This is a genomic window from Corynebacterium sputi DSM 45148 (genome assembly GCF_000427865.1).
Lineage (GTDB): Bacteria > Actinomycetota > Actinomycetes > Mycobacteriales > Mycobacteriaceae > Corynebacterium > Corynebacterium sputi.
Genome location: NZ_ATYV01000023.1, coordinates 1 through 49,401 on the forward strand (window position 1 = coordinate 1; position 49,401 = coordinate 49,401).

41 protein-coding genes and 1 pseudogene are annotated in these 49,401 nt (G+C 61.8%); 32 read left to right on the forward strand and 10 right to left on the reverse strand.

Annotated features, from left to right (window positions below):
- Nucleotides 1-472 precede the first annotated feature (472 nt).
- Nucleotides 473-886, reverse strand: a complete 414-nt coding sequence (locus YWU_RS18845) for a Rossmann-fold NAD(P)-binding domain-containing protein (protein ID WP_338025288.1) — start codon at nucleotides 884-886, stop codon at nucleotides 473-475.
- A 24-nt stretch (nucleotides 887-910) separates the two neighbouring features.
- Nucleotides 911-1,333: an NAD(P)H-binding protein gene (locus YWU_RS18850; RefSeq protein ID WP_338025289.1), complete on the reverse strand. Its 423-nt coding sequence runs from the start codon at nucleotides 1,331-1,333 to the stop codon at nucleotides 911-913.
- A 114-nt stretch (nucleotides 1,334-1,447) separates the two neighbouring features.
- Here YWU_RS18850 and YWU_RS16550 point away from each other — a divergent pair, with 114 nt between their 5' ends.
- Genes YWU_RS16550 through YWU_RS0111400 form a run of 4 tightly spaced genes read left to right on the forward strand, consistent with a single transcriptional unit; the run spans nucleotide 1,448 to nucleotide 6,472 of the window.
- On the forward strand, nucleotides 1,448-1,807 hold the full coding sequence (locus YWU_RS16550; RefSeq protein ID WP_051260299.1) for a winged helix-turn-helix transcriptional regulator: 360 nt from the start codon (nucleotides 1,448-1,450) through the stop codon (nucleotides 1,805-1,807).
- 56 nt (nucleotides 1,808-1,863) lie between these two features.
- Nucleotides 1,864-4,554: a DNA polymerase I gene (polA, locus tag YWU_RS0111390; protein ID WP_240484127.1), complete on the forward strand. Its 2,691-nt coding sequence runs from the start codon at nucleotides 1,864-1,866 to the stop codon at nucleotides 4,552-4,554.
- Between the two features lie 47 nt (nucleotides 4,555-4,601).
- Nucleotides 4,602-5,801 carry an MFS transporter gene (locus YWU_RS0111395; RefSeq protein WP_027020575.1) on the forward strand — a complete coding sequence of 400 codons (1,200 nt, stop codon included), beginning with the start codon at nucleotides 4,602-4,604 and terminating at the stop codon, nucleotides 5,799-5,801.
- On the forward strand, nucleotides 5,801-6,472 hold the full coding sequence (locus tag YWU_RS0111400) for a MerR family transcriptional regulator (RefSeq protein WP_027020576.1): 672 nt from the start codon (nucleotides 5,801-5,803) through the stop codon (nucleotides 6,470-6,472). The genes YWU_RS0111395 and YWU_RS0111400 overlap by 1 nt, the downstream gene beginning before the upstream one ends.
- A gap of 2 nt (nucleotides 6,473-6,474) precedes the next feature.
- Here the strand turns inward: YWU_RS0111400 and YWU_RS0111405 are convergent, their stop codons facing one another.
- Nucleotides 6,475-9,600 carry a UvrD-helicase domain-containing protein gene (locus tag YWU_RS0111405; protein WP_027020577.1) on the reverse strand — a complete coding sequence of 1,042 codons (3,126 nt, stop codon included), beginning with the start codon at nucleotides 9,598-9,600 and terminating at the stop codon, nucleotides 6,475-6,477.
- Entirely contained in the window at nucleotides 9,600-12,329 is a 2,730-nt protein-coding gene (locus YWU_RS0111410; protein WP_027020578.1) for a PD-(D/E)XK nuclease family protein, read from the reverse strand. Before YWU_RS0111410 ends, YWU_RS0111405 begins: the two co-directional genes overlap by 1 nt.
- Nucleotides 12,330-12,599: 270 nt before the next feature.
- On the opposite strand from YWU_RS0111410, the gene rpsA reads away from it, so the two are divergent.
- The 3 genes from rpsA to YWU_RS0111425 all read left to right on the forward strand — a co-directional run bounded on the left by rpsA (nucleotide 12,600) and on the right by YWU_RS0111425 (nucleotide 15,374).
- Nucleotides 12,600-14,078 (forward strand): 30S ribosomal protein S1, encoded by a 1,479-nt coding sequence (rpsA, locus tag YWU_RS0111415; RefSeq protein ID WP_027020579.1) that lies wholly within the window; start codon nucleotides 12,600-12,602, stop codon nucleotides 14,076-14,078.
- Between the two features lie 74 nt (nucleotides 14,079-14,152).
- Complete coding sequence (coaE, locus tag YWU_RS0111420; RefSeq protein ID WP_027020580.1) at nucleotides 14,153-14,761, forward strand: dephospho-CoA kinase; 609 nt, start codon at nucleotides 14,153-14,155, stop codon at nucleotides 14,759-14,761.
- Nucleotides 14,745-15,374, forward strand: coding sequence for a cyclase family protein (locus tag YWU_RS0111425; protein WP_027020581.1), 630 nt, complete (start codon nucleotides 14,745-14,747; stop codon nucleotides 15,372-15,374). The genes coaE and YWU_RS0111425 overlap by 17 nt, the downstream gene beginning before the upstream one ends.
- A gap of 7 nt (nucleotides 15,375-15,381) precedes the next feature.
- On the opposite strand, the gene YWU_RS0111430 is transcribed toward YWU_RS0111425, so the two are convergent.
- The 3 genes from YWU_RS0111430 to YWU_RS0111440 are packed head-to-tail and all read right to left on the reverse strand — an operon-like array spanning nucleotide 15,382 to nucleotide 18,195.
- Nucleotides 15,382-16,143, reverse strand: coding sequence for an ABC transporter ATP-binding protein (locus YWU_RS0111430; protein ID WP_027020582.1), 762 nt, complete (start codon nucleotides 16,141-16,143; stop codon nucleotides 15,382-15,384).
- Entirely contained in the window at nucleotides 16,140-17,180 is a 1,041-nt protein-coding gene (locus YWU_RS0111435) for a FecCD family ABC transporter permease (protein WP_027020583.1), read from the reverse strand. Before YWU_RS0111435 ends, YWU_RS0111430 begins: the two co-directional genes overlap by 4 nt.
- Complete coding sequence (locus YWU_RS0111440; protein ID WP_027020584.1) at nucleotides 17,173-18,195, reverse strand: ABC transporter substrate-binding protein; 1,023 nt, start codon at nucleotides 18,193-18,195, stop codon at nucleotides 17,173-17,175. Before YWU_RS0111440 ends, YWU_RS0111435 begins: the two co-directional genes overlap by 8 nt.
- A 228-nt stretch (nucleotides 18,196-18,423) precedes the next feature.
- Here YWU_RS0111440 and uvrB point away from each other — a divergent pair, with 228 nt between their 5' ends.
- The 7 genes and pseudogenes from uvrB (at nucleotide 18,424) to YWU_RS16555 (ending at nucleotide 23,948) form a co-directional block, all read left to right on the forward strand.
- Complete coding sequence (uvrB, locus tag YWU_RS0111445; RefSeq protein WP_027020585.1) at nucleotides 18,424-20,526, forward strand: excinuclease ABC subunit UvrB; 2,103 nt, start codon at nucleotides 18,424-18,426, stop codon at nucleotides 20,524-20,526.
- A gap of 122 nt (nucleotides 20,527-20,648) precedes the next feature.
- Nucleotides 20,649-21,083, forward strand: coding sequence for a universal stress protein (locus YWU_RS0111450; RefSeq protein ID WP_027020586.1), 435 nt, complete (start codon nucleotides 20,649-20,651; stop codon nucleotides 21,081-21,083).
- 89 nt (nucleotides 21,084-21,172) lie between these two features.
- On the forward strand, nucleotides 21,173-22,339 hold the full coding sequence (locus tag YWU_RS0111455) for an MFS transporter (RefSeq protein ID WP_027020587.1): 1,167 nt from the start codon (nucleotides 21,173-21,175) through the stop codon (nucleotides 22,337-22,339).
- The gene (locus YWU_RS18250; protein ID WP_156892824.1) at nucleotides 22,339-22,494 is read left to right on the forward strand and encodes a hypothetical protein; all 156 of its coding nucleotides are present in this window, start codon (nucleotides 22,339-22,341) and stop codon (nucleotides 22,492-22,494) included. Before YWU_RS0111455 ends, YWU_RS18250 begins: the two co-directional genes overlap by 1 nt.
- An 18-nt stretch (nucleotides 22,495-22,512) precedes the next feature.
- Nucleotides 22,513-22,959, forward strand: coding sequence for an MFS transporter (locus YWU_RS0111465; RefSeq protein WP_276201924.1), 447 nt, complete (start codon nucleotides 22,513-22,515; stop codon nucleotides 22,957-22,959).
- Between the two features lie 36 nt (nucleotides 22,960-22,995).
- Complete coding sequence (locus tag YWU_RS0111470; protein WP_156892825.1) at nucleotides 22,996-23,505, forward strand: hypothetical protein; 510 nt, start codon at nucleotides 22,996-22,998, stop codon at nucleotides 23,503-23,505.
- A gap of 63 nt (nucleotides 23,506-23,568) precedes the next feature.
- Nucleotides 23,569-23,948 (forward strand): annotated as a pseudogene (locus YWU_RS16555) (PH domain-containing protein).
- 6 nt (nucleotides 23,949-23,954) lie between these two features.
- Here YWU_RS16555 and YWU_RS0111480 read toward each other — a convergent pair.
- Entirely contained in the window at nucleotides 23,955-26,243 is a 2,289-nt protein-coding gene (locus YWU_RS0111480; RefSeq protein WP_027020590.1) for a HelD family protein, read from the reverse strand.
- Nucleotides 26,244-26,269: 26 nt separating this feature from the next.
- On the reverse strand, nucleotides 26,270-26,926 hold the full coding sequence (locus YWU_RS0111485) for an MBL fold metallo-hydrolase (protein WP_051260301.1): 657 nt from the start codon (nucleotides 26,924-26,926) through the stop codon (nucleotides 26,270-26,272).
- 110 nt (nucleotides 26,927-27,036) lie between these two features.
- Here YWU_RS0111485 and uvrA point away from each other — a divergent pair, with 110 nt between their 5' ends.
- On the forward strand, nucleotides 27,037-29,886 hold the full coding sequence (gene uvrA, locus YWU_RS0111490) for an excinuclease ABC subunit UvrA (RefSeq protein WP_027020592.1): 2,850 nt from the start codon (nucleotides 27,037-27,039) through the stop codon (nucleotides 29,884-29,886).
- Here the strand turns inward: uvrA and YWU_RS16560 are convergent.
- A complete protein-coding gene (locus YWU_RS16560; protein ID WP_034647777.1) occupies nucleotides 29,883-31,877 on the reverse strand; it encodes a hypothetical protein in 1,995 nt (664 codons plus the stop codon). The two genes, uvrA and YWU_RS16560, sit on opposite strands and share 4 nt — an antisense overlap.
- 402 nt (nucleotides 31,878-32,279) lie before the next feature.
- Between YWU_RS16560 and infC the strand changes: the two genes are divergently transcribed.
- The 17 genes from infC to tyrS all read left to right on the forward strand — a co-directional run bounded on the left by infC (nucleotide 32,280) and on the right by tyrS (nucleotide 48,945).
- A complete protein-coding gene (infC, locus tag YWU_RS0111500; protein ID WP_034647782.1) occupies nucleotides 32,280-32,813 on the forward strand; it encodes a translation initiation factor IF-3 in 534 nt (177 codons plus the stop codon).
- Between the two features lie 35 nt (nucleotides 32,814-32,848).
- Nucleotides 32,849-33,043 carry a 50S ribosomal protein L35 gene (gene rpmI / locus YWU_RS0111505; protein ID WP_027020595.1) on the forward strand — a complete coding sequence of 65 codons (195 nt, stop codon included), beginning with the start codon at nucleotides 32,849-32,851 and terminating at the stop codon, nucleotides 33,041-33,043.
- A gap of 111 nt (nucleotides 33,044-33,154) precedes the next feature.
- Nucleotides 33,155-33,538, forward strand: coding sequence for a 50S ribosomal protein L20 (gene rplT / locus YWU_RS0111510; protein WP_027020596.1), 384 nt, complete (start codon nucleotides 33,155-33,157; stop codon nucleotides 33,536-33,538).
- 53 nt (nucleotides 33,539-33,591) lie between these two features.
- Nucleotides 33,592-34,419, forward strand: coding sequence for a TrmH family RNA methyltransferase (locus YWU_RS0111515; protein ID WP_027020597.1), 828 nt, complete (start codon nucleotides 33,592-33,594; stop codon nucleotides 34,417-34,419).
- A gap of 71 nt (nucleotides 34,420-34,490) precedes the next feature.
- Nucleotides 34,491-35,540 (forward strand): phenylalanine--tRNA ligase subunit alpha, encoded by a 1,050-nt coding sequence (pheS, locus tag YWU_RS0111520; RefSeq protein ID WP_027020598.1) that lies wholly within the window; start codon nucleotides 34,491-34,493, stop codon nucleotides 35,538-35,540.
- Nucleotides 35,541-35,584: 44 nt separating this feature from the next.
- The gene (gene pheT, locus YWU_RS0111525) at nucleotides 35,585-38,080 is read left to right on the forward strand and encodes a phenylalanine--tRNA ligase subunit beta (RefSeq protein ID WP_027020599.1); all 2,496 of its coding nucleotides are present in this window, start codon (nucleotides 35,585-35,587) and stop codon (nucleotides 38,078-38,080) included.
- Nucleotides 38,081-38,157: 77 nt separating this feature from the next.
- Complete coding sequence (gene argC, locus YWU_RS0111530) at nucleotides 38,158-39,201, forward strand: N-acetyl-gamma-glutamyl-phosphate reductase (protein WP_027020600.1); 1,044 nt, start codon at nucleotides 38,158-38,160, stop codon at nucleotides 39,199-39,201.
- A gap of 42 nt (nucleotides 39,202-39,243) precedes the next feature.
- Complete coding sequence (gene argJ / locus YWU_RS0111535; RefSeq protein WP_027020601.1) at nucleotides 39,244-40,434, forward strand: bifunctional glutamate N-acetyltransferase/amino-acid acetyltransferase ArgJ; 1,191 nt, start codon at nucleotides 39,244-39,246, stop codon at nucleotides 40,432-40,434.
- Nucleotides 40,435-40,489: 55 nt separating this feature from the next.
- Complete coding sequence (gene argB / locus YWU_RS0111540; protein WP_027020602.1) at nucleotides 40,490-41,440, forward strand: acetylglutamate kinase; 951 nt, start codon at nucleotides 40,490-40,492, stop codon at nucleotides 41,438-41,440.
- A 53-nt stretch (nucleotides 41,441-41,493) separates the two neighbouring features.
- Nucleotides 41,494-42,702 (forward strand): acetylornithine transaminase, encoded by a 1,209-nt coding sequence (locus YWU_RS0111545; protein ID WP_027020603.1) that lies wholly within the window; start codon nucleotides 41,494-41,496, stop codon nucleotides 42,700-42,702.
- Nucleotides 42,699-43,637 carry an ornithine carbamoyltransferase gene (gene argF, locus YWU_RS0111550; RefSeq protein WP_027020604.1) on the forward strand — a complete coding sequence of 313 codons (939 nt, stop codon included), beginning with the start codon at nucleotides 42,699-42,701 and terminating at the stop codon, nucleotides 43,635-43,637. The genes YWU_RS0111545 and argF overlap by 4 nt, the downstream gene beginning before the upstream one ends.
- Nucleotides 43,637-44,113 carry an arginine repressor gene (locus tag YWU_RS0111555; RefSeq protein WP_156892827.1) on the forward strand — a complete coding sequence of 159 codons (477 nt, stop codon included), beginning with the start codon at nucleotides 43,637-43,639 and terminating at the stop codon, nucleotides 44,111-44,113. The genes argF and YWU_RS0111555 overlap by 1 nt, the downstream gene beginning before the upstream one ends.
- A gap of 58 nt (nucleotides 44,114-44,171) precedes the next feature.
- Nucleotides 44,172-45,371 (forward strand): argininosuccinate synthase, encoded by a 1,200-nt coding sequence (locus YWU_RS0111560; RefSeq protein WP_027020606.1) that lies wholly within the window; start codon nucleotides 44,172-44,174, stop codon nucleotides 45,369-45,371.
- A 17-nt stretch (nucleotides 45,372-45,388) separates the two neighbouring features.
- Nucleotides 45,389-46,828 (forward strand): argininosuccinate lyase, encoded by a 1,440-nt coding sequence (gene argH, locus YWU_RS0111565; protein ID WP_034647778.1) that lies wholly within the window; start codon nucleotides 45,389-45,391, stop codon nucleotides 46,826-46,828.
- A gap of 18 nt (nucleotides 46,829-46,846) precedes the next feature.
- Nucleotides 46,847-47,017, forward strand: coding sequence for a Trm112 family protein (locus tag YWU_RS0111570; RefSeq protein ID WP_027020608.1), 171 nt, complete (start codon nucleotides 46,847-46,849; stop codon nucleotides 47,015-47,017).
- Nucleotides 47,014-47,634 (forward strand): DNA-3-methyladenine glycosylase, encoded by a 621-nt coding sequence (locus tag YWU_RS0111575; RefSeq protein WP_240484128.1) that lies wholly within the window; start codon nucleotides 47,014-47,016, stop codon nucleotides 47,632-47,634. Before YWU_RS0111570 ends, YWU_RS0111575 begins: the two co-directional genes overlap by 4 nt.
- Nucleotides 47,635-47,658: 24 nt before the next feature.
- A complete protein-coding gene (gene tyrS / locus YWU_RS0111580) occupies nucleotides 47,659-48,945 on the forward strand; it encodes a tyrosine--tRNA ligase (protein WP_034647779.1) in 1,287 nt (428 codons plus the stop codon).
- Nucleotides 48,946-49,401: the final 456 nt, after the last annotated feature.

Sequence of the window (49,401 nt, forward strand, 5' to 3'; positions counted from 1 at the left end):
GCAGGTGCAGTGGTGCGAAACCGCGGGTGGTGAGCACTGTGGCGAGTTTGGGCATGCGGTGCAGCAGCAGGCCGATTTTGCGGTAGTCGCAGGCGGCGGTGGTGCTTTGGCCAAGGTCTGCGGTGAGGCAGGTGGTGTGGTGGCGCACGTCGTCNTCNGGGNNGCANAGGCANANNGCGGCGAGGGTGAGTTCGCTGCGGTTGCGGTTCAGCGCTGCTTCGGCGCGGGCGGAGGTGTTCTCGTGTGCCCATTGTGGTGCGGTCTCGGCGAGGGCTGCGGTGAAGGGGCAGTTGGTGGTGCCGTGGGTGTTGTCCATGGTGGTGCCCCCCTTTGTTCTTGGTGTCGAACTGTTTCGCTGGTGTGTTTGACTATTGCAGGTTGTTTCTGCGGTTTCAAGAGGCCAGGGGGTTGTTTCGATAGTGTTATCGAATGTTCACCTGCTGGTATGTGTTGCCTGGGATTGGCTGGGTCCTTAGTTGGTCCAGCCGGCAACAATCTCGGCCACGGGAGTGGTCGGGCGGCCAATGAGGTGTGACAGGGTTCCCGGCTTTGGGCCCTCCAGCTCTCCGGCGGCGATCGATTCATCGGTAGTCGCGAGGAAATCTACGAAGAACGGGGGTGTGCCGGCGTCGGTCAGGGCAGCGCGGTACTCGTCGGTCGGGACATTGCGGTACTCGACCGGCTTGCCGCTGACAGTGCTGGCGACCTTGGCGAGGTCTGCCAGGGTGAAGGCCTCGTCGCCGGCGAGTTCGTAGGTTGCGTCGGTGGCGTCTTCGGCGGTGAGGACTACCGCTGCAGCCTCGGCGAAATCATTGCGGGCGGCGCCTGAGATGCGACCGTCATTTGCGCTGCCGATCAGGGTTCCGGAGTCGACTGCCTGGGCCACACGGTCGGCGAAGTTCTCGATGTATCAGCCGTTTCGGAGCAGTGCGACGTCGAACGGGGCCGCGGCAAGGAGCTTCTCGGTCTCGACATGTTCGGGTGCTACGGCATTGATCTCGGTGGTGTCGGTGTGGAGGAAGCTTGTGTATGCCACGAATCCGACATCTGCCGCGGTCGCAGCCTCAATTACTGCGGTGTGCTGCGGGACGCGCTGGCCGACTGCGTTGCCTGAGATAAGGAGAAGGCGGTCAATGCCCTGGAGTGCAGATGTCAGTCCCTCGGGCTCGTCGTAGTCGAACTTTCGGACGTCAATGCCCGCTCCTGCGAGATTTTCTGCCTTGGCTGGGTCGCGAACCAGGGCGACGAGCTGATCTGGGGAAGTTCGCTTCAGGAGCTCTTTGGCGACGAGGGTTCCGAGCTGTCCGGTGGCTCCGGTGAATGCGATGGTCATGGCGATGTCCTGTCTGTTGGGGTGCGGGGACCTACCCGCTTTCACTAACTTTTCATTAGTGCTAACTTAAAGTAAGTACTTTTCGCTGTTAGTGTCAACCCCTGAGGAGGAAAAATGACTGACCCGCAGCTCACGGACGATTTTCCGATGGACGTATTCAGTGCACTGTGTCCTTCCCGGGAATCGTTTCGGAACGTTTCTGGACGGTGGGGGTCTCTGGTGCTCATGGCAATTGACGGCGGCGCCACCAGATTCGGAGACATCCGCAGGTGCATCGACGGACTCAGCGAGCGAATGTTGTCCCAGACCCTCACTGCGCTCACCGACGACGGATTCGTCCTCCGAAGCGAAGATGGCGCCGGACGGCCGATTTACGCGCTTACCTCGGGCGGCTCTGCGGTCACGGTGAAGGTGAAGGAACTCCGAGACACGGTGTATGCGCATCTGGAGTCGCGGAGTGTGGAGACGTCGTAAAGCAGTCTTTTATGCGCTTCGATTGACTGTCCGTGGGGCCTCTACACTTGGTGGCTATGAAGCGAACCCTGATGCTGATCGACGGCCACTCGATGGCTTTCCGCGCCTTCTTCGCGCTGCCCACGGACAATTTCTCGACAACCGGCGGGCAGTATACGAACGCGGTGTACGGGTTCCTGTCGATGCTGTCTTCGCTGCTCGGCGAGGAGAAGCCGACGCACGTGGCCGTGGCGTTCGACATCTCCCGCAAGACGTTCCGCTCCGAGATGTTCCCTGAATACAAGGCTCAGCGCGAGAAGTCGCCAGAGGAATTCCGTGGACAGGTGCCGCTGATCCAGGAGGCGTTGCAGCAGATGGGCATCGTCACTTTGGAGAAGGAGAATTACGAGGCCGACGACATCATCGCGACGCTGGCGACGCAGGCTGAGCCGGAAGGCTTCGAGACCTACATCGTTACCGGCGACCGCGATGCGCTTCAGTTGGTCAACGACACGACCACGGTCCTGTATCCGATGCGTGGAGTATCTAACCTGCACCGTTTCACCCCGGACGCGGTCGTGGAGAAGTACGGCCTCACTCCGGTTCAGTATCCGGACTTCGCGGCGTTGCGTGGCGATCCGTCTGACAACCTGCCGGGCATCCCGGGTGTCGGTGAAAAGACCGCCACCAAGTGGATTACCCAGTACGGCTCCCTCGACGACCTCATTCAGCATGCTGAGGACATTCGCGGAAAGGCTGGCGACAGTTTCCGTGAGCGGATCTCGAATGTGGAGATGAACCGCACGCTGACGGAAATGGTCAAGGATCTTGACTTGCCGTTTGGTCCTGAGGAGCTGGAACTGCGGCCTGCCGATGCGACAGGTGTCTCCGACTTCTTCGATCGCCTCGAATTCGGCGCTAACCTGCGCGACCGCGTGATGAAGACGCTGCGCTCGGATAGCTCGGTTGTTGAGGCTTCCGATAAATCGGAGGCTCCAGCTGAGGTGGCTTACGCCTCGCTTTCCGACGGTTCCCTCAACACCTGGCTCAACAACCTCGCATTGCCTGCCGCCATTGATTTTACGGGCGGGAAGTTGGCGATCGCAGCGGTCGGGACGCCGATGGAGTCTGAGTCGGACGAGCCTGTGGGAACACTGACGGATGTCGCTGTCCTGGAGCTGGACGACATGGCTCCCGCGGATGAGGAAGCGCTGCAGAAGTGGCTGGCCGACTCGTCGGTGGCTAAGGCGGTGCATGATTCGAAGGCAACGATGCACGCATTGTGGTCGGGCCCGGACTATGAGTTGGACGGGGTCGTTCACGACACGATCCTGGCCGGTTACCTGCTGCGCCCGAGCCAGCGTAGCTATGAATTGGACAACCTCACCCAGCGGCACCTGCATCGCGCCTTGGAGATCGAGGAGGCCGAAGGTCAGATGACCTTGTTGGATGAGGCCGGTGAAACTGGCGGCGGAGAGCGCGCCATCGCAGTGTTGGAGTTGGCCGCAGTTTTGTCTGAGGAACTCGACGAGGCTGGCCTGTACCCGGTGTACGCCGACATTGAGGTTCCGCTGGCCGTCGTTCTGGCTCGCATGGAGCGCACTGGCATTGCCGTCGATACCGACAAGCTCGAGGACCTGCAATCGGAAGCGGCACAGAAGACCTCTGCTGCAGAAGAGGCGGCTCGCGACCTGGTTGACCGCCCGAACCTCAACATCGGTTCGCCCAAGCAGCTGCAGGAAGTCCTCTTCGATCAGCTGGGCATGCCGAAGACGAAAAAGACGAAGACCGGCTACTCGACCGCAGCCAAGGAGCTGGAGAACCTCGCAAAGAACAACCCGCATCCCTTCATGGAGAAGCTGCTGGAGTTCCGTGAGGCTCAGAAGATGAAGTCCACCGTGGAGGGCCTGATCAAGGCCATCGCCGATGACGGACGTATTCACACGACCTTCAACCAGACCGTCGCAGCCACCGGTCGCCTGTCCTCAACCGACCCGAACCTGCAGAACATCCCTGTGCGCACTGATTTTGGTCGCCGGATCCGCTCTGCATTCGTTGCAGGCTCGGACTATTCCAACTTGGTCACCGCCGACTACTCCCAGATTGAGATGCGCGTGATGGCGCACCTGTCCAAGGACGAGGGACTGATCGAGGCGTACAAGGCCGGTGAGGATCTCCACAACTACGTCGGCTCCAAGGTCTTTGGAGTTCCCATTGATGGGGTCACCCCAGAGCTGCGTCGCCGAGTGAAGGCCATGAGCTATGGCCTGGCCTACGGACTATCCGCGTTCGGCCTTTCCCAGCAGCTCGATATCCCTGCAGGTGAGGCAAAGCAGCTCATGGAGGACTACTTCGAGCGCTTCGGCGGCGTGCGAGACTACCTCTCCGGTGTTGTCGACCAGGCTCGCAAGGACGGATACACCGCGACTCTGTACGACCGCCGCCGCTACCTGCCGGACCTTACGGCTACAAACCGCGTCGCCCGCGACAACGCCGAGCGTGCCGCACTGAACTCGCCGATCCAGGGCACCGCCGCCGACATCATCAAGGTGGCCATGCTGCGTGTCGACGAGGCCTTCACCACTGCAGATCTGAAGTCTCGGGTCCTGCTGCAGGTCCACGATGAACTTGTAGTCGAGGTCGTCGATGGGGAAGAGGACACCGTGGTCGACATCCTCAATCGCGAGATGGATGCTGCGATCGACCTGCGCGTACCGCTGGAGGTCTCTGTCGGCGTGGGCACGAACTGGGATGAAGCTGCCCACTAGATCGCTGGCCTTGACCTTGACGTGACGTCATAGTTTTTGCTGAGGACATGACACGAAGCTTCTTCTTCTACCTGTCCTCGTACGGCACATCGATACTGGGCAACTCCATCACGGCGGTCGCACTGCCGCTGCTGGTGTTGTTCACCACCGGCAGCCCGCTCGGCGCCGGTGCGGTCGCCATCGCCGCCGCGGTACCTTCTGCCATCGCGGGAATCCTCATGGGTTCGCTCATCGACAAGATCAACCGTCGTACCGCAGCGGTTTTGTCGGATGTCATCTCGGCAGTGGCGCTACTGATGTTGCCGATTGTTGAAATGACGGTAGGGCTCAATCTTGGGTGGTTCATCGCGATCGCGATCCTCAACTCCTTTGGCGACGTCCCCGGAATCACCGCACGTGATGCAATGATTCCTTCGATCTGCAGAGCCTCCGGGGTGGATTCTTCGAGGCTCATTGGGCTCAAAGAATCTTTGGGCGGCGGCTCCATGTTGGTTGGCCCGGCGATCGCCGGACTTCTTGTGGCGACGCTCGAGCCGGTTTCCGTCATGTGGGTTACTGCTGGAGCCGCGGCACTGGCAGCCATCCTGTCGTTGGGCATTCCCTACGGTGCTGCTGCGGTGAACGACCCTGCGGACACTCCTCGCCCGGGCGGTGTCTTCGACGGGGTCGTCATCATCTTCCGTCATCCGCTCCTGCGAGTGATGGTTCTGCTGAGCCTCGTGTTGGCTGTCGCACTCGCCGCGATGCAGGGAATGGTGATCCCGGTCCACTTCGCATTCCGTGACGAAGCCGAACTCGTCGGATTCGTACTCAGTTCCCTGGCTGCGGGGCTGCTCGTTGGAGGCGCAGTCTTCGCGGTGCTGGGGGAGAAGGTGTCCCGGCGCGTGTGGTTCTTCGTCGGGGTCGTCGTGGTCGGCGCCGGATTTGTTGTTATCGGATTGCTCGGACCTGCCTGGTCGATCTTCCTCGGCGCCGCTTTGGTCGGAGTTGGCGGCGGCTGCATGAATGCAGTCATCGGCCTGACCTTCATCGAGAACGTTCACGGCAACCAGCGTGGAAAGGTCCTCGGTGCACAAAACGCGATCATGACGCTCGTGCCGGCGCTGGGAGTCGGGGGCGCGGCCGCACTCATCGAGGTCGGTAGCCTTGGTCTGACCACGACCGTTCTCGCGGCGTTGTGGATCGTCGCCGCGATCGTGGCGATACTGAGCCCCCGAGTGCGGAGGCTGGGACAGGAGACAGCCTGATGCGCATCGCCGAGTTGGCCGATCTCGCGGGAGTAACCGTCCGCACCATTCGCTATTACCACCAGGCCGGAATCCTCCCGGAGCCGCCGAGACTCTCTAATGGGTACCGCGATTACACGGTCGATGACCTGGTCACTGTCCTGAAAATTGTCGAGCTCACTGAGTCCGGTCTGTCGCTGTCACAGGCTGCGACGGTGGCTGCGGGCTCAACTGATTCGCCCGACGACGTCTTGGACGACGCCGACCGAGCCCTCGCCGCGAAAATTGCTGCCCTTACCAAGCAAAGAAAAAGACTGGCCGAAGCCCGTGCCGGAGGGCACGTGGGACTATCCCGAGAAACGGCAGCTCTCAGCGTCACTCCCGATGACCTACCCACTGCGATCTTGCTTGCTCATCTGTACCGGGATAATCCGCAGCTTCCGCTCCTGGCCACGATGCTCAGTGCGCCGGAGATGCGAGAGAGCCTCGAATCCATTCAGAAGCGTTTCGACGCCCTCGACGAGCACTCCACCGACGACGAACTCGTTAACCTCACAGCCGACATCCATGACGTGATGGCTGACTTCACTGATGGGCTACCGGCGTTGACGGAAGAGCAGAATCAGCTGATCCTCGCTCTGACCGAAGGAAAGCTCAACAACCGCCAGCGGCGGTTCTTCGAAGGGCAGTGAGCCTAAACGCCCAGTGCCAGGACCAGGCCCTTTAAGGGCAAGTGGATCAGCGTCTCGGTAGGTCGGGAGTGTCCGGCCAGTTCGAGAGCATCCGCGTACGCACTGAGCTGTCCGATGTATTCCTTCCTCACATGATCGACCGGTTCAGGTCCGGGATAGGACTTGTGGTCGATGAGGATGAGGGAGGCGTCGGGAAGCATAAGCAGTTGATCGATCCACCCCTCAGACACCTGGCCGTGCTCATTGCGCCAGGTGATGGGGACCTCGGTGAGGATCTTCGCGCCCGGGTAGGTGGTGTCGATCCAGGTGCGCCAGCGCTCGCCGAGTTCGATGACACGCTCGGGATCGATGTACCGAGAGATGTTCCAGGAGTTGATGAGGCGGGTGGCGGAGGTGAGTTTGTCGGCGTCGGGAAGTGAGGCGCCAAGGTAGCTGTGGATCGCATCGCCAACGTGGTTCCAGTTTTCGCCGCCCTCGTCCACGAGCGGATCGCCGAGGATCGCGCGTTCAGTGACCGCCACCGTGTCGATCTGGGTGGCGGTGGTGCGGATACCACTGGGAGTGACTCGGGAGGGGAAACCTGGCGCTGAAGGAGCCGTGCGGAGAATGTCCTGGGAATGAGGCACTGTGCCGGTGGACTCCAACTCGCCGTCTTCTGGAATGGAAAGGGAGGAGATCTCGACGGGAACCTCGGCGAGCAGGCCGTCGTTGTTCTTGATCTGGAGGAAGTCGCCGGCGGTGTCGAGTGAGACCTCGGTGCCGTTCAAGGCGGAGAGGCCGGTGAAATCTTTGATCGGCGCCAGCGCGGAGATGCGGACGGCACGGGTCAGCGCGACGTAGGAGAGACGCCTGGCATCGGCGTTGTCAGCGTTGCGTCGGATCAGTTGTGAGCGGTGGTTTTCGAGCTCCGCGATGATGGTGTCGAGCTTGGAATCGATCGCGGGCCAGAAGCGGAGGAAACGTCCGCCGAGGGGGTCCTCGATCGTTGGTGGGCGGAGGGATTCGACGCGATGGCCGAAGGGGTGGAACCAGTCGGTCGGCTTCGGCACGATCACACAGACCGCTTCCCACTCGAGCCCCTTGGCCGAGTGGACGGTGCCCACATAGACGCCCGTCTCTGACTTCTGGTCCGGCGCCTCGGCGTCCTTGAACCACAGTAGGAATCCCGTGGGAGAGACCGGCGCGCCATTGCCTTTGGCCTCGTTCATGTAGTCAAGCGCCATTGCGGAGATGGCGCCGAGGGATTCAGTGCGCTCGTCTGGAGTGCTCCATCGCGCGATGCGACGGCGCAGGTCAGTGGCGTCGATGACCTGACGGATGATCTCATCCGGGGTCAGGTCGACAACTGTTTCGCGAAGCGCGACGAAGGGCTCGAGGATTGGATCCTTGGCCCACTGTGCGAGTAATTCACGGCGATCCTCGCGAGTATCGGCTGAGGTCAGATCTCGGAACCAAGTTTGGTGGGCACCGTGGTCATCCATCAGGTGGATCAACTCGGTGAGGGACTGGGTGTCCCGGGCATCGAGGAGGAACCCGAGAGCTGCCTGCACCAGCTGCCCTTCACGGGATTGGCGCGGGTCGGAGATACCACTGGAACAAGGGACCCCGGCCACCTTGAGTGCTGCGCTGATCTCCTTGGCCTGAGTGTTGGTCCGGGCAAGTACTGCAATGTCTTCCGGAGCCAGCCCGTCCTCGCGGATCCAGCGGATGACGCCGGCAGCGATGGAGCCGTACCAATCCGGATTCTTAGGGGTCTTGGCGTCGGGGTTCCATATTTGAACGCGGCCGTCGCGACGCTTCTCTGCCACCGGCTCTGCGACGGTCAAACGTGCGGACTCATCGATCGTCGCTGCGAAAATCTCGTTCGACAGTTGCAGTGGCTGTGCGTGCGAACGCCAGGACTTGTCGAGGACTCGGAGGTCGCCACCGCTGTCCTTGACCGCCTCGATAGCCGCATCCATCAACAGCGGGTCTGAACCGCGGAAGCCGTAGATCGACTGTTTCGGATCGCCAACCCAGATAATCTCGCCGACGAGTTCGCCCAGTGCGAAGAACAGTGAGAGCTGCAGCGGGCTGGTGTCCTGGAACTCGTCGACGACGAGGACTTCGTAGGAGTCGGCGATTGCTTCTCGGACTCGCTCGGAGGACTGGATGACCTCCAGCGCCATGACCTCCTGGTCGATGAAGTCCAGAAGGCCCAGTGCGTCCTTGTAGTCGCGGTACGACTCAATGCAGTCTGCGGCGGTAGTGAGAGTCAGCTCGATGAGGGTTCGGATGTCGTCGCGGAACACCGGGTTGGCGGCGATGTCGGTTGAGATATCCGAGAAAACCTCGAAGGCCGCAACCACCGCTTTAGGCGATGAGACCTTGCCGAATCCGGCCCATTCAGCCCAGGTGAAGTCACGTGGATGATTGCGCGCTTGATCGGCCCACTTGGTGTGCTTCTCGACCCGGGTTTTCGCGGTTTTCGTAGTTTGGCCTTCATCTGAATCGATCGCCTCATCACAAGCCTGGATGAGGTTTGATTTCCAGAGGCCGGTGCGTGAGTCAGTAGTGTCGGGGGAGGCGACGGCGTCGAGAAGCGATATCACTTCCTCAGTTGAGGGCTTGATTGAATCGCGCAGGTCATCAGCGGTGAGAAGGTTCTGGCGAGCTGCCTCAGTGATCTCCTGGACAGTCCGGGGCCAAGAGATGCGGTTGTCGTATTGGTGGGTATCGGCGGGGCGGTCGTAACCGGTGCGCTTGAGCAGCTCATGGTGTTCGGCATCGCGGACGGCAATGATGTCGTCGGTGGCGACGGCGAAGGCACGCTTGCCAGCCTCGTCCTCCAGGATGTCCAGCATGGGGGAGAGACCTGCGTCGATGGCGAAGTCCTGCACGATGCGCGAGGCAACCGAGTTCACCGTGCCGACGAGCGCGGCATTGACTGACTGCGCAGCCGCCGTGAGCCCACGGTCCATGAGCTTGGATCGGATGCGCTCAGTCAGTTCGGCCGCTGCCTTCTTCGTGAAGGTCGTGGCGATGACTGCGGCGGGGTCGAGGCCCTCCGCAATGCGTGAGGCGAGCTCCTCGGTGATTTGGTACGTCTTGCCAGTTCCGGCGCTGGCGGTGATGATCGTTGATTTCATCAGCGGAAATCTCCTTCGATACCGGTGAGTACGCCGTAGTCGGTGTACGTAAAACTTTCGACGGGAAGGAAGCCACCTTGGTCGTGGACAACGCCGGCGGCTTTCTCGGCGGCTTTCATGCTGGCGCTGTAGCTCAGGCCTTCCCCCTGGACGCGAGAGATTAGGCCATTGCCGACATCGTGAATTGTGCCGTCGAAGGCGATCTCCGCGAGAGCCTCGGACAGTGACTTTTTCGCAGCAGCCCACAGATCCTCGGTGTCGTGGCCACCGGCGGTGATACCGCCTAGGCGCGGATCGACGGAGTTGAATTTTCCGTACTTGAGCTCGTAGTACGCGGTAGTTACTGCAGCCAGCGGGAGGTTTTCTTGATCAGCGACAGACCAGGCATACAGAGCCAACTGCAGCGATCGGCCGTTCTGCACAGACTCGCGGAACTTCCTCTTTGATCCGCTGTACTTCAGATCCACGACGACCGGGAGGCCTTCATTGCCCACGGCATCAAGGTCGCGGAAACCGGACACCACGAGTGAATGGGTGATGTCGGGGCGGGAACCGTTCGGATCGGTCAAGGTTAGGGTCAGTGGCACCGCGAAGTCCGCCTCCACCGCGCGGATGCGAATGCCGGCGTCGGACAGCGTTCGGAACATCGACGGAATTGACTCCAAGGCCTCAGTGCGCAGTTGCTCGCGTCGCAATGACTGTCCAGGCAGCAACAGCTCGGACGCCAGATAGGGGAGCATCTCGTCGAAGACGTCCGCGACCTCAGCCTCGGAGACCTCCACCAGGTCCGCTTCCTCGCCGACGTGTCGGTGCACCAATTCCTCGACAATTGCGTGCTCGAACGTGCCGACCAACTGATTTCCGGCTGGCAACTGAGCCAGTTGGCCTGGACGGATCCCCAGTGGATAGCTCAGCAGCCACTCCAGACGGTGAATGAGGAGCTTCTCCATCTGGGAGTAGGACATCTTCTCCGGAAGGAGCTGCGTTCCAGGTCTCACGTGCCGCAGAACCGGATCCACCACACTGATTTCTTCTGCTACAGGGTCGGTCACCTGCAGTGATTGCCCGCTGAACATCCAGGATCCATCGGACACCAACTCAGCGGCGTCTGTAGTGACGTCCTTAATTAGGTCGGGCACCGGAGTATCCCCATCAGCGGCATCTTGCACTGCAAAATCCAGGAGCGGATCGAGCAACGTTGGTTCACCGTCAAGCGACCGTGCCACCACAGCCACAACGTCTCCAGCGCTACGCACGCCCCGCAACTGCGCGTGGACGGACAACGCCGCCAACGCAGTCGGGCTTGGCACAATGACACCCGCCGTTTCAGCCAATTCACGGACCTCTGCTGGCGTCCAATGCCGAGCAAGCGGAGTCGAGTTGTCGATTGCTCCCCACCACAGCACTGGCGCCGGGGCTAGAGCTGACAGTTGGCTAGGGGACGTGACCGTGGGGCGGTTCGTCGCTTCTGCTCCGGACAGCGGTGACGCCGCAGGCGGGCAACAGTCAGTGATGATCCGCTGCAGTTCGGGCTGGCTCACGGATTCGCGTTCTTGCAGCACCGCAATGACGGAATTTACGGATTCGCTGGCGCGGGTGAGGGCAGAAGTGGACGTCGTGAAGCCGATCTTTCGCAATCTCGCCTGCAGCCACGTTAGTGCACGGATGATGTCCGCGGTCGGGCAGAGCCCATCCTGGAAGGAGAGGGCGTTCGTGGTGAACAGGTGGGTGAGGTCATCGGCGATGTCGAAGCCTTCCTCCTTCAGCTTCCCGACGGCCTGAGCCCACGCCCCACCACCCACACCCGGCTCCTGAATGAGTGCTCGGAGGAGTTCATAGCGCACGGCTGACGGAACAAGACGGACTGCGTGAGTGCCGCCTTCGTCGCCGGTAGTGGTCGATAAACCAAGGTCGAGGACCGCAGCGACGGCGTTGACGTTGATCGGGGCGGTGACGGCATTGAGGAACAAAGGCACAATCTGGGCGGTCGCGCGCAGATCGCTGGAGTCAGACCGGCCGACTCGGGGGAGCCCTCGGCGAGCCAACTCCTGATCGAGGGCGTCGGTGCGGGAGGTAGATAGAAGGGTGCGGGCAGGATCTGTCGCAAGGATCCGAGCGGCCGTTTCTGCCGCCTGCCATTCGGTAGCGGCAGAAATAATACGAACCGAGCGCACCGGCTCGGGCTCGGCTGGTTCGAGGATCTCGACCCCGAGAACGTGAAGTGACGTGATGATCTCGGACCATGGGGCCGGGAGGTCAGAACGATTCAGCACAGTGAGCGAGTCGATTCCCACGGATGCCGGGGACTCCACATTGGCTCGGTGGTGGAGCTCGCGGGCTATGTCCCGCAGACAATCAGCGACTCCGGGGTGGTCGGTGAACTCCACTTCCGCCAAGGCCAGCGCCGCCAGACGGGGAGAAGACAAGCCACTGCGTGGAACCCAGCCAAGTTCGGCCAGTTCATCACGAAGGGATAGCAGCTGGGAGGCGGTTGCCCAACCGTCGAGTTCCATAGACTGTGCGCACCAGGGATGGGCTGTTGCCTCAAGGGCGCGGCGGTAGGCGGCCACTCGTCGGGGGCGAGGAATCTCCGGCGCGGTGATCCCTAGACGTGTCCCCAGGATCGAGGTAAGCCCTCGGGGACCGACAGTGACCTCACCGATAGTTCCCTGCTTTCCACCGCGGAGCCAGGGCGCGCCGTCCAGTTCCCACCCGAAGAGTATTTCCATGGGGAAGATACTAGGAGGCATCCGGACACCTTGTCCGGAGAAGCCAGACCGATGTTCGAAAACGACATTCGGCGCATATCCCTACCTGCGGGATTAGGTCTGAACGAGCTTGATTTCGGGGGCGACGGTGGGTAGTGTCTTTCCGGTATGCGCCATGCATGCCGGTGTAGCTCCAGATTGACCTGAACCTCACAAGGGTGAATGTCCGCTGGTAGATACGCCGACAACGTCCGCTTTTTCGATTTTCAATCCATTTCGGAGCCCTAACACATGCCCACCTCTAACACCCCTCAGGTTGCCATCAACGACATTGGCACCGCTGAGGACTTCCTCGCCGCAGTCGACGCAACGATCAAGTACTTCAACGATGGCGACATCGTTGAGGGAACCGTCGTTAAGGTCGACCGCGACGAGGTCCTGCTCGACATCGGCTACAAGACCGAGGGCGTCATCCCGTCCCGCGAGCTGTCCATCAAGCACGACGTCGACCCTGATGAGGTCGTCGAGGTCGGCGATGAGATCGACGCACTGGTCCTCACCAAGGAGGACAAGGAAGGTCGTCTGATCCTGTCCAAGAAGCGCGCTCAGTACGAGCGTGCCTGGGGCACCATCGAAGAGCTCAAGGAGAAGGACGAGCCGGTCACCGGTACCGTCATCGAGGTCGTCAAGGGCGGCCTCATCCTGGACATCGGTCTGCGTGGCTTCCTCCCGGCGTCCCTCGTCGAGATGCGTCGCGTCCGCGACCTCCAGCCGTACATCGGCCAGGAGATCGAGGCCAAGATCATCGAGCTGGACAAGAACCGCAACAACGTCGTTCTTTCCCGCCGTGCATGGCTCGAGCAGACCCAGTCTGAGGTCCGCTCTGAATTCCTCCACCAGCTGCAGAAGGGCCAGGTCCGCAAGGGCGTCGTGTCCTCCATCGTCAACTTCGGTGCGTTCGTCGATCTCGGCGGCGTTGACGGCCTGGTCCACGTTTCCGAGCTGTCTTGGAAGCACATCGACCACCCGTCCGAGGTTGTCCAGGTTGGCGACGAGGTCACCGTCGAGGTTCTCGAGGTCGACCTGAACCGCGAGCGTGTCTCCCTGTCGCTGAAGGCGACCCAGGAGGACCCGTGGCGCGTCTTCGCTCGTACCCACGCTATCGGCCAGATCGTCCCGGGCAAGGTCACCAAGCTGGTGCCGTTCGGTGCGTTCGTTCGCGTCGAAGAGGGCATCGAGGGCCTGGTCCACATCTCCGAGCTGGCCGAGCGCCACGTGGATGTCCCGGACCAGATCGTCAACGTTGGCGAAGAGGTCATGGTCAAGGTCATCGACATCGACCTCGAGCGTCGTCGTATCTCCCTGTCGCTCAAGCAGGCTGACGAGGACTACACTGAAGAGTTCGACCCGACCAAGTACGGCATGGGCGACTCTTACGACGAGCAGGGCAACTACATCTTCCCGGAGGGCTTCGACCCGGAGACCAACGAGTGGATGGAAGGCTTCGAGTCCCAGCGCGCCGAGTGGGAGGGTCGCTACGCCGAGGCAGAGCGTCACTTCCAGCTGCACTCCGCTCAGATCGAGCGTCACCGCAGCCAGGCCGCCGAGGCAGCAGCCGCACCGTCGAACTACTCCTCTGACTCTGAGGATGCTCCGGAACAGGCAGCGCCGTCCGCAGCAGCCCCGGCTTCCGAGGAAGCAGCATCGGCAGGCTCCCTGGCTTCCGACGAGCAGCTCGCCGCACTGCGCGAGAAGCTGGCCGGCAACTAGTAGCCACCGCTTAAACCCCGTCACTTCCTGATCTATCTCAGGGGGAGGCGGGGTTTTCCGCTACCCTCGGAACAATGATCAAGGTTGGACTGACAGGTGGCATGGGCAGCGGTAAGTCGACGGTCTCTCGGCGATTCGCAGGCTACGGGGCTCTGATCGTTGACGCAGACGCCATTGCCCGAGAGATCGTTGAACCGGGCCAGCCCGCGTTAGCTGAGCTCTCTGAGCGATTCGGTGACGACATCCTCAATGAAGACGGATCCCTAAACCGGGCCGGGCTTGCTGCGAAGGCCTTCACCACTGCTGAGGACACCGCCGCCCTCAACGCGATCACCCATCCACGAATCGCTGAGCGCACGGCAGAACGCTTCGCGCAGGCGGGAGCCGCAGACATCGTCATTCACGATATGCCTCTGCTGATCGAGAATGGGCTGACCGAGGACTGCGACATTGTCGTGGTCGTGCACGCCCCTGAGGACATTCGCGTCCAGCGCCTAGCCGAGGCCAGGGGAGTGGACGAGGACGATGCCCGTCGTCGGATCGCTGCTCAAATCGACGACGAGGCGAGGTTCGCCGCAGCCGATGTCATCCTCGATAACTCCGGCTCTGAAGAGGCTCTCCTCGCGCAGGTCGATGACCTGTGGAATGGCCGGCTACTGCCGATGCGTGACGCTGTCATCTGACATGCGCGACCTCACCCACACCATCGTCACCGGTTTGCCGGTCTACCCAGGCGACCCGGCTGTGTCTGTGACTGATGCCTGCACCATCGGTGACGATGGAGCTGCCGTGAGCCACGTGAGTTTCGGCTCGCATACGGGCACCCACGTCGATGCGCCTTCGCATACTGTCGCGGGTGGTCGAACTTTGGCTGAGGTGTCTCTAGAAGAGCTCGTAGGCGACGCCCTGATCCTGCGCATCGATGCTGCTCCGCGACAGAAAATTACCGCTGTAGACCTCGATATTGAGGGATCCGTGCCGCGAATCGTTGCACTTGCGACGGGGTGGGACCGATACTTCGGAACACCCGAGTACTTAGAGCATCCATTCCTCTCCAGAGACGCGGCCGAACTCTTGTGGGAGCGCGGCATGCGGGTCCTCGCAGTGGATACCTTCAGCCCCGATGCCACGCCGACATCTGATTTTGCAGTGCATGAGGTGGTGCTCGGCGGTGACGGATTGATCGTCGAGAACCTCACCGGGCTCACCGGTCTGGGCCCGAGCGCCAGAATGGCGTTCTATCCCCTGAAGCTCGGTGCCGTCGACGGCGCCCCCGTGCGTGCTATCGCTCATTAACAGGCTCTTAGATCAGAAAGCGAATGTGCGGGAGGCCGTCGTCGTGGGTGATGCGGGTGTGGACGAGGAAAACGTCGTGAAGCAATTCTTCCGTTAGCACCGCTGACGGGTTGCCCTCGGCAACCACCTGACCACCAAACATCACGATGATGCGGTCGCAGAACATCGCCGCCAGATTGAGGTCGTGCAGGACAGTGACGGCGGTGGCCTCGGAATTCCGCGTAAGGCGGAGGATCTCCAACTGGTGGGAGATATCCAGGTGGTTGGTCGGCTCATCGAGAAGAATCATTGGAGTCTCTTGCGCGAGGGCGCGGGCGATGTGCGTGCGCTGGCGTTCACCGCCGGAGAGCTTCGACCAGGCCCGGTTTAACAGGTGAGTGACGCCGGTAGATTCGGCGGCTCGGTCGATGACCTCTGTTCCCGTAGAGCCCGGCGCCATCCACGACTTCTGATGCGGGACGCGGCCCAGTGCGATGACGTCACGAACCTTCAACTCGAGTTCGGTATGCCCGAGCTGCTCGACATAAGCCATGCGCAACGCAATTTGTTTGCGGTTCATGGAAGCCGCATCTGCACCGTCGATGAACACCGTGCCGTTGTCAGGCTTTGTCAGCCCCGCAAGCAATCGCAGCAATGACGTTTTGCCTGAACCATTGGGCCCCACGATCCCGAGGGTTTCTCCAGTGGAGACTGAGAGAGATACATCGTTCACGATGTGGTTGCCTCCGGCGGACCAATGCAGGTTGTGTGCTTGCAGAAGTTCAGTCATCGACGTGCCCTTCCAGCTCGGATCAGCACTGCTACGAACACTGGCACACCCACAACTGCGGTGAAAACACCCACAGGGATCTCTTGGGGCTGGGCGATGGTGCGGGCGAGAGCGTCGACCCACACCAGCAGAATCGCACCGAGAACCATCGAGACCGGCAGCAGCCGCGAATGGCCGGGACCGACGATGAGTCGAGCAATATGCGGCACAACCAGACCGACAAATCCGATCGCGCCAGACGATGCGACGACAGTAGCGGTCACTACGGCGGTGACAAGCAACAGCAACCACCGCAGCTTCACGACGCTCACTCCCAACGACGCCGCCGCATCCTCGCCAAATGCCATTGCGTCCAGGTGAGCGGAAACCAGAAGACACACGATGAGGCCGGACGCTACGACCACGGCGGTGAGTGCCACTTCGTCCCAGGATGAGGAACTGAGGGAGCCGAGCATCCAGAACATGACCGAGCGGGTCTGGTTCGGGTCAGCGCCGACCATCACGATGAGGGAGGTCAGCGCCGAGAAGAGCTGCGTCGCCGCGACACCGGCAAGAATGATTCGGTCGGAGGTGCCACCGGCGAGCTTTGCCAACAACAAGACCAATGCGAAGGAGAACACCGCGCCGAAGAAGGCGCCGCCGGCAAGGCCGATGGTGGCAGTGCCGATGCCCAGAACGATCACCAGAACAGCGCCGGTAGAGGCGCCGGAGCTTATGCCTAGGATGTACGGATCCGCGAGGGGATTCCGCAGCAGCGACTGCAAGATCGCACCGCACATCGCGAGGGCTGCTCCGGCCAGAGCGGCCATTAATGCCCGTGGCAGGCGCAGGCTCCAGACCGTGGCTTCTTGAAGCGAGGTGATGTTCTCCGGGAGGGAACTGGTGATCCCCAGTCGGTGCAGGATCACCGCCCACACGTCGGTCGGGGACAGCGGCACGGGACCGAAGGTTACCGCAACCAAAATGGAGAAGATGAGAACGACGAACCCCACCACCATCAGCGCGACGGTGGTGGGGAGGCGAGTGAGCTTAGCCATCCGTCAGGTTAAACTCTTCGAGACCCTCAGACACCTTTTCGATGCCGTCGACCGTGCGGATTGACGGGTTCATGTCGGCGCCTGCAACCAGGACGAATCGCTCTTCCTGGACGGCGGTCATCTGGCTGGCGACCGGGTGGTTCTTTAAGTATTCGATTTTCGCCTCAGCTGACTCGGCGGTGACCGAGTCACGGGTGAGGTCGCCAATTACCAGGACGTCCGGGTCCTCAGCAGCGATGGCTTCCCAGCTCATCTGGGGCCATTCCTCGGTGCTGTCAGCGAAGACGTTGGTCAGCTCCAGGGAGTCCGCGATCAACTGCGGGGCGCCGACGCCGCCGGCCATGTAGGGAGCCTCAGAATCAGCGAACCAGAATGCGACGGTGGTGTCAGGAGCGGCAGAGGCTTCCGATGCGTCCGCGACGCGCTGCTCGAGCTCGTCGATGAGGGCGGTGCTGTCATCCTGGACGTCGAAAAGCGTTCCGAGGTCTGAGATGTCGTGGTAGATCGAGTCCCAGGTCAGCTGCTCATCACGGGCGCCGTCGGTGTTCGCGTACGAGGACTTCGTGCACTCGGTGTACGCCAGGTAGGCGGGCACTCCTAGATCTTCGTACTGCTCAGGGGAACCGGATCCGGTCTCGGAGAGAGTGTTGTAGAAGGACGCTGCGACGAAGTCCGGGTCTTCCGCTAGGACGGTCTCCAGGGAGGCGTTGTTCTCGGCGAGGCGGGGGATGTCGTCATTGGCATCGGCGAGATCCTCACGCACTGGATCGGTCCATGTGGCAGAGCCGACGACACGATCTTCCTGGCCCATTGCCAGCAGAATCTCGGTAATGCCCTGATTGAGAGAGACGGCACGCTCGATCGGTTCGTCGACGGTGACCTCACGGCCGCAGTTGTCGATGGAAATCGGGTAGCCCTCGGAAGAGGAGTTCTCGGTAGTGTCGTTGTCCGCGCCGCAGGAAGCGAGGAACAGGCCGGTGACGGCGAGCGTCGGCAGAAGAAGTGAACGTGACATGGTCGTCCTTCGTCAGTGGGCCCAGAACGCGGGGCCCGGTGGCTGATGGCACCGCGGTGACGCGGTGTATCGACGGGTGATCGGACTCATGCCAAGGCATTTACCGTTGCGCGCCAGTTCCAGGTTTGCACTGGATTCCCACCGCCGATGGGCTGAATTTACCATTGGCCGTTGTGGTGGATTCGATCGACCAGGGAAGATGTCGATCCTGGGGTTACCATGGCCGGTATGGCATTCGCTGCAGAACAACCGGTCCTCGCGCACTCGGAGTTTCGCCCGGTGGGGGACATCGAACGTGCTGGTGGGGAGTTCGAGGTCATCTCGGATTATGAGCCCGCCGGCGACCAGCCGCAGGCAATCAAAGAATTAGCCGAGCGACTGGACCGCGGAGAGCGTGAGGTCGTCCTCATGGGCGCTACCGGTACCGGTAAGTCGGCGACCGCGGCATGGCTAATTGAGAAGACCCAGAGGCCGACGCTGGTGATGGCGCACAACAAGACCCTGGCGGCCCAGTTGGCCAACGAGTTGCGGTCGCTATTGCCGAATAACTCCGTCGAGTACTTCGTCAGTTATTACGACTACTACCAACCTGAGGCCTACATCGCGCAGACGGACACGTACATCGAGAAGGACTCCTCGATCAATGAGGACGTGGAGAGACTGCGGCATGCGGCGACCTCCGGTCTCCTCTCGCGTAACGACGTCGTGGTGGTCAGCACCGTCTCCTGCATTTACGGACTGGGCACCCCGCAGTCTTACCTGGATCGGTCGGTGTTCCTCCGCGAAGGCGATGAGGTGGATCGTGACCAGTTCCTGCGGCTTCTTGTGGATGTCCAGTACACCCGCAATGACATCGCCTTCACTCGCGGCACCTTCCGCGTGAAAGGCGACGTGGTCGACATCATCCCGGCGTACGAGGAGCTGGCGGTTAGGGTCGAGTTCTTCGGCGATGAGATTGATTCGCTGTATTACTTGAATCCTCTGACGGGGGACGTCGTAAAGCAAATCTCTGAAGTTCGTATCTTTCCGGCGACGCACTACGTCGCAGGACCTGATCGGATGGAAAAGGCACTGAAGGCGATCAAGGCCGAACTGGCCGATCGGCTTGCCGACCTGGAGAACCGCGGCAAGTTGCTGGAAGCGCAGCGCCTGCGGATGCGCACTGAGTACGACATCGAGATGATCCAGCAAGTGGGATTCTGCTCGGGCATCGAGAATTATTCGCGGCATGTCGATGGGCGTGAGCCGGGTTCGGCGCCGGCTACGCTTATTGATTATTTCCCGGAGAACTTCCTCACCATCATCGATGAGTCTCACGTGACTGTGCCGCAGATCGGCGCGATGTTCGAGGGTGACGCCTCCCGCAAGCGCAACCTGGTGGACTTCGGTTTCCGGCTGCCCTCGGCGATGGATAACCGGCCTCTGACCTTCAATGAATTCAATGACCGGGTTGGGCAGACCGTCTTCATGTCCGCGACGCCAGGTCCGTACGAGTTGGAGAAGGCCGGGGGTGAAGTCGTCGAGCAGGTCATTCGTCCGACGGGACTGGTCGATCCGCAGATCATCGTCAAGCCTACCCAGGGCCAGATTGATGACTTGATCCACCAGATCCGTACTCGCGCAGAGAAAAATGAGCGTGTCCTGGTCACAACCCTGACTAAGAAGATGGCGGAGGATCTCACTGATTACCTCCTGGAGAACGGCATCCGCGTGCGGTACATGCACTCGGACATCGACACGCTCAAGCGCGTGGAATTGCTGCGGCAGCTGCGCCTCGGTGAGTACGACGTGCTGGTGGGCATCAACCTCCTACGTGAGGGCCTGGATCTTCCAGAGGTTTCTCTTGTGGCGATCCTCGACGCCGATAAAGAGGGCTTCCTGCGTTCTTCGACCTCGTTGATTCAGACCATTGGCCGTGCCGCCCGAAACGTCTCCGGCGAGGTCATCATGTACGCCGACCGAATCACCGACTCGATGCAGAACGCTATTGAAGAGACCGACCGCCGCCGTGAGAAGCAGGTCGCGTACAACACTGAGCACGGCATCGACCCGCAGCCGCTGCGCAAGAAGATCGCGGACATCCTTGATCAGGTCTACGACGACACTGACGGTGAGGCCAGCGGCGGTGTCGAGTCTGATGCAGCGGTGGCTGGTTCCGTCGACCGTGCCAACATGCCAAGCGCGCAATTGAAGAAGCTTATCGACGACCTGACCGAACAAATGGGCGCCGCCGCCCGGGAGCTGAAGTTCGAGCTGGCGGGACGGCTGCGCGATGAGATTCAGGACCTCAAGAAGGAATACCGCGCGATGGGTGACGCCGGAATCGACTAGGCCCGACCGGGGTGGACCGCGGGAACAGGCGAACAGTGGTTTTGATACCGTGTGGTCTTAACGTCCCGGAGGTTGAACACTGTACGCCGGGAGTCACACACCCCTCCTTGGAAAGGCATGCTATGAGCGCATACAAGACCATCGTTGTCGGAACCGACGGCTCGAAATCCTCGATTCTTGCGGTTGAGCGGGCGTCCGCCATCGCCGCTGCCGTTGACGCCACGCTGATCATCGGTTGCGCCTACTACAAGACTCCGGAGGATGCGTCTCGTACCCTTCGCGCCGATTCCGTCGTCGTGCTGTCGGAGGAGCGGGCGAAGGAGAACTTCGCCGAAGCTGAGAAGGCCGCGAAGGACGCCGGCGCCATGTACAAGACCGAGGCCCGCGCTGGATCTCCGGCCGAGGCACTGATGGGGCTGGTATCTGAGTATGACGCGGACCTTTTGGTGGTCGGCAACCGCGGCATTAACTCCCTGACCGGGCGCCTGATCGGTTCGGTCCCCTCGGATGTGGCCCGCCAGTCTGACTGCGACGTGATGATCGTGCGCACCGTCTGATTCGCACTCGCCCCCAGCGATAAAGGGACTCCCCGACACAGGGGAGTCCCTATTTTCAGGCCTGTAAACCTTGCCTCGAAAGGAGCTGAATGAACGACCATTTCCGCCCGTACGCTTCCCTGACTGCAGCGGCAGCTGTGGGCATCGCGATGTTCTTCACCGTGTACTCGCTCATCCCGCTGACCTGGTCTGACCAGCCAGGGGCGAGTAGTGCGTTCATCGGCACCATGATGACCTTTGTCATTGCGGTGCAAGTGTTCGCTCCGGCGCTGGTGCGTCGGTATTCGCTCCGGACGGTCATGGCCGCGTCGTTGGTGGCGATGGCGGTTGGTGTCCTCGTGACGGGATTGGCTGGGACGCTGCCGACGCTCATCGCCGCGGCAGTGCCGCTGGGACTGGGCTTCGGTGTGATGGTCGTGTCCGGAGCGCAGGGTGTGGCCCTCTTGGTCCCTTCCGGACAACTTGCCCGTGCGTTGGGCATCTACGGTTTGGTGTCGATGCTGGGCTCGGCTCTGGGCTCGCCGGCGGGTGTGCAGCTCACCTTGGCCTTTTCATCGACAGTGTTCGGGGTTGTCGCATTTATCCTCCTGCTGGTTGCATCGGGGCTGGCATTGACCATTCCGTCAGGCGTCGGCGTGATCGAGCCTGACGGACCCGGAGCCTCCTGGTCGTCCCGCGTACGAGTGATTGGCGATGCGCTCTCAACGGCTCCGTGGTTCATCGTCGCGTTCTTGCTTCTGTCGATCGTGATCCTGTCGCACGGACTGACCAGTCTCCCCGTGACTGCGTCGGCTCTCGGCAGCGCGGCGGCAGTGATCTTCGTTGTCCAGGTCGGAAATGCGATTGGCCGTGGTTTCGGTGGCGAACTTGAGACCCGCACCGGAGCAATGACCACGTCCGTTACTGGTGCGTTGCTCCTGGTGATCGGAGGTGTGACCAGTGTCCTGGTGGACAATTTCGCTGTGATTCTGGCGGCTGGCGTGATGATTGGTCTCGGAGTCGGCACGGTGCAATCGGTGACGCTGCACGCGGTGATGCTCCGGATGACACCTGGTCGCGCTTCGGTGCTGTGGAATCTCGGTCTCGACGGTGGACTGTGGGCCGGAGGCATCCTTTGGGGTCTGCTGCTGACGGCCGGCCAGGTGAAACTCGGGGCTCTGGTCTTCGCTGCCTTGGTCGCTGTCGCTGGTATTGCGGTAGTGGCCCAACTTCGATCAGAGAACCGCGCCCGTCCAGCTGTGGAGGAGCTGCGCTAATGGTGAGTCCTTTTGCTGCAGTCACGACGGCGGCCGCGAGCACCCTGGCGGTGTTCTATGCCGCTTATTCACTGGTCCCTCTTGTCTGGGCAGACGTGCCCGGAGCCAGCAGCCTGTTCATTGGCACGATGATGTTTTTCGTGTTGGCAGTCTAGGCGTTCGTTCCTCCACTGGTGCGACGATTTTCGCTGATGTGGGTAATGCTTACCGCCCTGTTCTCGATGGTGGTCGGCATTCTCTTGACCGGTTTCGCCGGAGGACTGCCGCTGCTGGTGGCAGGAGCTGTGGTGCTCGGCGCCGGGGCGGGAACCGCCATGGTCACTGGTGCGCAGGGCGTCGCTTTGGTGCTCGACCACCAGAAGTTGGCTAGAGGCCTCGGTGTGTATGGATTGGTCGCAATGGCGGCCTCTGCCGTCGGTGCTCCAGTCGGTGTCCAATTGTCGCTGACCTACTCGGCAGCGGTTTTTGCGCTGTGCGCCACGGTGATTCTTGTGGTGGCCGTGGTTGTGATTCTGACGCTTCCGTCGGGCATTGGCCTTGGTTCGTCAGGGACGCGTGAACGGTTGACGTGGTCATCAAGGATTCGGTTCCTCGTCGGAGCAGTGTCGACGGCGCCGTGATTGATCGTCGCGTTCCTCATCTTGTGCACGGTTGTCATGTCACACGCATTGACGTCGTTGCCGGTGCTCGCATCAGCTATCGGAAGTGCATCTGCAGTCGTATTTGCGGGACAGCTTGGAAATGCCGTCGGACGAGGCTTTGGAGGAGAACTCGGAACCCGCGCCGGGACCTCTGGGTCCGTGGCGATTGCTGCGGCACTGATCGTCGTAGGCGGGATTATCGGTGCGGTCTCCGGTTCGTTCTCTGGCGCAATTGCCTCTGGCGTGGTCATCGGTGTGGGCGTAGGCGTTGCTCAGTCGGTCACACTGCACGCGGTCATGCTGCGGATGACGCCAGGGCGAGCCTCCGTAATGTGGAACCTCGGATTGGACGGCGGTTTGTGGGCCGGCGGAATCATGTGGGGCCTCCTGCTTACTGCCGGTCAGGTATATGAGGGAGTGCTCGTTCTGGCCGCTGTGGTGGCGGCTGCGGGAATTGCGGTGATCGTCAGCCTGCGCGTGGAAGACCGAGCGCAGCGCGGTGTCAGGACGTTGTCGGCCGAATAAAACTGTTCAGAGAATGCCGGTATATGATCTGTGAGTTTTGTACTCAAAATTCAAGGAGAGATTATGCCTGCAGAAGTCAGTGCCATTACCGCGTGGCAGTTTCAGTCTGAAGTTCCGATTCCTCAGGACATCGGACCGCTGTTGGTGCCGGGAGAAGTTCCGGTCGCCGCTTATCAGACTTTCCGCGACTCTGCGGTATTCACCGACCGCCGACTGATTGCCGTGACGCTCAGGGGCTCACCGGCAAGAAGATGGAGTTGTATTCGCTTCCCTACACGTCCATCAATATGTGGTCCTCGGAGAACGCAGGACGCATTGACTTCAACGCAGAGCTGGAACTGTGGACACGAGCTGGGCATATCAAGATCAAACTCGGACGCAATGTCGACGTCCGCCGTCTTGACTCGATCATCGCCAACGCAGTTCTCGGCTCGCTTGTGTAGGTGACGTCACAATCCCGGGATGCACTTCGGCGCACCGTTCTCAGAGACGACGACCAGCCGCTGCGTAGCCCGGGTCATTGCCACGTACACGTCCTGAAGTCCCATGGGGGACTCGTCGACGATGCGGTCCGGCTCGACCAGAATGACGTTGTCGAACTCGAGGCCCTTTGAATCCCGTACGCCGAGCAGCTGTACACCCTCCGGTGCGTCGAGGTCTGCCACCATTGACTCTGGGGTGATGATGGCGGTGAGGCGGTTGTCGGAGGCGTCGGGAAGCACAAGCGCTTCAGCCACTGACCTAGTGACCACCGGTGCAACGCCGGTGGACCTAATGGAGGTCGGTTCGGTTGCCTCCGGATCGATCTGGTGGAGGACTTCAACAGCCAGCTCCATGATCTCCGTAGGGGTTCGGTAGTTGATGGTCATCTCGTGCATGCGCCAGCGGTTCCCAATGATCGGGTCGAGGGCGTCTGCCCAAGAATCCGCGCCGGCAGGGGATCCGGTCTGTGCGACGTCACCGACCAGCGTCATCCAGCCATTGGGGGAGCGGCGGTGAATCATCCGCCAGGCCATCTGCGACATCTCCTGGGCCTCGTCGACGATGACATGCCCGTACGCCCAGGTGCGGTCCGCAGCAGCGCGCTGTGCCGTAGTCCGAGAGTCCCGGTCACGCTGACGCTCGGCAAGCCCCTCGGCGTCAATGAGGTCGTAGGCAGAGAGGATCTCGGCGGCGAAACCGTCGTCAAGATCTTGGGAAGCGGAACCGGTGAGCACGTCCAACGCGTCCTGAGCCTCCTCGATCTGCTGGAGCCAGGCGTTGCGGTCTTCTTCGTCGGCATCGCCACGGGTTGTTCCGAGGAGCTCCATGAGCTCATCCAAAAGCGGGGGATCAGACGGACTAAACGATCCGCCATCCTCCCGGTAGAGAGCTTCGGCGGTGACCTCGTCGTAGTCGCGGGCGGCCGAATCGATGCGGTCCCGGTCGCTGAAGAGATCGGACAAGAGCTGCTCGGCGGTGATCTCCGGCCAGAGTTCCTCGATGACCTCGGCGATGATGTCATCCTCCGCCAGCTCGGTGCGAAGATCCTCCACATCCGCTGCGGAGAGCAAGTTCTCACCACCGAAGGGGTCAGCGCCGATGGTGTCGGCGAGGGCGCGCGACATGGCGTTGTACATGTGCTTCCGGAAGGTGGGGCGTGCGAGATTGTGCGGACGGCGCGTGCGACGGGCACTGGACCTGGCGGCGTGGACCATCTCAGGTGTGATGGTAACGGCGACTTGATCAAGTTCGACGTCGATTGGCTCGTCCGGCACCACCTGCAGATCCCGGACTGCACGAGTGAGGATGTCGACCATCGCGGCAGAGCCCTTTACCTCCTGGGTAACCAATGACTCCTCGCCGGATCCGGAGACGCCAGGGTAAAGGTTCGCGATCGTCGACAGCACGACTCCGGTCTCGCCAAGGCTCGGCAAGACCTGTGAGATGTACTCCAGGAATGCGGGATTGGGACCGAGAATGAGAACGCCGGTTTTCTCCAGACGCTCTCGGTGGGTGTACAGCAACCATGCGACGCGGTGCAGCGCGACAGCGGTTTTACCGGTGCCAGGACCTCCTTGGACAACCATCGCCTGACGGGTCTGATCGCGAATGATCACGTCCTGCTCACGCTGGATAGTCTCTACGATTCCGCTCATATGGCCGGTTCGCGCGGAGTCTAGGACTTCACGCAGGACCTTCTCACCGCCAACGCCGGTCTCATCACGTTCGTTGTCTCCCGAGGAGGCTCCGTCGGGGCCGTACCCATCATCGGCACCGCCTGCTGGCAGGCTCAGCCATTCGTCGTCGACCTCGCGGAGCTTCCGGCCGCGGGTACGCAGGTGCCGGCGGAGCGTCACGTCTTCGGGGTGCGCAGTGGTTGCTAAGTAGAAGGGTCGCGCCTGGGGAGCGCGCCAATCCATGAGGAGCCCGCGATAGTCGTCGTTTTCATCGGAAAGGCCCATTCGTCCGATGTATCTGCGGTCGAGTTCCGGATGCCCTGGCACGGGATTCTCTGGGTCATCATCTGCAATGTCGATCCGCCCGAACACCAGACCGCTGGCGGCAGTCCGGAGTCGCTCGATCCGCTCTTGCAGGCGGTGGTATTCGATCTCGCGGGAGAGTCTGGCCTCCGGCTCCGGATCATCCTCAAGCATGATCCCGCGCAGTGAGTCCTCGTCGCACTGCAGCTCACCGTCAAGGTGCGCGTAGATCGCATCGAGATTCCGCTGTTCAGCGGGCAGATCAGGGTGGGGCACAGGTCTCCTTTGAACTGGTGGTGGGTTTACCAGCCTCGCTCGCGCCACTCAGGCAGGTTGGGGCGCTCGGCGCCGACTGTAGTGTCCGCGCCGTGCCCCGGGTGCACGACGGCGGAGCCGTCGAAAGTATCAAAGATACGCTTCTCGACGTCTCCGAGCAGCACCCCGAAATCCTCTTCACTCCACGTCTTCCCCACACCCCCTGGGAACAGGCTGTCGCCAACGAATAGGTGCGCTGGGTCTGAGGAGTCTGTGTCCAGCACGACGGCGAGGCCGCCCTTGGTGTGCCCGCGCAGGATGATGCAGGGCAGCGACAGACCTTGGAACTCGATGGTGTCGCCCTGGTCGAGGGCACGGTCAGCCTTGGCGGGGATATCCGGCGCGTCAAGGGCGCTGGTGATGTGTGTGGCGCCGGTGCGTTCGAGCACCTCGCCAAGTGCCTGAACGTGGTCTGCGTGGGAGTGGGTTGTCACCACGTGGGTTAGCTCGGCACCAGCATTTTCCACCATGGCGAGGAGATGATCGGCGTTGTCGGAGGCGTCGATAAGCAATGCTTTTCCGTCCTTCACCAGGAGGTAGCAGTTATTCGACATGTCTCCGACAGAGGTCTTGTAGACCGTCACGTCGCCATTGCTAATGGACTGGATCTCATCTCGGGCGGGGTCTCCGTTGTAGTTGCTCATGGGTCAAGGGTACGGATGGCAGTGACCGGAGGTGGTCGTCCAATACCCCGAACTAGTCGAACAGATGTACAATCGCTGGCTGTACACACTTCGATCAGGAAGGTAGCGCCTTGGCTGAACGCCTCGTCGTCCGTGGCGCCCGTGAGCACAACCTCAAGGGCGTCGACATTGACCTGCCTCGTGAACGGTTCATCGTGTTCACGGGCCTATCCGGTTCCGGAAAGTCCTCACTGGCCTTCGACACGATCTTCGCGGAAGGGCAGCGGCGATACGTCGAATCGCTGTCGTCGTATGCCCGTATGTTCCTCGGCCAGATGCAGAAGCCCGAGGTCGAGCTGATTGAGGGCCTGTCGCCCGCGGTGTCGATCGACCAGAAGTCGACGAACCGTAACCCCCGGTCGACGGTCGGCACCATCACCGAGGTCTATGACTACTTGCGTCTGCTGTTTGCTCGCACGGGTACTCCGCACTGCCCGGAATGTGGCGAGGTCATCTCCTCACAGACGCCGCAGCAGATCGTGGACCAGGTCTTGGAACTGCCGGAGCGGACGAAGTTCCAGGTGCTCGCGCCGGTTGTTCGTACTCGCAAGGGTGAATTCGTGGATCTCTTCGAGGATCTGGCGGCGACTGGTTTTGCGCGTGTTGTCGTTGATGGAGAGGTCTACCGTCTGACCGAGCCCCCGAAGCTGGAAAAGCAGGTCAAGCACAACATTGATGTGGTGGTTGACCGTCTGCAGGTGAAAGCCTCGCAGAAGCAGCGCCTCACTGACTCCGTTGAAACGGCTCTGAAGCTAGCCAACGGAATCGTGGTGTTGGATTGCATAGACCTGGAGGACTCGGATCCGAACCGCTACATGCGATTCTCGGAGAAGATGGCGTGCCCGAATGGGCATCGCATCAGCGTCGATGAGCTGGAGCCGCGCTCCTTCTCCTTTAACTCTCCGTATGGCGCCTGCCCGGACTGTGACGGCTTGGGTAATCGCCTGGAAGTCGACCCGGACCTGGTGGTTCCGGATCCGTCGGCGCCAGCAGTCTCAGCGATGGCCCCGTGGGCGACGACCCACAACGCGAAGTACTTCGAGCGCCTCATCGAGAGTCTGGCGGGGGAGATGGGCTTTGACGCCGATGCTCCCTTCGAGAGCCTCAAGGCAAACCAAAAGAAAGCCCTGCTGCAGGGCTCCAAGACGAAGGTGCACGTCAAGTACAAGAACCGCTTTGGTCGGCAGCGTACATACAACGCCGCTTTCGAGGGTGTTATGCCGTACCTGCACCGCAAACTGGAGTGGGCGGAGAGTGACTCTCAGAAGGAGCGCGTCCGTGGGTACATGCGTGAGGTTCCGTGCCCCAGCTGTAATGGCACCCGGCTGAAGCCAGAGATCCTCTCGGTGACGCTAGCTTCGACAGGCCACGGAGAACTGTCCATCGCGGGGCTCTCGGCATTGTCGGTGGCAGAAGCCTCGACCTTCCTCGACGATCTCAGCCTCGGCAAGCGTGAAGAGATGATCGCCGGGCGAGTTCTGCGTGAGGTTCAAGCGCGACTTCGATTCCTACTGGATGTCGGCCTGGATTACCTGTCGCTTTCCCGCTCGGCTGGAACTCTCTCAGGCGGTGAGGCGCAGCGAATCCGCCTGGCGACGCAGATCGGTTCAGGTCTGGCCGGCGTCCTCTATGTTCTGGATGAGCCGTCGATCGGGCTGCACCAGCGCGACAACCATCGCCTGATTGGCACGCTGAAGAAGCTGCGCGACCTTGGCAACACCCTCATCGTTGTCGAGCACGACGAGGACACCATCCGCGAGGCGGACTGGCTTGTCGATATTGGTCCCCGCGCCGGCGAGTATGGCGGCGAGATCGTTTACCAGGGTGAGCCGCAGGGCGTCCTGGAAGCAGAGGGATCGATCACTGGTGCGTACTTGTCGGGTCGTCGGTCCCTGGCGGTGCCGGAGAAGCGTCGCTCGGTCGACTTTGAACGCATGGTTACCGTCGTAGGTGCTCGGGAGAACAACCTCAAGGACGTGACAGTCGATTTCCCGCTTGGTGTCCTGACTGCGGTGACGGGTGTGTCCGGTTCTGGTAAGTCGACACTGGTCAATGAGATCTTGGCGAAGGTCATGTCCAATGAGCTCAATGGCTCGCGCCAGGTGCCAGGGCGACACCGCAGGGTTGAAGGACTCGATCAGCTCGACAAGCTCGTCCAGGTGGATCAGTCACCGATCGGCCGCACCCCGCGCTCGAACCCGGCGACGTACACCGGAGTGTTCGACAAGGTCCGAAACCTCTTCGCTGAAACGCAGGAGGCAAAGGTCCGCGGCTACAAGGCCGGCCGGTTTAGCTTCAACATCAAGGGCGGTCGGTGTGAGGCCTGCAAGGGTGACGGCACGATCAAGATCGAGATGAACTTCCTGCCGGATGTGTACGTCCCGTGCGAGGTCTGCCACGGAGCTCGCTACAACCGCGAGACCCTCGAGGTGACCTACAAGGGCAAGAACATCTCCGAGGTGCTCCACATGCCAATCTCGGAGGCAGCAGAGTTTTTCGAGCCGATCACTTCGATCGCGAGGTACCTCAACACCCTCGTCGATGTCGGGCTTGGTTATGTCCGACTCGGCCAGTCAGCGACGACTCTGTCCGGTGGTGAGGCGCAGCGCGTGAAGCTCGCATCAGAACTGCAGAAGCGCTCCAATGGTCGGACCTTCTACATCCTCGACGAGCCGACCACAGGTCTGCATTTCGAGGACGTGCGCAAGCTCATGCTGGTCCTGCAGGGACTGGTCGACAAGGGCAATTCGATCATCGTCATCGAGCACAACCTCGATGTGATTAAGGCTGCCGACTGGGTCATCGACATGGGCCCGGAGGGCGGTGCTGCCGGTGGCACCGTCGTCACTCAGGGAACTCCCGAGGACGTTGCGGCATCCTCCGCCAGCCACACCGGCTCCTTCCTGAAGGAAATGCTCTAGCCCTTCGTAGAGGGGCCCTCGGCCCCCGTGGGTGCAGACCAATCATGGTGGTCTGACACCGGCGGGGGCTTCGGTGTCTCCTGCGGTCCTCGATCTCGCCTAGACCGCAGGATTGCCATTGTCAGTAGCAGCAGACCGCAGGCGATGAAAACGATCACTCGGAGAACTCCTCCCACCGCACTGAGATCGAAAAACACCAGCTTCACGACGGCAACTGCCGCAATCAGCACCGCACCACCAGTGTTCGCCGAATCATCCTCGTCAGAGGGTCGGAGTAACAGGATGGCCGCCGCGAGCATCCAACCGATGCTCACCAAGATGTGTCCGAGAGCGAAGGGTCCGCCCAAAGTCAGGACCAAGAGGACAATCGGAGCAGAGATAGTCAACAGCCCGATCAGGCCGATGACCTTCCGGAACTGGTCGTCCAGCGGAGGGCCCGTCTGGGTGGCCAAGACGATCAGCGCGCCATTGCCGAGGATCAGGAACAGCGCAGCTGGAAGGTCCTCCGCCATATTCATCGTGTAGGTCGTCCAGAGCTCGACGCGGGTGATGTTGTCACTAAGGATGTAGGGAATAGCTTCCGCAATCGCTAGGTGACCTGCGATGAACCACGCGGGGAGTATTGGGACGAGGAACTCATGGCGCCACATGACCATGAGCACTGCCACGATCGCGAATCCCGCGGTGACCGGTGCCTTCCACAGCGAATTGGGATCGTTGACTGCGAGGATGAGAAGGGGAATAGCTGCAGAGATCATGCCGGCCTGGGCGACACGTCTCGCGAATGTCACTGTGATGGAGCCGGTGTGTGAGCGGTAATGCAGATACAAGCCCATCGAGCCTGCCCAAAGGCTGAACGCGGCTCCGACTAGACCCGACCACGGGTACAAGTTCCAGATGGCGATGACTGGGCCGGTGAATCCCGCCAGGATGATGGCGATGGCAGTCTGCCCGGCACCTGCGTTGTGCTGATAGGTCAGCGCGAGGACACCGGCTGAACCGATGATGAGCGCTGCAACGATCAGGCCACCGTCAGTGTTTCCTGGATTGGCCATCAGCATGATGAGGGCCATGAACAAGGTGGCCGCGGTCGCGGTGATGGAGACTCGGAGGTCGGGGCGGGGGAACCACGAAATGGACGTCGCAAAGCCGATCAAGACTGCGGCAGCGAGTGTCCACGTAATGGTCTCGTCCAACTCATAGGAGACAAGAACTCCGATGATGGTCGAAGCGCCAACCAATAGCGTCAGGGTCCGGAGCTGCCACATACTTCCGGCAGCCAGTCCACCAGCGCCGACGGCGATGATGAGGAGTGTGCCGACCCAGACCGGCCACCATTCCAGTGACCCAGACACATAGGACGTGGTGATGTGCGCAGTGACAACGCCGGTGATCATCAAAGCCGATGCGCCGGCTCCATTGTTCAGTTTGCGGTGGACTAGAACGGCGCTGCCGACCAGAATTGCGCCGAGCAGGTACGCCAGAGTCACCTGCGCGACGATCCCTAAGAGACCACGCTGAATCGCCAGGGCCACGAGAAAGATGACGCCGGCGATGGTGATCAAGGCTCCGACTGAGGCGAACACTCGAGTCGTCTTATTCGTGTCTTTCCACCAAGGCTCATGTGGAGGCAGGGGGCTGGGCGGTGGCTGAACTCCTTGCGGGACGAACCTTTGCTGAGGGGGCGCTGGTTGCTGCGGCGGGAAAGGCCGAGGAGGGTAGGGCTGCTGCGGACCTGGTGGCTGTCCGTACTGCATCTGCGGCGGAGTCGGTTGTCCGTAACGCACCATGGGGTGAACTGGTGGCTGTGCTGAAGGCTGCGCTGTGGCAGTGGGCTCTGCGTGGTGAGGAATTGGCTCGGAGTCAGGGGAGTCCGTGGCGGAGAGATCCCGACGGAGGTCGCCGGCGACCTTGGACAACCTGGCAGAGGCACGCTCGAAATCTGCCAGTGCCTCAATAAACAACTGGTGACGATCCGGTTCTGCGCTCATGATTCGACTTTAAGTCTGTTTGCCCCGAATAGCTCCCCACGTCCGGGCTGTTTGTGGAAAACTCCGAGACTGGGGACAACAGTCGCGCTGGCCGATTGGGCACTGGGGGAGACCTGTGTTAGTGTTTTCTCACGACCGCCGGTCGAGTTTATTTTTGTGCGCATTTCGCGGGCAGGAATCCTTGACACGGCAGCGAAGAGGATGGAAGTCCCACCTAGGGAGCGCCGAAGAATCATGGTTGCGACCGGGTACCACAATAGTGGTGGCAGTCGCCCAGTCCGCGGAATTAGTTCTGTGGGCGATGCGCAGCCGACGTAAGTCGGATCCTGCGCCGTGGCACGCACCTTGGTGGGTCTTCCTTTTCTCCGCTCCGGCGGTTCGGACGAAGTTTATTTTTTCGACATAGGAGGCCACATCAGCGCTGAAGCTCGCATTAACGAGCGTATCCGAGTTCCCGAGGTCCGTTTGGTCGGCCCCGGCGGTGAGCAGGTGGGAATCGTCCGTACGGACGAAGCCCGCAAGATCGCATTCGAGGCCGATCTCGACCTGGTTGAGGTCGCACCCAACGCCAAGCCGCCGGTGTGCAAGATCATGGACTACGGAAAGTTCAAGTACGAGCAGGCCCAAAAGGCCCGTGAGTCACGCAAGAACCAGCAGCAGACCGTGGTGAAGGAACAGAAGTTCCGTCCCAAGATCGATGATCACGACTACGAGACGAAGAAGAACAACGTCGTCCGTTTCCTGGACAAGGGAGCCAAGGTCAAGGTCACCATCATGTTCCGTGGACGTGAGCAGTCTCGTCCGGAGCTCGGTTTCCGCCTCCTCGAGCGTCTCTCTCAGGATGTCGCCGAGCACGGCACGGTGGAAACCCGCGCCAAGCAGGACGGTCGCAACATGACGATGGTCCTGGCCCCTGTTCGCAAGGGCAAGAAGTAAGAACGCCCGAACATAACAAGAAGGACGTGGAGATAATGAAGCAGAAGACCCACAAGGGTGCCGCAAAGCGTTTCAAGCAGACCGGCTCCGGCAAGCTCCGTCGCGAGCAGGCCAACCGTAGGCACCTCCTGGAGGGCAAGCCTTCCACCCGCACCCGTCGCCTGAAGGGTGACACCGAGGTTGCGGCAGCGGACACCAAGCGCGTCAAGCGCATGCTGGGCAAGGCCTAGTCAGAACAGGTTTGCCGTAAGGCAACAGTGAAATTCCGCGGAACAGAATCACCGGAGAAACGGTGGCTGTGACTCCGCGTCCAGGAAATCAAGAAGTAAGGAAGTATCACCGTGGCACGTGTGAAGCGCTCCGTTAACGCCAAGAAGAAGCGTCGCGAAGTACTCAACTCCGCAAAGGGCTACCGTGGACAGCGTTCGCGCCTGTACCGCAAGGCCAAGGAGCAGATGCTCCACTCGAAGACCTACGAGTTCCGCGATCGTCGCGCCCGTAAGTCCCAGTTCCGTCGTCTGTGGATCACCCGTATCAACGCGGCTGCTCGTCAGAACGACATGACCTACAACCGCTTCATCCAGGGCCTGGCTCTGGCTGGCATCGAGGTCGACCGCAAGAACCTGGCCGAGCTGGCCGTCAACGACCAGCAGGCATTCGCTGCTCTGGTCGCCGCTGCCAAGGCTGCTCTGCCGGAGGATGTCAACGCACCGGCTGCTGCCTAATCACGGCAACCCTGGTTTTTATCCGGGGAGGTCAGAGGCGCTACTGTAGCGCCATGGCCAATTCTTCCGAACGATCCGTGGAGTCATTCACCGAAAGGACTCCCCGGATCGTTTCTGCATCTAAACTCCACCGTTCCGCTGCCCGCCGTAAGCAGGGCAGATTCCTTGTTGAGGGATTTAATTCGGTGGATGCCGCCGTGCGTGCAGGCGCGGTGGAGGAGATCTTCGTGACCGAGGACGCCGCCGACCGGTTCCCAGATCTGCTGGATCAGGCAGACATCGAGGGATTCCCGATCTCGTTCGTGACCGACAAGGCCGCGTCATCTCTGGCGGAAACAGTCACCACCACCGGCCTTTTCGCGGTCTGCCCGCTGGATTCTGTCGACGCAGGCCTCGGCGAGATTCTCGATCGGGTGGATCGGACTCCGGTCTCGGTCATCGTCGTCGGCGTAGAGACCTCTGATCCCGGAAACGCGGGAACGATCATCCGGATGGCGGACGCGCTCGGTGCAGCTGGTGTGGTCTTTGCGGGCGATACGGTCGACCCGGCGGCGGGCAAGACGGTGCGGTCCTCTGCGGGTTCGATCTTCCACTTGCCAGTGGTCCGAGAGCGTGACGCTGACGTGGTGCTGGATGCCCTTCGGGAGCGGGGGATCCCGACCCTTGCCACGGCGATGGGCGGCGAGTTGGCGCTTGGGACCGATCCGCTTCCCGACGGCCCCGTCGCGTGGCTCCTCGGCAACGAAGCACACGGACTTCCGGAGGACATCTTGGCAGGTGCTGACCACAGGGTGTCCATCCCTATTTTCGGTCGGGCGGAGTCGCTGAACCTCGCTACTGCGTCAGCGATGTGCCTGTGGGAGTCCGCCCGAGGGCGCTGACCGCAAGGCGACGTCGTACCCACTATGCTGAGTAGGTCTTATAACGAACACAGACCACAGATGGGACAGCAGTGAGCGACAACCCCACCAATCCCGACCTCTCCGAGGGCTCGTTGACGGCAGCGGCGGAACTGGCGCTGGGCGCGTTCGCCGCAGCCTCCGACCTCGATGAGCTCGCGGAGGCTAGGCGTGCGCACCTCGGTGACGACGCCCCGATCTCGCAGGCCCGCAGGGCCCTGGGTTCCATCCCGAAGGCTGAGCGCAAAGACGTTGGCCGGCTGGTGAACATGGCCCGCGGCAAGGTGGAGAAGGCACACAACGAACGCCTTGCAGTGCTCGAGGCCGAGGCACAGGTGCGTCAGCTGGCCGAGGAGCGCATCGACGTCACGATCGACACCACTCGTGGACAGCGCGGTGGCCGCCACCCGATCACCACTTTGTCCGAGCGCGTCGGCGACATCTTCGTCGGCATGGGCTGGGAGGTTGCTGAAGGCCCGGAGGTTGAGGCGGAGTACTTCAACTTCGACGCTCTGAACTTCCTCCCGGATCACCCGGCTCGCACCCTGCAGGACACGTTCCACATCGCGCCAGAGGGATCCCGTCGGGTGCTGCGTACCCACACCTCGCCGGTACAGGTGCGCACCATGCTCGATCGTGAGCTGCCGATTTACGTGATCTGCCCGGGCCGTACGTTTCGTACCGACGAGCTCGACGCGACCCACACCCCGGTGTTCCACCAGGTTGAAGGCCTTGCCATTGACAAGGGCCTGACCATGGCTCACCTGCGCGGCACCCTGGACCACATGGCCAGGGCTCTGTTTGGTCCGGAGACCCGCACTCGTATGCGTGTGAACTACTTCCCGTTCACCGAGCCGTCCGCTGAGGTCGACGTCTGGTTCCCGAACAAAAAGGGCGGCGCCGGCTGGATCGAGTGGGGCGGCTGCGGCATGGTGAACCCGAACGTGCTGCGCTCTGCTGGCATTGACCCGGAGGAGTACTCCGGATTCGCGTTTGGCATGGGCCTGGAGCGCACCCTGCAGTTCCGTAACGGACTGTCCGACATGCGTGACATGGTCGAGGGTGACGTCCGATTCACCCAGCCCTTCGGCATCGACGGCTAGCGGCCGTACGACTCACATACCTACTTCAGGAGAAAGCGCACAGCATGTTCACTCCCCAGTCCTGGGTCACCGACGTCGTCGCCGCAGCGAACCCCGGTTGGTCCGTCACCCCCGATGAGCTCGATGCCGGATTCGTCCGCGTTGGTTTCGAGACCGAAGGCCACGAGCCGCTGCCGGAGATCACCGGCCCGCTCGTTCTTGGCCAGGTCGAGACCATCGAAGAGCTCGAGGGCTTTAAGAAGCCGATCCGTTTCTGCCAGGTCAACGTTGGACAGGCTAATGGCTCCGGCGACCTGCAGAGCATCATTTGTGGTGCTCGTAACTTCGCCGAAGGCGACCATGTCGTCATCGCCCTTCCCGGCACGGTCTTGCCCGGAGGCTTCGCCATTGGCTCTCGTGAGACCTACGGCAAGATGTCTGAGGGCATGATCTGCTCTGAGGCTGAGCTCGGCATGACCGACCAGTCCTCCGGCATTCTCGTGCTGTCCCCGCGCGACCTGGATGGCTCCGGCCTGGCCGTTGGCGATGACGCACGTGACTTCCTTGGTCTGGATGACGAGAAGTTCGAAGTCAACATCACGCCTGACCGCGGTTACGCACTGAGCCTGCGTGGCCTTGGCCGCGAGATTGCTTCCGCGTTCACCGTGGACTTCGCCGACCCGGCTGAGATCGAGTCGCTTCCGGTCGACGGAGAAATCCTCGACTTGGATGTCCGCCCTGAGACTGACACCGTCCGATTCGGCCTGCGCCGCGTCACTGGCGTTGACCCCTCCGCGCCGTCCCCGTGGTGGATGCGCCGTCGTCTCATGTTGTCCGGCCAACGTTCGGTGAACCTGCCGACCGATATCACCAACTACGTCATGCTGCTGCTCGGCCAGCCGATGCACGCTTTCGATGGCAACCGCATTACCGGTGGCCTCACCGTGCGCAACGCCGAGGAGGGCGAGAAGATGACCACCCTCGACCACGTTGAGCGAAAGCTCTCTGCTGAGGATGTGGTGATTTGCGACGAAACTGGCATCCAGTCTCTCGCCGGCGTCATGGGTGGGGTCACCTCCGAGATTGAGGACGACACCACTGACGTGGTGTTCGAGGCTGCGGTGTGGTCGCCGCTGAGGGTTTTCCGCACCGGCCGTCGCCACAAGCTCAGCTCTGAGGCTTCCCGACGTTTCGAGCGCACTGTCGACCCCTCCCTTGTTGAAGGCGCCCTGGACTTGGCCTGCCGTCTTCTGGAGGAGCACGGTGGCGGAACCATCGACACCGGCCGCACCCTCCTCGGAGAGGCCCCTGCGCCGACCCCAATCGAGTTCGACGCAAATCGACCGGGTGACGTCGCTGGAGTGACCTACCCGGACGGAACTGCGAAGGCTCGCCTGGAAGAGGTTGGCTGCACCGTTGAGGCTGACGGTGACCGACTCACCGTGACCCCGCCGTCTTGGCGCTCGGATCTGACCATGGGGGCAGACCTGGTGGAGGAGGTGCTCCGCCTGGAAGGGCTGGAGGACATCCCGTCCATCCTCCCGGTCGCACCGGCTGGACGCGGGCTGACCGCAGGCCAGCAGCGTCGTCGGGCGGTCGGTCGTGCGCTCGCGCACAACGGTTACCTGGAGATCCTCCCGACCCCGTTCATCGCGAACGACGTCTTCGACGTGTGGGGCCTGGACGCCAACGATGAGCGCCGCGCCACCGTCAAGGTCCAGAACCCGCTGGAGTCCGATCACGGTCAGCTGGGCACCACGCTGCTGCCGTCGATGCTGGAGTCGCTGCGTCGCAACGTCTCTCGCGGACAATCCGACCTTGCCCTTTATGGCGTCGAGCAGGTCACCCTGGGGCGCGGTGACGAGCAGTCGCCGATGCCGGCTGTGGCTTACCGACCCACCGACGAGGAAATCATCGAGCTCTCGGCATCACTGCCGGAGCAGCCGCTGTACGTCGCGATGGTCGCTTGTGGACGAGTCGAGTTGGACACCCCGTGGGGCGAGGCCCGCGCGTACACCGTCTCTGACGCTATTGAGGCCGCCCGCATCGTCGGCCGTGCCGCTGGTGTGGAGCTGGAGTTCCGAAATGCTGAGTACCTGCCGTGGCACCCGGGCCGCTGTGCAGAGCTGCTTGTCGACGGTTACGTCGTCGGCCACACCGGAGAACTGCACCCGGCTGTCTGCCGTGCAGCGAACTTGCCGGAGCGCACCTGCGCCTTGGAGATCAACCTCAGCGCACTGCCGCTGCGCGAGAACCTGCCGGCACCGACCCTGAGCCCGTTCCCGGCGGTGTACCAGGATGTCGCACTGGTCGTTTCTGATGATGTTCCGGCAGCGCACGTCGAGGCAACCGTCCGCGAGGGCGCCGGAGAGCTCCTGGAGCAGGTTCGCCTGTTCGACGAGTACCGCTCGGAGGCACTGGGCGAGGGACGTCGTTCGCTGACGTTTGCTCTGCGTTTCCGTGCCGATGACCGAACCCTGACAGAGGATGAGGCCTCCGCTGCTCGCGAAGCTGCCATCGCACTGGCGCAGGAGCGCCACAACGCCGAACTTCGCGGCTAACCTCACATGGAGAACACTTTCCATTCATCTTCGTGAATATCTTGCATAGAATCGCGTAGTGGTGTTTAGTGTTCTCCATGAGTATTTCCGTGGCAATCGCAGGCGCGAGCGGCTACGCCGGAGGAGAGGTTCTCCGGCTGCTGCTCAACCATCCGGCATATCTGTCGGGTGATCTGACGATCGGTGCGCTCACCGGTGCCTCCAATGCAGGTCAGCGTGTCGGCGACATCATGCCGCATCTTTCTCCATTGGCAGATCGGATCATCGAAGACACCACTGCTGAGGTTCTCTCCGGCCATGATGTGGTTTTCCTCGGCTTGCCACACGGACACTCCGGCGTGATCGCAAACGCCCTCGGCGATGGCCCGGCCATCCTCGACTGTGGCGCCGATTTCCGGCTCTCTGACCCCGATGAGTGGCTGCACTACTACGGTTCTGAGCACGCAGGTACCTGGACCTACGGAATCCCGGAGCTCCCTGGTGGACGCGAGAAGATCGTAGACTCCCGTCGGATCGCAGTCCCCGGATGTTTCCCCACCGGCGGTTCCATTGCTCTTCTTCCGGCTGTTGCAGATGAACTGATCGTTCCGGATATCTCGGTCGTCTCCATCACGGGAACCTCCGGAGGCGGCAAGAAGGCCTCGGTCGGTCTGCTCGGCGCCGAGGTGATGGGCAACATCAAGGCCTACAACACCTCGGGCAAGCACCGGCACACCGCTGAATTTATCCAGAACCTCACCCCGCACGCCGAGAATCTGAACATCAGTTTCACCCCGGTACTCGCGCCGACTGCTCGAGGAATTCTCACCGTGGCTTCGGCTCCGCTGAAGGATGCCTCGATCACCGAGGAGAAGGCCCGGGAAGCATATGCAGCCCGGTACGCCGACGAACCGTTTATTCAACTCCTGTCTGCCGGCCAGCAGCCGCAGACCCAGTCTGTGATCGGCTCGAACATGGTCCAGCTCCAGGTGGAGGTCGACGAGCGCGCCGGTCGGCTGCTCGTCACCGCAGCCATTGACAACCTGACCAAGGGAACCGCCGGCGCCGCCGTGCAGTGCATGAACCTGGTTACCGGCCTTCCCGAAACCTCCGGTCTGCCGCAGGCCGGCGTGGCACCCTGATCCTGACGAACACCCAACAACTCACCTAAGGCACCCACGACAATGACCGACACCGCAACAATCCCCGACACCACGGGCGTCACCGCACCAGCAGGCTTCCGTGCCGCTGGCGGGACCGTGGGAATCAAAGCATCGGGAAACCGTGACCTCATGCTCTTGGTCAATGACGGGCCGAAGAAGACTGCCGCGGCAGTGTTTACGCTGAATAAGGTTCAGGCAGCTCCGGTCGTCGTCACGCGCGACAACGTCGCGAATGGTGCCCTCAGCGCGGTGATCATCAACTCCGGCAATGCCAACGCCTGCAACGGCCGGGCGGGTATCGAGGACGCCCTGAGCACCTGCCAAGCAGTCGCCACTGCTTTGGATGTGCCGTTCGACGAGGTCGGAGTCGCATCCACCGGATTGATCGGTGAGCGCATGCCGATGGACAAAGTTCTCGGCGGAATTGATTCGCTCGTGTCCTCACTGTCCGATGACCAAAGCGCCGCTGACGCTGCCGCCGACGCTATCCGCACCACTGATCTGGTGCCGAAGCAGGCCGTGGCCCACGGCACCGGTTACACGGTCGGAGCGACCGGTAAGGGTGTCGGCATGATCAGTCCGTCGATGGCGACGATGCTCGGCGTCATCACCACCGACGCTGACGTCAGCCCCGAGTGGGCTCACGACGCTCTTGCTAAGGCTTCAGAGATGACCTTCAACCGTCTGGACGTCGATGGTTCGACCTCCACCAACGACACGGTTCTGCTCATGGCCAGCGGCGCATCTGGAGTTGTTCCGGACAAGGATGAATTCGACAGCCTGGTCCGCCAGGTCTGTGACGACATTGCCCGGCAGATGCAGGCCGACGCCGAAGGCGTGACCAAGCGGGTCACCATCACCGTCCGCGGCACCGGTGGGGAAGAGCAGGCACTACTGGCTGCCCGCGTGCTGTGCCGCGACAGTCTCTTCAAGTGCGCAATGTTCGGCTCTGACCCGAACTGGGGCCGCGTGCTCGCAGCCGTCGGCGTCGCCCCGGTTGAGATGGATCCGGAAGGAATCTCGGTGAGCTTCAACGGACATGTCGTCTGTGAAAACACCACCGGAACCCCGGATGCCCGTGAGGTCGACTTGTCCGGAATGGACATCCTCGTCGAGGTGGACCTTGGCACCGGTGACCTGGAATCAGCCTCCATCCGCACCACGGACCTGTCGCACGACTACGTCCACATCAACTCCGCGTACTCCACCTAGTACGACACAGGAAGGACGGTGCCCGGAGATGTCCGACACCCCCGAAGCAGACAACATCCTCGACCTGACCGGTGACCTCACCGCAGAACAGCGTGCTGAGGTCCTCTCCGAGGCATTGCCCTGGTTGCAGCACTACCGCGACCGGATCGTTGTGGTGAAGTACGGCGGCAACGCTATGACCGACGATTCGCTTAAGGCAGCATTCGCCCGCGACATGGTCTTTCTGCGCACTGTCGGCGTTAAGCCCGTCGTCGTCCACGGCGGTGGGCCGCAGATCTCCGCGATGCTCAAGCGACTGGGCATGGAAGGGGAGTTCCGCGGCGGATTCCGTGTGACCACCCCGGAGGTCATGGAAGTTGTCCGCATGGTTCTGTTCGGACAGGTCGGCCGCGAGTTGGTCGGTCTGATCAACCAGTACGCCCCGTACGCGGTGGGAACTTCCGGCGAGGACGGCGGACTGTTCACCGCAGAGAAGCGCTACGTGAACGTTGGCGGTGAACCTACGGACATCGGTCTGGTTGGCGACATCACGGGTGTTCGTCCGGACGGGCTGATGGATCTGATCGACGCCGGACGCATTCCGGTGGTCTCAACGATCGCCCCGGGTCCCAATGGCGAGATCTACAACATCAACGCCGATACCGCTGCGGGCGCTCTGGCGACCGCGCTGGACGCTGACCGCCTCGTGGTATTGACCAACGTCGAAGGGCTGTACACCGATTGGCCGGACCGCAGTTCGCTGTTGTCGAAGGTTAGCGTCGAGAAGCTCCGTACTCTCATGCCGGACCTAGATGCCGGCATGGTTCCGAAGATGGAAGCGTGCCTGCGGTCCGTCGACTCTGGAGTTAACGCCGCGCATGTCATCGACGGCCGCGTGCCCCACGCAGTGCTGCTCGAGCTGATGACTACCGGCGGAATCGGCACAATGGTGCTGCCGGGTGAGGCGAAGCCGGGCCCGCGCTCCGATTTCGGTGGCGCAGTCTTCCGACTTCCGCACTCCGAGTAAGACACCCGAACACGTATTGACACCACGGCCGACCACGATCTGAACGGAACACAATGACGGGATTCGACGAGCGCTACCGGGCGCTCATGATGGACAACTACGGCACCCCGCGTATCGAACTTGCCTCGGCCTCCGGCGCCCGCTTGGTCGACTCTGAGGGCAAGGAATACCTCGACCTGCTTACCGGAATCGCTGTCAATGCGCTGGGACATAGCCACCCGGCGATCATCGATGCAGTCTCACACCAGGTGCAGACGATGTCGCATGTGTCGAATATCTTCGCATCCAAGCCGTCTCTCGACCTCGCCGACAAGCTGGTGGAGTTGACCGGATGGGATGCAGAAGAAACGCGGGTGATGTTCTGCAACTCCGGCACCGAGGCCAACGAGGCCGCATTCAAGCTTGCACGGTTGACCGGGCGCCGTCGCATCATTTCCTCGAACCATGCCTTCCATGGCCGGACGATGGGTGCGCTAGCGATGACCGGACAGCCCGATAAGCGGGCCCCGTTTGACCCGATGCCGCTCGGCGTGGAGTTCGTGCCGTACGGCGACTTCGAGTTTCTGAAAAAGACGATCGAGTCCGACCCGATGCACACTGCCGCCGTGATCTTGGAGCCGATCCAAGGTGAAACGGGCGTCGTCACGCCCCCGGAGGGGTATTTGAAGTCAGTTCGCGAACTGACAGAGAAGTACGGGATCCTCCTCATCCTCGATGAGGTGCAGACCGGCATCGGTCGTACCGGCAATTGGTTCGCGCACCAGTACGAGGATATTCAGCCAGACGTGATGACCTTGGCTAAGGGCCTCGGTGGCGGACTGCCGCTGGGTGCCGTCGTGGCTCGGGGTAAGGCAGCGAAGCTCTTCACCCCAGGTGTTCACGGCACGACTTTCGGCGGCAACCCGATCTGCTGTGCGGCAGCCTTGGCTGTCATCGACACGCTGGAGTCGGAGGACTTGGTAAAGCGGGTTCGGACCGTCGGGAAGGTTTTTGCACGCAAGCTCGCAGCACTGGACCACGTAGACCACGTCCGCGGCCGCGGCTACATGCTTGGCCTCGTTCTCGACGAGCAATTGGCAAAGGGCGCGGTCGACGCCGGATACCGGCGCGGCGTCATTCTCAACGCACCGCAGCCGAACGTGATCCGCGTTGTGCCTCCGTTGAACCTGACCGACGCGGAGATTGCTGAAGCCGTCGACCTGGTCGGCGCCTGCCTCGCGGATGCCGCAGCAGCACTGGAATCTGAAGGAGATAAGGCATGACTCGACACTTCCTGGCCGATGACGACCTGAGCCCGATTGAACAGGCGGAGGTCCTCGCGCTTGCTGCGGACCTCAAGCGCAACCCGTACCTGCGCAAGACCTACGAGGGCCCGCAGTCTGTCGCGGTGCTGTTCGACAAAAACTCCACCCGCACCAGGTTCTCCTTCGACGCCGCAATTGCGGCGCTCGGCGGAAACTCCATCGTGGTGGATTCCGGAAGCTCCCAGATGGGCAAGGGCGAGTCCTTCGAGGACACCGGCAAAGTGCTCTCGCGATTCGTCTCCACCATCGTGTGGCGCACGTATGCACACTCGAACCTGGAAGAGATGGCGGCAGCGGCCTCCGTTCCGGTGGTCAACGCCCTCTCTGATGATCTGCACCCGTGCCAGATCCTTGCGGACCTGCAGACCATCGTCGAGAAGGTCTGCCCGGACGAGGGCGTACCCGGGCTGAAGGGTCGCCGTGCGGTGTACCTCGGCGACGGCGATAACAACATGGCCAACTCCTACCTGCTGGGCTTTGCCACAGCGGGCTTGGGAATCACGATCTGCGCGCCGGAGGGATTCCACCCGGAGCAGCGATTCGTGGACCGCGCCAAGAAGATCGCCCAGGAGACAGGTGCTGTCGTCGAGGTCACCACAGATACCGCCTGCGTCAGCGGGGCGGACGTCATCATCACGGACACCTGGGTATCGATGGGTATGGAGGATGACGGAATCGACCGTCGCACCCCGTTCCTGCCGTACCAGGTCACGCAGGAGATAATGTCCGCCGCCGGCGATGACGCGATTTTCCTTCACTGCCTGCCGGCCTACCGGGGCAATGAGGTCACCGCGGATGTCATCGACGGCCCGCAGTCGGCAGTCTTCGACGAAGCCGAGAACCGGATGCACGCACAGAAGGCACTTCTGGTCTGGCTGATGGAGCGCAGCTGATGTCTGCCGCAGCGTCTTCCCGAGCCGCCAGACAGGCGCGGATCACGCACCTGCTGGAACGGGAGATAGTCCGCAGCCAGGGGCAGCTAGCTGACCTTCTAGCGGACGAGGGCGTGGACATCGCCCAGGCGACCCTCAGCCGGGACTTGGACGAGATCGGTGCGCGGAAGATCCGCGACACCGATGGTTCAGTCCGGTACAGCGTTGATGCGCAAGTAGGAGGCGGCGGTAGCGCCGTGACCCGCATGCGCAGGGTGCTCGACGAGCTGCTTGTCAGCGCCGACGCCTCCGGGCACATCGCGGTCTTGAGGACCCCTCCGGGAGCCGCCCAGTACCTCGCGAGCGTGATCGACCGCGCGGGGTTGTCTGACGTGGTGGGGACCATCGCGGGCGACGACACAGTGATGTGTCTGGCTCGCGAACCACTCACCGGAGATGAGCTGGCCCGCCGCCTGTCGGGCACAGACGCACAGTAGTATTGACCATGTTTGAAAGGGCCCGGTTGGGCCAACCATTAATTCTGAGGAGACTTTCATGACCGATCGCGTCATTCTCGCCTACTCCGGAGGTCTGGACACCTCCGTCGCCATCGAGTGGATGAAGCAGGAGACCGGCGCTGAGGTTGTCGCCGTCGCCATCGACGTCGGACAGGGCGGCGAGGACCTCGACAGCATCCGCCAGCGCGCACTGGACTGCGGCGCGGTCGAGTCCGTTGTCGTTGATGCCAAGGATGAGTTCGCCGAAGACTACTGCCTCCCGGCGATCAAGGCCAACGCCCTGTACCAGCGTCAGTACCCGCTGGTCTCCGGCCTGTCCCGACCGCTGATCGTCAAGCACCTCGTCGAGGCATCCAAGGAGCACGGCGGCACGCACGTCTCCCACGGTTGCACCGGCAAGGGCAACGACCAGGTCCGCTTCGAGGTTGGTTTCGCCAACCTGGCACCGGATCTGAAGATCATCGCCCCGGCTCGTGACTACGCCTGGACCCGCGACAAGGCCATCGCCTTCGCCGAGAAGAACAACCTGCCGATCGAGCAGTCCAAGGCATCGCCGTTCTCCATCGACCAGAACCTCTTCGGCCGCGCTGTCGAGGCCGGTTACTTGGAGGACCTGTGGAATGCGCCGACCAAGGACACCTACGCATACACCGAGGACCCGACCCTCAACTTCTCCTCCCCGGACGAGGTTGTCATCTCCTTCGTCGACGGCACCCCGGTTGCCCTCGATGGTGAGAAGAAGTCCATGCTCGAGATCATCGAGGAAATGAACCGTCGTGCAGGCGCCCAGGGCGTCGGCCGACTGGACATGGTCGAAGACCGCCTCATCGGCATCAAGTCCCGTGAGGTCTACGAGGCCCCGGGTGCTATCGCCCTCATCACCGCGCACACCGCGCTGGAGGACGTCACCGTCGAGCGCGAGCTCGCCCGTTTCAAGCGTGGCATCGAAGACAAGTGGGCCACCCAGGTCTACGACGGCCTGTGGTTCTCCCCGCTGAAGCGCACCCTGGACGTCTTCATCGACGAGGCTCAGAAGAACGTCACTGGCGACATCCGCCTGGTCATGCACGCTGGCAATTGCTGGGTCAACGGCCGCCGCTCGGAGAAGTCCCTCTATGACTTCAACCTGGCTACCTACGACGAGCACGACACCTTCGACCAGACCCACGCACGTGGTTTCGTCGAGCTGCACGGCCTGTCCTCCAAGATCGCCGCTAAGCGCGACTTCAACCTGTAAGAGGGGACCGGACACACATGGCAGTGGAGCAGCACGGCACCAACGAAGGTTCGTTGTGGGGCGGTCGGTTCGCCGGCGGCCCGGCGGACGCGATGGCAGCCCTGAGCAAGTCAACTCATTTCGACTGGGTTCTTGCCCCGTATGACACTCTCGCGTCGAAGGCGCACGCCCGCGTGCTCAACGCTCGCGGATTGCTTTCCGACGCTGACTTGGCCACCATGCTCGACGGCCTGGACAACCTCGGCGCAGATGTCCTTTCCGGGGCTTTCGGTCCTGAGGTCTCTGACGAGGACGTGCACGGTGCAATGGAGCGCGGTCTGATTGACCGAGTTGGTCCTGAGGTCGGTGGGCGCCTGCGCGCTGGCCGCTCCCGCAACGACCAGGTCGCCACGCTGTTCCGCATGTGGGTCCGTGACGCTGTTCGCGATATCGCGCAGGGTGTCCTTGACCTCGTCGACGCGTTGGCGGATCAGTCCGCAGCGCACCCGAGTGCGATCATGCCGGGCAAGACCCATTTCCAGGCCGCGCAGCCGGTGCTCCTTGGGCACCAGTTGCTGGCACACGCCCAGCCGCTGCTTCGCGACGTCGACCGCATCCGCGACCTCGACCGCCGTCTGGCAGTGAGCCCCTACGGCTCCGGTGCTCTGGCAGGTTCTTCGCTGCACCTGGATCCGGAGGCCATCGCCGCAGAGCTCGGTTTCGACTCCGCCGCAGATAACTCGATCGATGCCACCAGCTCGCGTGACTTCGCCTCCGAGACCGCATTCGTCCTCGCGCAGACTGCCGTGGACATGTCGCGATTGGCCGAAGAAATCATCGCGTGGTGCACCCCGGAATTCGGTTACGTCACGCTTTCTGATGAGTGGTCCACCGGATCGTCCATCATGCCGCAGAAGAAGAACCCGGATGTCGCCGAACTGACCCGTGGCAAGACCGGTCGTCTGATCGGCAACGTTGCTGGCTTGCTGGCGACGCTGAAGGCGCAGCCCCTGGCTTACAACCGCGATCTCCAGGAGGACAAGGAGCCGATCGTCGATTCGGTCGAGCAGCTCAACCTCCTGCTGCCCGCGATGACTGGTCTGGTCGCAACCCTGACCTTCCACGAAGAGCGCATGCGCGAGATCGCACCGGCTGGCTACACCCTGGCTACCGATCTTGCCGAGTGGATGGTCCGCCAGGGCGTGCCGTTCCGAATTGCACATGAGGCATCGGGCCAGTGCGTCCGGATCGCAGAGTCCCGTGGTGTCGGCCTCGACGAGCTGACCGACGAGGAGCTCCAGAGCGTCCACGAGTCTCTGACTCCGGGCGTCCGCGAGGTCCTCACCGTCGAGGGCGCAGTGGCATCTCGCGACACCCGTGGTGGAACTTCCGGTGACCGCGTCGCCGAGCAGCTCCAGCGTGTCCGTGAAGCTTCGGCCGACGACCGGGCGTGGGCGACCACCCCGGTCCGTGGATAAGGGATTACGGTGTCCCGTATGACTCTTGATCCGAAGCTCGTGGAGATCCTGGCCTGCCCGCGTGATCGCGGCCCGCTGGACTACGTAGAGGCTGACGAGGTTCTGGTAAACCCGCGCCTCAACATTGCCTACAAGATCGAGAAGGGCATCCCGGTGCTCCTCTCTGATGAGGCAGTCGACTGGAAGTGATTTTCCCGCTCGACACCATTTCGGCGGCCCCTCCTGACGCGGCCCGCGCCCTTCTCGGTGCGGAACTGCATGTCGGTGAGGGGCCGTCGGCCATTTCTTCGGTTATTACCGAGGTCGAGGCATACGGCGGTCCGGCCGAGTCGCCGTGGCCTGATCCTGGTGCTCACACCTGGCCCGGATTAACTCCTCGCAATCGCGTTATGTTCGGTCCGCCCGGTCACCTGTACGTGTATCGCTCGTACGGCATCCACCATTGTGCGAACATCACCTGTGGTGCGGATGGCATCGGCGGGGGAGTTCTCATCAGGTCGGTACGGATCACAACCGGCTTGACGACGTCCCTGTCCAACCGCGGCCACACCCAACAATCGACCCGACTCTCTGCAGGTCCCGGTAATGTCGCTCAGGCACTCGGGATCACTATGGATGACTACGGGCTGAACCTTCTTTCCCAATCCTCTCGTGTCCGACTTTGTCCGGCCGACCATGACGATGTGATTGTTGCCGGTCCGCGAGTGGGATTGAGGGCGGCGTCGTCACGCGAATGGCGTTTCCACTTAGCCGGTGAAACAGTCTCTGCCTACCGGGCCCACCGCAAAGCGGACGGGCTGACCTGAATCCAGTGACACCTGCGGGTTACGATGATTGCCGTGAGTAACGAGAACATCATTGACGAGCTGCAGTGGCGCGGCCTGATCGCGCAGTCGACCGACCTGGACGCACTCCGGGAAGAAGCGGACAAGGGGCCGATCACCGCCTATGTCGGTTTCGACCCGACCGGTGACTCCCTGCACGCAGGCCACCTTGTTCCGTTGATCATTCTCAAGCGCCTGCAAGAGGCAGGTCACCGGCCGATCGCCATGGCCGGCGGTGCAACAGGCATGATCGGTGACCCGCGCGACGTGGGGGAGCGGTCCATGCTCACCAATGAGCAGGCAGAGGCAAACGTCGCTGCAATCAAGGGGCAGCTGGCACGGTTCATTGACTTCAGTGAGGGCCGAGGCCTGCTGCTGAACAACGCAGACTGGACTCTGCAGATGAACGTCATCGAGTTCCTGCGCGACCTGGGCAAGAACTTCTCCGTCAACACGATGCTCGACCGCGAGACGGTCAAGCGTCGCCTGGAGTCAGACGGAATCTCCTACACCGAGTTCTCCTACATGCTGCTGCAGGCCAATGACTTCGTGCACCTACGCCGCAACTACGAGTGCCGACTGCAGATCGGTGGATCCGACCAGTGGGGCAACATCATTTCCGGTGTCGATCTGAACCGTCGCCTGGACCAGGAAAAGGTGCACGCTCTGACCGTGCCGCTGGTAACTGATGCGGATGGGCAGAAGTTCGGCAAGTCCACCGGTGGCGGCAAGCTCTGGCTCGACCCGGAGCAGACGAGCCCGTACGCCTGGTACCAGTACTTCGTTAATGCTGGCGATTCCGTCGTCATTGACTACCTGCGTTGGTTCACCTTCCTTACTCGTGCAGAAATCGCCGAGTACGAGGTCGCTGTTGCGGAGCGTCCGTTCAAGCGTGAGGCTCAGCGTCGCCTGGCACAGGAGATGACCGGCCTGGTCCACGGCAGGGATGCACGCGAAGGTGTGGAACTCGCGGCACAGGCTCTGTTCGGAAAGGCAGAACTCGCCGACCTGGATGAGGAGACTCTCGCAGGCGCGATCACCGAGGTCTCCGGCGGACAGGTTGTGCAGCTTCCGGCAGGGGAGCAGAACACCATCGTCGATATCTTGGTTGCCACGGGCCTGGCCAAGTCGAAGGGCGAAGCGCGTCGCACCATTAAGGAAGGCGGCGCTTACGCGAACAATGTCCGTATCTCCGAAGAAGAGTGGACGCCGGCCTCCGAGGATCTGCTCCACGGTTCCTGGTTGGTTCTGCGCCGAGGCAAGAAGAACTTCGCAGGCGTGCAGATCGGCTAGAAATCGACATCGGGAGGGTGGTTGTCACCCTTCGAGTCACTTAAACACGAGGTTAACTCCGGAAAAACCGGTTGTTACCTCGTGTTTTGTGTTGAGTGGACACATAGGGCTAATGTTTACCGGGCAAGCAGCGCACAGCGCAGGCCACGCAGAGACTCCCAATCGGGTGAGGATGCTGGTTCTGAGAGGTGCACAGCATGCGACTGAGATAATTTCTTCTCTGCTCGGTTTGACACCGAGAAGGTGAGGAACTAAGTTTTTCTCTTGCTGCCTGGGCGAGTCGGACATGATCTGATGAGCAGGGTGTGCGAATGTTTTTTGAGAACTCGATAGTGTGCCGATGTACTTATTATTTACTTCGGTTTAATGATGCCGGCAGCGCCTAGCGGTGGCTGCTTAAACATTAACCGTATTTTTTGCGCATCCCATTTATACCCCGTCGGGTGGGGGTGTGCT

Excerpts from the sequence above, each read along its gene's own strand:
- YWU_RS18850 (WP_338025289.1), bottom strand. The coding sequence starts at position 1,333 with ATGACCATCGCATTCACCGGAGCCACCGGACAGCTCGGAACCCTCGTC.
- YWU_RS16550 (WP_051260299.1), top strand. The coding sequence starts at position 1,448 with ATGACTGACCCGCAGCTCACGGACGATTTTCCGATGGACGTATTCAGT.
- polA (WP_240484127.1), top strand. The coding sequence starts at position 1,864 with ATGAAGCGAACCCTGATGCTGATCGACGGCCACTCGATGGCTTTCCGC.
- YWU_RS0111395 (WP_027020575.1), top strand. The coding sequence starts at position 4,602 with ATGACACGAAGCTTCTTCTTCTACCTGTCCTCGTACGGCACATCGATA.
- YWU_RS0111400 (WP_027020576.1), top strand. The coding sequence starts at position 5,801 with ATGCGCATCGCCGAGTTGGCCGATCTCGCGGGAGTAACCGTCCGCACC.
- YWU_RS0111405 (WP_027020577.1), bottom strand. The coding sequence starts at position 9,600 with ATGAAATCAACGATCATCACCGCCAGCGCCGGAACTGGCAAGACGTAC.
- YWU_RS0111410 (WP_027020578.1), bottom strand. The coding sequence starts at position 12,329 with ATGGAAATACTCTTCGGGTGGGAACTGGACGGCGCGCCCTGGCTCCGC.
- rpsA (WP_027020579.1), top strand. The coding sequence starts at position 12,600 with ATGCCCACCTCTAACACCCCTCAGGTTGCCATCAACGACATTGGCACC.
- coaE (WP_027020580.1), top strand. The coding sequence starts at position 14,153 with ATGATCAAGGTTGGACTGACAGGTGGCATGGGCAGCGGTAAGTCGACG.
- YWU_RS0111430 (WP_027020582.1), bottom strand. The coding sequence starts at position 16,143 with ATGACTGAACTTCTGCAAGCACACAACCTGCATTGGTCCGCCGGAGGC.
- YWU_RS0111435 (WP_027020583.1), bottom strand. The coding sequence starts at position 17,180 with ATGGCTAAGCTCACTCGCCTCCCCACCACCGTCGCGCTGATGGTGGTG.
- YWU_RS0111440 (WP_027020584.1), bottom strand. The coding sequence starts at position 18,195 with ATGTCACGTTCACTTCTTCTGCCGACGCTCGCCGTCACCGGCCTGTTC.
- uvrB (WP_027020585.1), top strand. The coding sequence starts at position 18,424 with ATGGCATTCGCTGCAGAACAACCGGTCCTCGCGCACTCGGAGTTTCGC.
- YWU_RS0111450 (WP_027020586.1), top strand. The coding sequence starts at position 20,649 with ATGAGCGCATACAAGACCATCGTTGTCGGAACCGACGGCTCGAAATCC.
- YWU_RS0111455 (WP_027020587.1), top strand. The coding sequence starts at position 21,173 with ATGAACGACCATTTCCGCCCGTACGCTTCCCTGACTGCAGCGGCAGCT.
- YWU_RS18250 (WP_156892824.1), top strand. The coding sequence starts at position 22,339 with ATGGTGAGTCCTTTTGCTGCAGTCACGACGGCGGCCGCGAGCACCCTG.
- YWU_RS0111470 (WP_156892825.1), top strand. The coding sequence starts at position 22,996 with ATGTCACACGCATTGACGTCGTTGCCGGTGCTCGCATCAGCTATCGGA.
- YWU_RS0111485 (WP_051260301.1), bottom strand. The coding sequence starts at position 26,926 with ATGAGCAACTACAACGGAGACCCCGCCCGAGATGAGATCCAGTCCATT.
- YWU_RS16560 (WP_034647777.1), bottom strand. The coding sequence starts at position 31,877 with ATGAGCGCAGAACCGGATCGTCACCAGTTGTTTATTGAGGCACTGGCA.
- rpmI (WP_027020595.1), top strand. The coding sequence starts at position 32,849 with ATGAAGCAGAAGACCCACAAGGGTGCCGCAAAGCGTTTCAAGCAGACC.
- YWU_RS0111515 (WP_027020597.1), top strand. The coding sequence starts at position 33,592 with ATGGCCAATTCTTCCGAACGATCCGTGGAGTCATTCACCGAAAGGACT.
- pheT (WP_027020599.1), top strand. The coding sequence starts at position 35,585 with ATGTTCACTCCCCAGTCCTGGGTCACCGACGTCGTCGCCGCAGCGAAC.
- argC (WP_027020600.1), top strand. The coding sequence starts at position 38,158 with ATGAGTATTTCCGTGGCAATCGCAGGCGCGAGCGGCTACGCCGGAGGA.
- argJ (WP_027020601.1), top strand. The coding sequence starts at position 39,244 with ATGACCGACACCGCAACAATCCCCGACACCACGGGCGTCACCGCACCA.
- YWU_RS0111545 (WP_027020603.1), top strand. The coding sequence starts at position 41,494 with ATGACGGGATTCGACGAGCGCTACCGGGCGCTCATGATGGACAACTAC.
- argF (WP_027020604.1), top strand. The coding sequence starts at position 42,699 with ATGACTCGACACTTCCTGGCCGATGACGACCTGAGCCCGATTGAACAG.
- YWU_RS0111555 (WP_156892827.1), top strand. The coding sequence starts at position 43,637 with ATGTCTGCCGCAGCGTCTTCCCGAGCCGCCAGACAGGCGCGGATCACG.
- YWU_RS0111560 (WP_027020606.1), top strand. The coding sequence starts at position 44,172 with ATGACCGATCGCGTCATTCTCGCCTACTCCGGAGGTCTGGACACCTCC.
- argH (WP_034647778.1), top strand. The coding sequence starts at position 45,389 with ATGGCAGTGGAGCAGCACGGCACCAACGAAGGTTCGTTGTGGGGCGGT.
- YWU_RS0111570 (WP_027020608.1), top strand. The coding sequence starts at position 46,847 with ATGACTCTTGATCCGAAGCTCGTGGAGATCCTGGCCTGCCCGCGTGAT.
- tyrS (WP_034647779.1), top strand. The coding sequence starts at position 47,659 with ATGATTGCCGTGAGTAACGAGAACATCATTGACGAGCTGCAGTGGCGC.